The organism is Pseudomonas sp. RIT288 (assembly GCF_000631985.1).
Classification (GTDB): domain Bacteria; phylum Pseudomonadota; class Gammaproteobacteria; order Pseudomonadales; family Pseudomonadaceae; genus Aquipseudomonas.
This window is the reverse complement of sequence record NZ_JFYN01000013.1, coordinates 1-55,306: the sequence shown is the minus strand read 5'-3', so window position 1 is coordinate 55,306 and position 55,306 is coordinate 1. Positions and strand designations below refer to the sequence as shown.

56 protein-coding genes and 2 pseudogenes (1 of these 58 cut by a window edge) are annotated in these 55,306 nt (G+C 60.6%); 36 read left to right on the top strand and 22 right to left on the bottom strand.

The genetic code is table 11. The features are described 5' to 3' along the window. The 5 genes from BW33_RS14880 to BW33_RS14860 all read left to right on the top strand — a co-directional run. Positions 1–1,259: the end of a non-ribosomal peptide synthase/polyketide synthase gene (locus tag BW33_RS14880; protein ID WP_047599791.1), read on the top strand. The gene continues 16,582 nt to the left of window position 1, outside the view; only the last 1,259 of its 17,841 coding nucleotides appear in the window; its start codon lies beyond the left edge, outside the window; it ends in the stop codon at positions 1,257–1,259. Between the two features lie 66 nt (positions 1,260–1,325). Continuing rightward, a complete protein-coding gene (gene macA, locus BW33_RS14875) occupies positions 1,326–2,474 on the top strand; it encodes a macrolide transporter subunit MacA (RefSeq protein ID WP_047599790.1) in 1,149 nt (382 codons plus the stop codon). 2 nt (positions 2,475–2,476) lie between these two features. Then, on the top strand, positions 2,477–4,435 hold the full coding sequence (locus BW33_RS14870; protein WP_047599789.1) for a MacB family efflux pump subunit: 1,959 nt from the start codon (positions 2,477–2,479) through the stop codon (positions 4,433–4,435). A 641-nt stretch (positions 4,436–5,076) separates the two neighbouring features. After that, complete coding sequence (locus tag BW33_RS14865; protein WP_047599788.1) at positions 5,077–5,451, top strand: DUF6124 family protein; 375 nt, start codon at positions 5,077–5,079, stop codon at positions 5,449–5,451. 141 nt (positions 5,452–5,592) lie between these two features. Beyond that, complete coding sequence (locus BW33_RS14860; RefSeq protein ID WP_047599787.1) at positions 5,593–5,952, top strand: DUF6124 family protein; 360 nt, start codon at positions 5,593–5,595, stop codon at positions 5,950–5,952. Positions 5,953–6,012: 60 nt separating this feature from the next. Here BW33_RS14860 and BW33_RS14855 read toward each other — a convergent pair whose 3' ends face one another. Together BW33_RS14855 and BW33_RS14850 are read right to left on the bottom strand one after the other, a co-directional pair. Beyond that, positions 6,013–6,771, bottom strand: coding sequence for a helix-turn-helix transcriptional regulator (locus BW33_RS14855; protein ID WP_047599786.1), 759 nt, complete (start codon positions 6,769–6,771; stop codon positions 6,013–6,015). A gap of 149 nt (positions 6,772–6,920) precedes the next feature. After that, positions 6,921–7,844, bottom strand: a complete 924-nt coding sequence (locus tag BW33_RS14850) for a universal stress protein (RefSeq protein ID WP_047599785.1) — start codon at positions 7,842–7,844, stop codon at positions 6,921–6,923. A gap of 294 nt (positions 7,845–8,138) precedes the next feature. Here BW33_RS14850 and BW33_RS14845 point away from each other — a divergent pair, with 294 nt between their 5' ends. The 4 genes from BW33_RS14845 to BW33_RS14830 all read left to right on the top strand — a co-directional run bounded on the left by BW33_RS14845 (position 8,139) and on the right by BW33_RS14830 (position 11,775). Continuing rightward, positions 8,139–9,212 (top strand): NAD(P)-dependent alcohol dehydrogenase, encoded by a 1,074-nt coding sequence (locus BW33_RS14845; RefSeq protein WP_047599784.1) that lies wholly within the window; start codon positions 8,139–8,141, stop codon positions 9,210–9,212. 36 nt (positions 9,213–9,248) lie between these two features. Next, positions 9,249–9,458, top strand: coding sequence for a hypothetical protein (locus BW33_RS14840; RefSeq protein ID WP_047599783.1), 210 nt, complete (start codon positions 9,249–9,251; stop codon positions 9,456–9,458). A gap of 38 nt (positions 9,459–9,496) precedes the next feature. After that, positions 9,497–10,735, top strand: coding sequence for an MgtC/SapB family protein (locus tag BW33_RS14835; RefSeq protein WP_047599782.1), 1,239 nt, complete (start codon positions 9,497–9,499; stop codon positions 10,733–10,735). Between the two features lie 116 nt (positions 10,736–10,851). Next, complete coding sequence (locus tag BW33_RS14830) at positions 10,852–11,775, top strand: universal stress protein (protein WP_047599781.1); 924 nt, start codon at positions 10,852–10,854, stop codon at positions 11,773–11,775. Between the two features lie 49 nt (positions 11,776–11,824). Here BW33_RS14830 and BW33_RS14825 read toward each other — a convergent pair whose 3' ends face one another. Further along, positions 11,825–12,388 (bottom strand): GNAT family N-acetyltransferase, encoded by a 564-nt coding sequence (locus BW33_RS14825; protein WP_047599780.1) that lies wholly within the window; start codon positions 12,386–12,388, stop codon positions 11,825–11,827. Between the two features lie 155 nt (positions 12,389–12,543). Beyond that, a complete protein-coding gene (fnr, locus tag BW33_RS14820) occupies positions 12,544–13,287 on the bottom strand; it encodes a fumarate/nitrate reduction transcriptional regulator Fnr (protein ID WP_047599779.1) in 744 nt (247 codons plus the stop codon). Between the two features lie 261 nt (positions 13,288–13,548). Here fnr and BW33_RS14815 point away from each other — a divergent pair, with 261 nt between their 5' ends. Beyond that, complete coding sequence (locus BW33_RS14815; RefSeq protein WP_047599778.1) at positions 13,549–14,469, top strand: universal stress protein; 921 nt, start codon at positions 13,549–13,551, stop codon at positions 14,467–14,469. 159 nt (positions 14,470–14,628) lie between these two features. Continuing rightward, a complete protein-coding gene (ycaC, locus tag BW33_RS14810; RefSeq protein ID WP_007966399.1) occupies positions 14,629–15,261 on the top strand; it encodes an isochorismate family cysteine hydrolase YcaC in 633 nt (210 codons plus the stop codon). Positions 15,262–15,577: 316 nt separating this feature from the next. Here ycaC and BW33_RS30225 read toward each other — a convergent pair. Both BW33_RS30225 and BW33_RS14805 read right to left on the bottom strand, forming a co-directional pair. Further along, a pseudogene (locus tag BW33_RS30225) lies at positions 15,578–15,736 on the bottom strand (cell filamentation protein Fic); the annotation flags it as partial. Beyond that, positions 15,733–15,996: a hypothetical protein gene (locus tag BW33_RS14805; RefSeq protein WP_047599777.1), complete on the bottom strand. Its 264-nt coding sequence runs from the start codon at positions 15,994–15,996 to the stop codon at positions 15,733–15,735. The gene BW33_RS14805 and the pseudogene BW33_RS30225, both read right to left, overlap by 4 nt. A 263-nt stretch (positions 15,997–16,259) precedes the next feature. Between BW33_RS14805 and BW33_RS14800 the strand changes: the two genes are divergently transcribed. From BW33_RS14800 to BW33_RS14750, 11 genes are all read left to right on the top strand, one after another. Beyond that, positions 16,260–17,195: a Gfo/Idh/MocA family protein gene (locus tag BW33_RS14800; protein WP_047599776.1), complete on the top strand. Its 936-nt coding sequence runs from the start codon at positions 16,260–16,262 to the stop codon at positions 17,193–17,195. Positions 17,196–17,410: 215 nt separating this feature from the next. Beyond that, on the top strand, positions 17,411–18,463 hold the full coding sequence (locus BW33_RS14795) for an isopenicillin N synthase family dioxygenase (protein WP_047599775.1): 1,053 nt from the start codon (positions 17,411–17,413) through the stop codon (positions 18,461–18,463). 27 nt (positions 18,464–18,490) lie between these two features. Beyond that, on the top strand, positions 18,491–19,300 hold the full coding sequence (locus BW33_RS14790) for a MetQ/NlpA family ABC transporter substrate-binding protein (protein WP_047599774.1): 810 nt from the start codon (positions 18,491–18,493) through the stop codon (positions 19,298–19,300). After that, the gene (locus BW33_RS14785; protein ID WP_152546128.1) at positions 19,297–20,097 is read left to right on the top strand and encodes a methionine ABC transporter ATP-binding protein; all 801 of its coding nucleotides are present in this window, start codon (positions 19,297–19,299) and stop codon (positions 20,095–20,097) included. Before BW33_RS14790 ends, BW33_RS14785 begins: the two co-directional genes overlap by 4 nt. Further along, positions 20,094–20,765, top strand: coding sequence for a methionine ABC transporter permease (locus tag BW33_RS29380; protein WP_047599773.1), 672 nt, complete (start codon positions 20,094–20,096; stop codon positions 20,763–20,765). Before BW33_RS14785 ends, BW33_RS29380 begins: the two co-directional genes overlap by 4 nt. 8 nt (positions 20,766–20,773) lie before the next feature. Further along, the gene (locus BW33_RS14775; RefSeq protein ID WP_047599772.1) at positions 20,774–22,324 is read left to right on the top strand and encodes a sugar ABC transporter ATP-binding protein; all 1,551 of its coding nucleotides are present in this window, start codon (positions 20,774–20,776) and stop codon (positions 22,322–22,324) included. Next, positions 22,317–23,342 (top strand): ABC transporter permease, encoded by a 1,026-nt coding sequence (locus BW33_RS14770; RefSeq protein WP_047599771.1) that lies wholly within the window; start codon positions 22,317–22,319, stop codon positions 23,340–23,342. The genes BW33_RS14775 and BW33_RS14770 overlap by 8 nt, the downstream gene beginning before the upstream one ends. A gap of 31 nt (positions 23,343–23,373) precedes the next feature. Further along, entirely contained in the window at positions 23,374–24,429 is a 1,056-nt protein-coding gene (locus tag BW33_RS14765; protein WP_047599770.1) for a substrate-binding domain-containing protein, read from the top strand. 68 nt (positions 24,430–24,497) lie between these two features. Further along, positions 24,498–25,163 (top strand): molybdopterin-dependent oxidoreductase, encoded by a 666-nt coding sequence (locus BW33_RS14760; RefSeq protein WP_047599769.1) that lies wholly within the window; start codon positions 24,498–24,500, stop codon positions 25,161–25,163. A gap of 538 nt (positions 25,164–25,701) precedes the next feature. Then, entirely contained in the window at positions 25,702–28,089 is a 2,388-nt protein-coding gene (locus tag BW33_RS14755; protein WP_047599768.1) for a TonB-dependent receptor plug domain-containing protein, read from the top strand. A 41-nt stretch (positions 28,090–28,130) separates the two neighbouring features. Then, complete coding sequence (locus tag BW33_RS14750) at positions 28,131–29,495, top strand: APC family permease (protein WP_047599767.1); 1,365 nt, start codon at positions 28,131–28,133, stop codon at positions 29,493–29,495. On the opposite strand, the gene BW33_RS14745 is transcribed toward BW33_RS14750, so the two are convergent. The 3 genes from BW33_RS14745 to BW33_RS14735 form a co-directional block, all read right to left on the bottom strand. Further along, positions 29,492–29,953, bottom strand: a complete 462-nt coding sequence (locus tag BW33_RS14745) for a DUF3574 domain-containing protein (protein ID WP_047599766.1) — start codon at positions 29,951–29,953, stop codon at positions 29,492–29,494. The genes BW33_RS14750 and BW33_RS14745 overlap by 4 nt on opposite strands. Before the next feature lie 205 nt (positions 29,954–30,158). Beyond that, positions 30,159–31,634, bottom strand: a complete 1,476-nt coding sequence (locus tag BW33_RS14740; RefSeq protein WP_047599765.1) for a hypothetical protein — start codon at positions 31,632–31,634, stop codon at positions 30,159–30,161. A 49-nt stretch (positions 31,635–31,683) separates the two neighbouring features. Next, entirely contained in the window at positions 31,684–32,595 is a 912-nt protein-coding gene (locus tag BW33_RS14735; protein WP_047599764.1) for an AraC family transcriptional regulator, read from the bottom strand. A 103-nt stretch (positions 32,596–32,698) separates the two neighbouring features. On the opposite strand from BW33_RS14735, the gene BW33_RS14730 reads away from it, so the two are divergent. The 5 genes from BW33_RS14730 (at position 32,699) to BW33_RS14710 (ending at position 37,147) form a co-directional block, all read left to right on the top strand. Beyond that, positions 32,699–33,244: a carboxymuconolactone decarboxylase family protein gene (locus BW33_RS14730; RefSeq protein ID WP_047599763.1), complete on the top strand. Its 546-nt coding sequence runs from the start codon at positions 32,699–32,701 to the stop codon at positions 33,242–33,244. Positions 33,245–33,308: 64 nt separating this feature from the next. Beyond that, a complete protein-coding gene (locus BW33_RS14725; RefSeq protein ID WP_047599762.1) occupies positions 33,309–34,379 on the top strand; it encodes an acyl-CoA dehydrogenase family protein in 1,071 nt (356 codons plus the stop codon). Continuing rightward, entirely contained in the window at positions 34,376–35,218 is an 843-nt protein-coding gene (locus tag BW33_RS14720; protein ID WP_047599761.1) for an ABC transporter ATP-binding protein, read from the top strand. The genes BW33_RS14725 and BW33_RS14720 overlap by 4 nt, the downstream gene beginning before the upstream one ends. Beyond that, the gene (locus tag BW33_RS14715) at positions 35,184–36,383 is read left to right on the top strand and encodes an ABC transporter substrate-binding protein (protein WP_047599760.1); all 1,200 of its coding nucleotides are present in this window, start codon (positions 35,184–35,186) and stop codon (positions 36,381–36,383) included. The genes BW33_RS14720 and BW33_RS14715 overlap by 35 nt, the downstream gene beginning before the upstream one ends. Continuing rightward, complete coding sequence (locus BW33_RS14710) at positions 36,383–37,147, top strand: ABC transporter permease (RefSeq protein WP_047599759.1); 765 nt, start codon at positions 36,383–36,385, stop codon at positions 37,145–37,147. The genes BW33_RS14715 and BW33_RS14710 overlap by 1 nt, the downstream gene beginning before the upstream one ends. A 340-nt stretch (positions 37,148–37,487) precedes the next feature. On the opposite strand, the gene BW33_RS14705 is transcribed toward BW33_RS14710, so the two are convergent. Beyond that, the gene (locus tag BW33_RS14705; protein ID WP_047599758.1) at positions 37,488–39,869 is read right to left on the bottom strand and encodes a DUF3772 domain-containing protein; all 2,382 of its coding nucleotides are present in this window, start codon (positions 39,867–39,869) and stop codon (positions 37,488–37,490) included. 172 nt (positions 39,870–40,041) lie between these two features. Between BW33_RS14705 and BW33_RS14700 the strand changes: the two genes are divergently transcribed. Continuing rightward, positions 40,042–40,620, top strand: coding sequence for a DUF4337 domain-containing protein (locus tag BW33_RS14700; RefSeq protein ID WP_047599757.1), 579 nt, complete (start codon positions 40,042–40,044; stop codon positions 40,618–40,620). 66 nt (positions 40,621–40,686) lie between these two features. Here the strand turns inward: BW33_RS14700 and BW33_RS14695 are convergent, their stop codons facing one another. The 3 genes from BW33_RS14695 to BW33_RS29880 all read right to left on the bottom strand — a co-directional run bounded on the left by BW33_RS14695 (position 40,687) and on the right by BW33_RS29880 (position 42,510). Further along, a complete protein-coding gene (locus BW33_RS14695; protein ID WP_047599756.1) occupies positions 40,687–41,523 on the bottom strand; it encodes a PhzF family phenazine biosynthesis protein in 837 nt (278 codons plus the stop codon). An 84-nt stretch (positions 41,524–41,607) separates the two neighbouring features. Then, the gene (locus BW33_RS14690) at positions 41,608–42,042 is read right to left on the bottom strand and encodes a GNAT family N-acetyltransferase (RefSeq protein ID WP_047599825.1); all 435 of its coding nucleotides are present in this window, start codon (positions 42,040–42,042) and stop codon (positions 41,608–41,610) included. Between the two features lie 105 nt (positions 42,043–42,147). After that, complete coding sequence (locus BW33_RS29880) at positions 42,148–42,510, bottom strand: alpha/beta fold hydrolase (protein WP_052032723.1); 363 nt, start codon at positions 42,508–42,510, stop codon at positions 42,148–42,150. Between the two features lie 350 nt (positions 42,511–42,860). Between BW33_RS29880 and BW33_RS14680 the strand changes: the two genes are divergently transcribed. After that, positions 42,861–43,589, top strand: a complete 729-nt coding sequence (locus BW33_RS14680) for a class I SAM-dependent methyltransferase (protein ID WP_047599755.1) — start codon at positions 42,861–42,863, stop codon at positions 43,587–43,589. Positions 43,590–43,615: 26 nt separating this feature from the next. On the opposite strand, the gene BW33_RS28540 is transcribed toward BW33_RS14680, so the two are convergent. From BW33_RS28540 to BW33_RS14670, 3 genes are read right to left on the bottom strand one after another with little or no spacing between them, the layout of a single operon-like run. Then, positions 43,616–43,774, bottom strand: coding sequence for a DUF2986 domain-containing protein (locus BW33_RS28540; protein ID WP_081794223.1), 159 nt, complete (start codon positions 43,772–43,774; stop codon positions 43,616–43,618). A 49-nt stretch (positions 43,775–43,823) separates the two neighbouring features. Then, complete coding sequence (locus BW33_RS14675; RefSeq protein WP_047599754.1) at positions 43,824–44,156, bottom strand: low molecular weight protein tyrosine phosphatase family protein; 333 nt, start codon at positions 44,154–44,156, stop codon at positions 43,824–43,826. Next, positions 44,153–44,347, bottom strand: a complete 195-nt coding sequence (locus BW33_RS14670; RefSeq protein ID WP_047599753.1) for a hypothetical protein — start codon at positions 44,345–44,347, stop codon at positions 44,153–44,155. Before BW33_RS14670 ends, BW33_RS14675 begins: the two co-directional genes overlap by 4 nt. Before the next feature lie 240 nt (positions 44,348–44,587). Between BW33_RS14670 and BW33_RS14665 the strand changes: the two genes are divergently transcribed. Continuing rightward, positions 44,588–45,283, top strand: a complete 696-nt coding sequence (locus BW33_RS14665; protein WP_047599752.1) for a tRNA (adenine(22)-N(1))-methyltransferase — start codon at positions 44,588–44,590, stop codon at positions 45,281–45,283. 73 nt (positions 45,284–45,356) lie between these two features. Beyond that, on the top strand, positions 45,357–45,836 hold the full coding sequence (locus tag BW33_RS14660) for a MerR family transcriptional regulator (protein WP_047599751.1): 480 nt from the start codon (positions 45,357–45,359) through the stop codon (positions 45,834–45,836). Between the two features lie 135 nt (positions 45,837–45,971). Here BW33_RS14660 and BW33_RS14655 read toward each other — a convergent pair whose 3' ends face one another. Further along, positions 45,972–46,763 carry a type 1 glutamine amidotransferase domain-containing protein gene (locus BW33_RS14655; RefSeq protein WP_047599750.1) on the bottom strand — a complete coding sequence of 264 codons (792 nt, stop codon included), beginning with the start codon at positions 46,761–46,763 and terminating at the stop codon, positions 45,972–45,974. Between the two features lie 296 nt (positions 46,764–47,059). On the opposite strand from BW33_RS14655, the gene BW33_RS14645 reads away from it, so the two are divergent. Together BW33_RS14645 and BW33_RS28535 are read left to right on the top strand one after the other, a co-directional pair. Then, on the top strand, positions 47,060–48,292 hold the full coding sequence (locus tag BW33_RS14645) for an NADH:flavin oxidoreductase/NADH oxidase family protein (RefSeq protein WP_047599748.1): 1,233 nt from the start codon (positions 47,060–47,062) through the stop codon (positions 48,290–48,292). A 182-nt stretch (positions 48,293–48,474) separates the two neighbouring features. Further along, a complete protein-coding gene (locus BW33_RS28535) occupies positions 48,475–48,909 on the top strand; it encodes a GFA family protein (RefSeq protein ID WP_081794222.1) in 435 nt (144 codons plus the stop codon). A 19-nt stretch (positions 48,910–48,928) separates the two neighbouring features. On the opposite strand, the pseudogene BW33_RS30220 reads toward BW33_RS28535, so the two are convergent. Continuing rightward, positions 48,929–49,012 (bottom strand): annotated as a pseudogene (locus BW33_RS30220) (DUF1993 family protein); the annotation flags it as partial. A gap of 44 nt (positions 49,013–49,056) precedes the next feature. Beyond that, on the bottom strand, positions 49,057–49,449 hold the full coding sequence (locus tag BW33_RS14640; protein WP_027614191.1) for a MerR family transcriptional regulator: 393 nt from the start codon (positions 49,447–49,449) through the stop codon (positions 49,057–49,059). Between the two features lie 74 nt (positions 49,450–49,523). Between BW33_RS14640 and BW33_RS14635 the strand changes: the two genes are divergently transcribed. Next, a complete protein-coding gene (locus BW33_RS14635; RefSeq protein WP_047599747.1) occupies positions 49,524–50,603 on the top strand; it encodes an SDR family oxidoreductase in 1,080 nt (359 codons plus the stop codon). A 128-nt stretch (positions 50,604–50,731) separates the two neighbouring features. Here the strand turns inward: BW33_RS14635 and BW33_RS14630 are convergent, their stop codons facing one another. After that, on the bottom strand, positions 50,732–51,214 hold the full coding sequence (locus BW33_RS14630; protein ID WP_047599746.1) for a GNAT family N-acetyltransferase: 483 nt from the start codon (positions 51,212–51,214) through the stop codon (positions 50,732–50,734). A gap of 223 nt (positions 51,215–51,437) precedes the next feature. Then, positions 51,438–52,559: an SMP-30/gluconolactonase/LRE family protein gene (locus tag BW33_RS14625; RefSeq protein ID WP_047599745.1), complete on the bottom strand. Its 1,122-nt coding sequence runs from the start codon at positions 52,557–52,559 to the stop codon at positions 51,438–51,440. 233 nt (positions 52,560–52,792) lie between these two features. On the opposite strand from BW33_RS14625, the gene BW33_RS14620 reads away from it, so the two are divergent. Beyond that, a complete protein-coding gene (locus tag BW33_RS14620; RefSeq protein WP_047599744.1) occupies positions 52,793–53,908 on the top strand; it encodes a saccharopine dehydrogenase family protein in 1,116 nt (371 codons plus the stop codon). Positions 53,909–53,910: 2 nt separating this feature from the next. Continuing rightward, positions 53,911–54,402 carry a DUF2269 family protein gene (locus tag BW33_RS14615; protein WP_047599743.1) on the top strand — a complete coding sequence of 164 codons (492 nt, stop codon included), beginning with the start codon at positions 53,911–53,913 and terminating at the stop codon, positions 54,400–54,402. A gap of 8 nt (positions 54,403–54,410) precedes the next feature. Here BW33_RS14615 and BW33_RS14610 read toward each other — a convergent pair whose 3' ends face one another. Continuing rightward, a complete protein-coding gene (locus BW33_RS14610; RefSeq protein WP_047599742.1) occupies positions 54,411–54,863 on the bottom strand; it encodes a thiol-disulfide oxidoreductase DCC family protein in 453 nt (150 codons plus the stop codon). Positions 54,864–55,306: the final 443 nt, after the last annotated feature.

Below are 55,306 nucleotides of genomic sequence, written 5' to 3'. Positions count from 1 at the left end.
TGGCGGCGGTGCAAGCGCTGGAAGCGCAAGTCGAACAACTGGATTTCCTCGAGTTGTTCAAGCGCTGTCAGGCGCAGCAACTGACCGATCCGGAACTGGCGACGGTCAGTGCGGCGGACGCCTGGCATTACTTTGATCGTGAAGCGGCGCATCGTCTGGCGCTGGCGGATTACCGGGTCAGCCCGGCGAGTCAGCCAATTCACCTGTTTCGTGCCCAGGAGCTGATTGATGGCCAGTCCGAGCCGAGCCCGACTCGCGGCTGGGAAGAGCGCTTCGATATGGGCTTGTTGCGCTGCATCGATATCCCCGGCGATCACCGGTCCATGATGAAGCACCCGCACATTCAGGCGCTCGGCCAGGCCATCACTCAGGCGCTGGAAACCCTGGTGACGCCGGAACCGACGCTGTATCAACCGCTGCTGACGATTCAGACCGGGCAGCCGGGGCATGCGCCGATTTTCTGTGTGCCGGGGGCGGGTGACAGTGTCACCGGGTTCATTCACCTGACCGAAGCGATCGGCCCGGAGTGGCCGATCATCGGCCTGCAACCGCGCGGGCTGGACGGCGTCAATGTGCCGCACAGCGCGGTCGAAGCCGCTGCGGCGTTCTACCTGCAGGCCATCGAACAGATCCACCCGCAAGGGCCGCTGCACCTGATCGGCCATTCGTTCGGCGGCTGGGTCGCACATGCCATGGCCGCGCAGTTGCAGGCGGCCGGGCGCGAGGTGGCTTCGCTGACGTTGATCGACAGCGAAGCGCCGGGCGGTGACGGCACGGCGGGCAAGCCGTACACGGCCACTGCCGCGCTGCAACGGTTGATCGACACCCTGCAATTGTCCTGTGGCAAGTCGCTGGGCATCGATCCTGCGACCTTCGCCAACGCCGACGACACCACGCAATTGCGCCTGCTGCACGCTGGCATGGTGCGCGCCGGGGTGTTGTCGGAGCGGGCGGCGCCGAATGCGATGCACGGCCCGGTACGCACGTTCGCCAGCGCCTTGCGCACGGTCTATCAACCGCGTCTGGCCTACACCGGGCCGGTGCGGCTGGTGCTGGTCGATGACCCGACGCTGGACGAGTGGGGCAATCAGCGCGAACAGGCGGCAGTGCTCGAAGGCTGGCAGCGGCAGGTCAGCGATCTGGCGGTGTGGTACGGGCCAGGCAACCACTTCACGATTCTCAAGGCACCCAACGTCTTCAGTTTCGCCGCGTGGTGGCATGACGGTCTGGCACTGGCGGTTGGCCAAGTGCTGTCCTGAGTGTGGTTGTTCTATCAAGACCCGGCCGCTGGCCGGGTTCATCCCTGAACGGACTTGTGGTTATTTATGGAAAAGTCGAAGTTGCGCAAAGTCGGTATGGGGTTGGCGTTGGCGGCGGTGGCCGGGTTGGTGCTGTACACGGTGCAGGCACCGGCCGAAGCGCCGAAATACCAGACTGCCCCGGTCGAACGCTCGGATATCGAAAACACCGTGCTCGCCACCGGTTTGCTGGAAGGCGTCAAGCAAGTGGACGTCGGCGCTCAGGTGTCGGGGCAACTGAAGTCGCTCAAGGTCAAGGTGGGCGACAAGGTGAAGAAGGGTCAGTGGCTGGCGGAAATCGATCCGCTGGTGCTGCAGAACACCCTGCGTCAGGCTCAGGTCGATGAGGAAAACCTGCAGGCGCAAAAGCGCGCCACGCAAGCCCAGCTGAAGCAGACCAAAGCGATCTACGAGCGCTATCAGAACCTGCAGGAAGACGCGTCGATCTCGCGTCAGGATTTCGAGACTGCGCAATCGAACTACGAGGTGCAGCAGGCCAATCTGCTGTCGCTGGACGCGCAGATCAAGAGTGCGCACATCCAGATCGACACCGCCAAGGTCAACCTCGCGTATACGCGGATCGTTGCGCCGATCGACGGTGATGTGGTGGGCATCGTCACCCAGGAAGGCCAGACCGTGATCGCCAACCAGCTGGCGCCGATCCTGCTGAAACTGGCGGATCTGGACACCATGACCATCAAGGCCCAGGTCTCGGAGGCCGATGTGATTCATATCGCGCCGGGGCAGCAGGTGTATTTCACCATTCTCGGCGAAGACAAACGCTATTACGGCAAGCTGCGCGGCACTGAGCCGGCGCCGCAGAACTTCCTCGAAGCGCCGCCGGCCGGCACCCCGAAACAAAATACCGCCGTGTTCTACAACGCGCTGTTCGAGGTGCCCAATCCCGACCATCGCTTGCGCATCTCGATGACCGCGCAGGTGCGCATCGTCCTCGATACCGCGCAATCGGTGCTGACCGTGCCGGTGGCCGCGCTCGGGCCACGCAATGCCGATGGCAGCTTTGCGGTGCGGGTGCTGGACGCCAAGGGCCAGGCGCAGTCGCGCAACGTGCAGACCGGGATCAACAACAACGTCAAAGTACAGATCAATCAGGGCCTGAGTGAAGGCGAGCGGGTGGTGATCGGTGATCCGCTGCCCGCCGTGGCGGGGGCTTGAGCATGACGCAGCCGTTACTGCAACTGACCGGCATCACCCGCAGTTTCACTGCCGGTGACCGCGAATTTCTCGCGCTGAAGGACATCAACCTGACGATCAACGCCGGAGAAATGGTGGCGATCATCGGCGCCTCCGGCTCCGGCAAGTCAACCCTGATGAACATCCTCGGCTGTCTCGATTACGCCACCGCCGGCAGCTACAGGATCAACGGCCAGGAAACCCGCGACCTCGACGATCAGGCGCTGGCCGAACTGCGCCGCGATTACTTCGGTTTCATCTTCCAGCGCTATCACTTGCTGCCGCACCTGAGCGCGATGCACAACGTCGAGATGCCAGCCATTTACGCCGGCATCCCCGCGCCGCAACGCCACGCCCGCGCCCGTGAGTTGCTGGCGCGGCTGGGCCTCGATGGGCACCTGACTCACCGCCCGAGCCAGCTCTCTGGTGGTCAGCAACAACGGGTGAGTATCGCCCGGGCCTTGATGAATGGCGGTGAAGTGATCCTCGCCGACGAACCCACCGGCGCCCTCGACACCGCCAGCGGCAAAGAGGTAATGCGCATCCTGCTGGAACTGCATGCGGCCGGGCACACGGTGATTCTGGTGACCCACGACCCGAAAGTCGCGGCCAACGCCGAACGCATCATCGAAGTCAGCGACGGAGAAATCCTCAGCGACCGCCGCAATCAGCGCGACACCGGGCAACTGCCGGGCGAAGAGGAGGTACCGGTCAAACCTGCGGCGACCCGCCGCCTGGTCGCCAGCCTCGGGCTGTTCAAGGAAGCCTTCAACATGGCCTGGGTGGCGTTGATTTCGCACCGCATGCGCACCTTGTTGACCATGCTCGGGATCGTCATCGGCATCACCTCGGTGGTGTCGATTTCGGCGATCGGCGAGGGCGCAAAAAACTACGTGCTCAAGGACATTTCAGCGATCGGCAGCAACACCATCGATATCTATTCCGGCAGCAGTTTCGGCGACAAGCGCGCGGCCTCGATCGAGACGCTGGTGCCGGCCGACGTCACCGCGCTGAATCAGCTGTATTACGTCGACAGCGCCACCCCGGTGGTCGGCCGCAGCATGCTCCTGCGTTACCGCAACATCGACCTCGATGCGCAGATCAACGGCGTCAGCGACCAGTACTTTCAGGTGCGCGGGATCAAACTGGAAGCGGGCATCACCTTCAGCGAAACCGACGCCCGGCGTCAGGCGCAGGTGGTGGTGATCGACTACAACACCCGGCATCGACTGTTCGCCGAGGACGTCGATCCGCTGGGCCAGGTGATCCTGATCGGCAACCTGCCGTGCACGGTGATCGGCGTGGCGGCCGAGAACAAGAACCTGTTTGCCTCGGGCAAGACCCTCAACGTCTGGGTGCCCTACGAAACCGCTGCCGGGCGCCTGCTCGGCCAGCGTTTCCTCGACAGCATCAGTGTACGGATCAAGGACGGCCAGTCGAGCAAGGTCGTGGAAAATCACGTCACCCAATTGATGCTGCAACGCCACGGCATCAAGGATTTCTACACCAACAACCTCGACAGCGTGATGCAGACCGTGCAGAAAACCAGCCGCTCGCTGGCCTTGCTGCTGTCGCTGATCGCGGTGATTTCGCTGGTGGTCGGCGGCATCGGCGTGATGAACATCATGCTGGTATCGGTCACCGAACGTACCCGCGAGATCGGCATTCGCATGGCGGTCGGCGCGCGCCAGTCGGACATTCGTCAGCAGTTTCTGGTGGAAGCGGTGATGGTCTGCCTGCTCGGCGGGGCGATCGGCATTTCCTTGTCGTATGCCATCGGCCACCTGTTTTCGCTGTTCATCAAGGAGTGGGAGATGGTGTTCTCCATGGCCTCGGTGCTGACGGCAGTGATCTGCTCGACGCTGATCGGCATCGTCTTCGGCTTCGTCCCCGCGCGCAACGCCTCGCGTCTCGATCCGATCGAGGCGCTGGCGCGGGACTAATTGCCGAAGCTGATTGGCCGGGCTCGTGCCTGAAGTTCACAAATCGAAAGGGACGGGTCATGAACCCGTCGCTGTTTTTCGTCCAGGCCTGCTGGCGATGGCGGCCTGATAGCCAACCGGTCCCCAACTGAATGCACCCAATCCAATTGTGGGAGCCAGCCTGCTGGCGATGACGGCCTAGGAGCCGACCAATCCCTGACTGAATGCTCTCGGTCAAATTGTGGGAGCTGGCTTGCCAGCGATGGCGGCCATCAAAACAACAGAGCAGACCCCGCACATAAACGCACCCCCGCAAGCACGTTTAAAGTACACGAACCGTTACGCCATAACGGCTACAACACCTTGCGCCGTTGCCTACGCGTACGCCAGAATCCGCCGGCTTACACGGCTATGGGCCGGGCTATATCGTTTCCCTGTCACTGAAAATCAGTGATCGGGTTTGGTAGCCCGTTTCATTACAGTCGTGCGCCACATTACAGGTCCGTTATTGGGGCTCTGCTTTTATGGTGGCCATGCGTGGGGCTCTTTCGGGAGCGCCGGGTTTACTGTTTTGACCGGTCTACCAACCCACAAATGGCCGCCACCCTTCGTTTGGTAGCGAGAGTGATGGCTCCTCATTTATTTAAAACAGTGAGTCACTTATGTTCAAAGCCACACCCAACCCCCCAGATGTCGACCCGATCCCATACGACCCGGCCCTCGACCCTCAGAAGATAAAAGCGGCAACCGACCGCGCCATCAACTTCTACCTCAACCCCGGCGCACTGAAGATCTCCATCCCTTCAGTACCGTCAGGCAAATCAAGCAGAATCTTCCTCATCGACCCCACCGTGGACGAAGAAACATTGCTCGTCGAAGCCTGCGAGTCGTTAGCGGCCGCCAGCGACATGGCCCGCGACATCGGCGACGTCGTCGACCACTCACAGCGCCGGGCGATGCTGATGCTGCATCAGGTGATCATGCTCAGTGAACTGATGGTCAACCGGGTACTGGACGGCCGCCGCGTGCCGAACTAACTGCCCGGTCCCCTGTAGGAGCTGCCGAAGGCTGCGATCTTTTGATTTTGTTTTTTCAAGATCAAGATCAAAAGATCGCAGCCTGCGGCAGCTCCTACAGAAAGTCATTCTTTCAAAGTGCCTCGATCGGAGTTCCAGCTGATGCCCGAAACCCCATACAATCCGCCAATCACAGACCCGCTATCACCCTACGAATCCCTCAACTCCAGAAAACTCCACGAAGCCGCCGAACGCGCCCTCGATCACTACCTCGCGCCCGCGCACATCATGGCGACGCCTTACACCCCCAGCAGCATGTTTCTGGTCAACCCGCAAACCGACACTGAATCCCTGCTGGCCAACGCCTGCGAATCCCTGGCCTCGGCCACCGTCATGCTTGGTGATTTCGCCGGAACGCTGGAAGGGCCGAGTCGCAATACGGTGTTGGGCATTGCGCAAGTGGTGATGCTGGGGGAGTTGGCGGTGAATCAAGCGCTGGATAGAGTTGTGCCGAAGGATTAGACCCCCAATGTAAAAAACCGCCGCCCGGGGAGGGCGGCGGTTTTTTGTTCCGGTGGGGACTCAGGCTGCGCTGGTGGCGTGGCTTGTGTCCTCCGGCGAATACATCCAGCGCATCAACGAATGCCGGCCGCTGATCCCCAGTTTGATCGCGGCGCGCTTGAGGTAGCTTTCCACCGTGTTGACCTTCAACTGCAACTGCTCGGCCAGCTCCGGCGCGGTGCGCCCGGCGAGCAGGCCGATGCACACTTCGGTTTCGCGATTGGACAGGCTCAGGCCCAGTTGCTGTAAACGCTCGTTGAAGCGTAGCCGCAGATTTTCCAGGCCCGGTTGCGAGCCGTCAGCGCTGGGCGACGGGGCTTCTGTGTCGGGTTGCATGGGGCGCAGGGCGTGAATGTGTTTTTCCAGCATCGGCAACAGCACTGGAGAAATGTCCTGCAACAAGCTCTGCTCCTGAGCCGAGAAACGCTGCGACTGGTCGTTGCGATACACCGAAATCACGTAGCGATAACCGTCCTTGCGCCGGGTCAGGTGCAATTGTGAGGCGTCGGCGCTGGCCGCGGCTGGCGGGTCCATTGGCTCGCTCGAGCGTGCGGCAATCTGTTCGCAGAATACCGTTTCAGCCTGCTGGGCCGAGTCCTTGCCGGCTTCCGGCGGGTTGCGGTGGGCGGGGCGGCCCACCGGCTCGACGCGCATCTGGCGAATGTGTGTGGCGTCCACCGCCAGTTGCGTCTGGATCAGGTCATGCAGCATCCGTGGAAAGTGCCGGCTGCCGGTGCTCGCGATGACTTTACCGATATGGGGAAACAGGTGTGAGTTCATAAACATCATCCATGAGTTGCAGGTGAAACAATCCCATTCCTGACCTGCGTCGAGCATGCTCCCTGGTCGACGCAAATGTCAGGATGTGGATCCTATCCTAGTACAACGTTTGAAAGACGGTTTAATGAAGGTGTTATTAGCTCATAACCTCATTCGAGTTTTTCCGGCGCCACCACCCACACGCTGCAAGGCATCCGGTACAGCAGGTGTTCGACGGTGCTACCGATCAGACGGCCGATGCCGCGATGGGCAACGCGGCCCATGACGATTACGTCAATGTCGTACGCATCGGCGTAGCTGGCCAGTACCTTGGCCGGATCGCCCATGATCATGTGCTGGTTTTCTGCCGGAATATCGTTGCGCTCGGCCAGTTCACGGAAGGCTTCGCCCTGGGCATCGAACAGCGCTTTGGCGGCGCTGGAGGAAAAGAACGCCGAGGCATGATCGAAACCGAATTCGGCGGCGCTGATCGAGGACAGGTCGTGGGCGTAGATCACCTCCAGCTCAGCGTTACATAAACTTGCCAGTTTGCCGGCTTCGGACAGGATCCGGTCGTTCAGCCCCTGGTACTGCCCATCGCGATGGAACGGGTCGACCGCCGCGACAATACGCCGTGGCAGAGCGTGTTGCACATGGCTGACAAAGTGCAGCGGCACCGGGCATTCGCGCAGCAGATGCACATCCAGCGGCGTGAACATCAGGCGTGACAGCAGCGATTCGTGCTCCAGAGCCTTGATCAGCGCCGCCATCGGCTGTTCGCGCAGGTGAATGAGGATTTCCTCCAGTGGACTTTCGACCCAGACCACCTCGGTGGTGACGTGCACCCCGAGTTTGCGCAGCGGCCGGGCCTGATCTTCGAGCCATTGGTGATGGCGCTCGACGTAGCCCAGGCGCATTTGCTCCAGCGCCTGTTCATTGACCAGCCCGGCAGTCGCCAAGCCTTCCAGATAATCGAACGCAACGATGTGCAAGGCCGCGTCAGACGCCTTGGCCAGCGCGGCCGCGCGCTCGAAAGCCGGACTGTTTTTCATCAGCGGCGAAACCACCAGCATGAAACGCGATTGCTCAGACATGACAAATCTCCCGTGGTTGATCGCACACACGACGCGAAAGGCGACGCTGTGTTCGGGCCGTGAGCCTTGAGCCCATCGTGGCGCCGGTGTGGCGGGTGGGATTGATATTTGTCAACGGGACGCGTTGGCAGCGCAACTCATCGGACGCGCGGTGTGTGTTGACGGGAATGTCCCGTTCGCGAGCAGTGCGGTGGGTTGATTCATGGATTGTTTGACCATTATCAACTTCGGCGCCGTGACGACGGCGCAGTCTTGAGGACATCTCAGGCTGCGACGCGCTCAGGGGAATTGATCATGGCCAGCATGAAAGCGGCGATATTCGTCGAAAAGAATCGCATCGTGCTCGAAGACAAACCAATTCCGGAAGTCGGCCCGCTGGATGCGCTGGTTCGAGTGACCACCACGACCATCTGCGGCACCGACGTGCACATCCTGCGTGGCGAATACCCGGTGGCCAAAGGGCTGACCATCGGTCATGAGCCGGTGGGTGTCATCGAACGGCTGGGTTCGCAGGTGCGTGGTTTCGTCGAGGGGCAACGGGTGATCGCCGGGGCCATCACTCCCAGCGGACAAAGTTATGCCTGTCTGTGCGGTTGCGGCTCGCAGGACGGCCCGGACACTCGCCACGGCTTCAAGGCGATTGGCGGCTGGAAGTTCGGCAACACCATCGACGGCTGCCAAGCCGAGTACGTGCTGGTGCCGGACGCGCTGGCCAATCTGTGTCCGATCCCCGACGGCCTCAGCGACGAACAGGTGCTGATGTGCCCGGACATCATGTCCACCGGGTTTTCCGGGGCGGAGCGCGGCGAGATCAATATCGGCGACACCGTGGCGGTGTTTGCCCTCGGGCCGATTGGCCTGTGTGCCGTGGCGGGTGCGCGTCTCAAGGGCGCTACCACGATCATCGGCGTCGATGGTGTGCCGGAGCGCATGAGCGTCGCCCGCCGGCTGGGTGCGACCCATGTGGTCAACTTCAAGGACGGCAACGTGGTCGAGCAGATCATGGCCCTGACCGACGGTCGTGGCGTCGACGTGTCCATCGAAGCGCTGGGTACCCAGGGCACGTTCGAATCGGCATTGCGGGTGCTGCGTCCCGGTGGGCGCTTGTCGAGCCTGGGGGTGTACTCCAGCGACCTGCGCATCCCGCTCGATGCCTTTGCCGCCGGGCTGGGCGATTACAGCATCGTCTCGACCCTGTGCCCCGGTGGCAAGGAGCGCATGCGTCGCTTGATGGCGGTGGTGCAAAGCGGCGCAGTGGACTTGTCGCCGCTGGTGACTCATCGCTTCAAACTCGACGACATCGAGGCGGCGTACGAACTGTTTGCGCATCAGCGCGACGGGGTCATGAAGGTCGCGATCACCCCTTGAACAAGGGCCTTTTTCCGCTTCGACGGAGGCTTTTCGATGAACATTGATATCAGTGCAACAGCGGCGCCGCATGGCTGGATCGTGTCCCTTGACGACTGGCAGGTGAGCTTCGATCACCTCGAAGACGCGCGGGCATTCGTCACTCGGCTCAAGGCCCGCATCGAGGCTCCGCACCCCTGGCCGCGGGCGAGCGAGCGCCAAGGGGCAGGCCAGCCGGCCAGAGAGGCAGACGCCGTCGCCGGCTGAAGCCGTTGGGCTGATGGACGGGGCAGGGCGGATCGACGATGAATGAATCCCTTGGCATCATGCAGGCGGCGGCTGCCCTGGGCATCGGCATGCTCATCGGTCTTGAGCGCGAACGTCACAAGGGCAGCGGCGAGCGTCGAGGCTGCGCAGGTTTGCGCACGTTCGCGATCTGCGCATTGCTGGGCTACGCCGCGATGGTGGTGGGGGCGGCGCTGTTGGTGGGAATTGTCGCGATCGGTTTGACCTTGCTGATCACCGTCGCCTATTGGCGCGGGCGCGATGACGACCCCGGCGTGACCAGCGAAGTGGCGCTGATCATGGTGCTCATATTGGGCGCGCTGTGCACGCGCGCTCCCGAACTGGCGGTCGCGATTGGCGTGGTGGTGGCGGGATTGCTGACGTATCGCGAAAAGCTGCATCACTTCGCGATCACTCAGTTGAGCGAAACCGAAATGCGCGACGGCCTGGTCTTGCTGATTACCGCACTGGTGCTGCTGCCGTTGACGCCGGATCGCTACATCGGGCCGTATGCCGCGCTCAACCTGCGCACCATCTGCACCTTGACGGTGTTGCTGATGCTGGTGGGGGCAGGCGGGCACATCGCCGTTCGTACGCTGGGCATTCGTTACGGCTACGTCATCAGCGCCATCGCCTCCGGCTTCGCTTCCAGCACCCTGACCATCGCGACCATGGGCCACCTGGTCGCCCGGGAACCGAATAATCTGCGGATCCTCAGCGCGGCGGCGCTGCTGTCCAATCTCGCCACCATGGTTCAGACCGGGCTGATTCTCGCCACCGTCGATCCAGCCTTGTTGCGCAGCATGTGGCTGCCGTTAATGTCCGGCAGCGTGGCGGCGTTGATCTACAGCGCGGGTCTGATGTTGCCCCGGCCGACCAAAGGCACTGACGAGACGCTGCCGGCGGGCGGCGCATTCAATCTGAAACTCGCCGTGATCATCGCATTGACCATGACCGCGATCACCCTGGTCTCGTCGGTCATGCTCAGTCAATTCGGCCAGGTGGGCGTGATGCTCACCGCGACCTTCAGCGGATTCGCCGATGCTCACGCGTCAACCGCTTCTATCGCCGGGCTGGCCAAGGCCGGTCTGTTACCGGTGGAAGCGATTGTCGCTCCCGCGCTGATCGCGATCAGCAGCAACTCATTGAGCAAATGCGTGGTGGCCTGGGTCAGCGGAGGCAAGCGTTTCGCTGCGATTGTCATCCCCGGGCAGGTATTGCTGACGCTGGCGATGTGGGCCGGCACCTTGTGGCACTGAAACAGGGGGACGAGGGTTCGATGCAGAGCTGATCAAGATCAATTCGCCAGCAACAGGAACGCGCAATCTGGATATCTGTTCACTCGATCCAGATGGCTGTCGTGCCGAGGTTCCCCATGTCGCAGACCCAACGTTTATTGTTGATTGCTCCCCCCACCATGAGCCACACCCCGGCGTTCGAGCGTGCCGCTGCGTTGGCAGTCGCCATGCAATGGCCGTTGCACATCGTCGCCTTCGATTACATGCAGGCGCTGGCGGTGGCGGGCCTGTTCGCCGCTGAGCAAATCCGTCTGGCCCGCGACGGTTATCTGCGCACGCATCGCCAGTGGCTGGCCGGGCAGGCCACATTGCTCGAACGTCATGGCATCGAGGTCACCAGTGAGGTGGTCTGGGTGCAACACCCGTACGAAGAAGTCCTGCAGTTCGTCAACGAGATGCCGTTGGCGCTGATCATCAAGGATGCGCAGCAGGAGTCGGCATTGAAGCGGGTGTTTTACACCCCGCTGGATTGGCAATTGTTGCGCGATTGCCCGGTGCCGGTGCATCTGGTCACCGATGACGTGCATCCACGGCCACGCAGTGTGCTGGCGATCATCGATGTGTTGCGCAGTGAGGATCAGGATCTGCGCTTCAACGATCAGATTGTCGAAGCCGCCGTGCGCCTGGCCGAGCAGTGTGATGCCCGGCTCGAATTGCTGCATGTCTACGACTGGGCGGCGGTGTATGCCACGGACATGGGCTACGGCGCCTTGCCGCTGGCCACCGGGATCTACGAGTCACTGGGCAGTGCGCAGCACGAGGCCTTTGCCGCCCTGGCCGAACGCCACGGTGTCCCGCCGACCAGCAGGCATTTTGTCGAGGGGGCACCGGTGCCGAGCATTTGCGAGTTTGCTGCGGAACATCACATTGACGTGATCGTGTTGGGCACGGTGCAGCACCACGGGTTGAACAAGTTGTTGGGCACTACCGCCGAACAGATCCTGCATCGTGCGCCTTGCAGTGTGCTGGCGATCAAACCGGGGCATACGCTGCAATCGTGAAAAATCGCCCGGTGGCGAGTCGTTTGCAGACTCGGCACCGGGCGATTTTTTACAGCTGAAGACGGTGTATGACCTGACGGCTGTCGTCAGGATCGTGATGGGTTTCGAAGTTCATGTTCCGCGCCAGTTCACGCATCGCTTCGTTGCTGGCGGAGTCCACCGAATACATCTGGTGAAAACCGTTCTTGCGCGCAGCCTTGATCAGATGCTCCATCAACAGCGTCCCCAGGCCCAAATGTTGCCATTCATTGGCAACGGTGACGGCGCATTCGCATTCATGCTCGCCGGTGGCGGCATAACGACTGATGCCGATTTCGATCAGCTGGCCATTTTCATGCACCAGGGCGATGAACGCCGTGCGCTGCCGGTTATCGGTGTCCATCAGTTGGTCGAGCAGGGCCGTGCCGGGTTCGCTGATCTGCGCCAGAAAGCGCATGTGCCTGGACTCGGGCGACAGGCGCTTGATGAAAGCGTATTCACGCTCGCGGTCCTTTTCCGCCAACGGACGGATCAACACATGACGCCCATCCTTGACGGCCTCAATCCAGTATTGCCCGGAGACTGCGGCGTAGGCGGCCACGGCCCGATCGTTGTGATCTTTGACAGTAAGCATGGGGTAATCCTCCATCCGGTTGGAAAGGCTGGCGCGCGAAGGCGCACCGTTCTTTCACTCCTTTTCTACGCGGTTACCGGTGGCTGGATCTGATCTGGATCAGACGCACGCGATGGTGTCGCCAATTGAGGTGTTCGGGCAGGGGGGGAGTTGGCTCAGCGCGGCGAGCGGTGGCAGCCGGCAACCAATTGCTTGAGGCCGTCCATGTTCTGGATCCGCACGTCGCGGCCGCTGATTTCCACCAGCTCCTGATCCCGCAGGTGGGCGATACCCCGGCAGATGGTTTCCAGGCGCAGCCCCAGGTAGGAGCCGATTTCCTCACGGCGCATTTTCAGTACGAAATCCTTTGCCGAGTAACCGCGCAGGCTCAAGCGTTGCGACAGGTTGAGCAGAAACGCCGCCAGCCGCTCATCCGAGTTCATGTTGCCCATCAGCATCAGCATGCTGTGGTCGCGCACGATTTCCCGGCTCAGCAACCGGTTGAGGTTGTGCTGCAGCGACGGCAGGCTTTGCGCGAGCTTTTCCAGCTGTGCAAAGTGGATCGGGCAGACCTCGCTGTCCTCCAGGGCAAAGGCGTTGCAGGCATGCTCGTCGGCGCTGATGGCGTCCAGCCCGAGCATTTCGCCGGGGATGTGAAAACCGGTGACCTGCTCACGGCCATCCACCGACAGCATGCTGGTCTTGAACGAGCCAATTCGCACGGCATACAACGAGCGCAGCGGATCGCCGGTGCGGTACAGCGCGGCACCCTTTTTGACCTTGACCCGTTGCACGATCAGCGTATCCAGCCGCGCGACTTCCGCACCGTTCATGCCGATCGGCAGACACAACTCCAGCACGCTGCAGTTGGAGCAGGCAGTCTTGAAGTGCTGCGCCTGGAGAACAGGTGCTTCTGACATGGGGGAAATCACGCTGGCGGGGGTGGGTTAAGCATAGGTGTTACCCACCCGGACACCGATCTCATTCATGTCCCGGCAGCGCCAAGCGACGAACGGACACACTCTGCGGCGCGGGCTGCCGCAGTTCGGCGATTGCTTGATAAAAATCAGAGAACTCAAGGGGCGGCGCCGGATACTGGCCGAGCAAGTCGTCGATACCCGATCGACAGGGATGTCAGGCTGGCCCTCGCGCCAGTACCGCACTGCCAGGACGAGGTTCGTATGCTCAGAATCGAACGAATGTTATTGATTGCCCCCAGCGAAATGACCCGCACCCCGGCTTTCGATCGTGCGGTTGCCCTGGCCCAGGCAACCGGTGCGGCGCTGCACATGGTGGGGTTCGATTCCGTGCCGGCGCTGGCGGTGGCCGGTCTGTTTGACCTTGAAGCGATGGCCCAGGCGCGCGAGGGCTATTTGCTGATGCACCGGCACTGGCTGGAGCAACAGGCGCGGTTCCTGGCGGGCAGCGGCGTGCGGGTCAGCAGCGAAGTGGTCTGGGCCAAGGCCACGCCGACGCACATGCTGGATTACATCAACGACTATCGGGCCGATCTGGTGATCAAGGATACCCATCATGTGCCGGCGCTGAATCGGGCATTCCATCGACCGCTGGACTGGCTGTTGCTGCGCAACTGTCCGGCCCCGGTGCATCTGGTCACCGAAGCCCGTCATCCACTGCCGCTGAACATTCTCGCCGCCGTCGATCTGTCGCATCTGGAGGATCTGACCCAAGGCCTTAACCAGCGCATTCTCGAACTGGCCGCAACGCTGGCAAACGCCTGTGGCGCGGCCCTGCATGTGCTCAATGTCAGCCACTGGTCGGTGCTGGGCGATGCGGCGATGAGCGTGCCGACTCCGAGTCTGGATCACAGCTTGTGCGAGGCGATCAACGACACCCAGCAAGAGGCTTTTGAGGCTCTGGCCGAGCGTTACGCCATCGAGAGGCAACGTCGACACCAGGTGACCGGGATACCACACAAGATGATCGAGCAGTTCGCCCGCCAGAACGCGTTCGACATGCTGGTGCTCGGTACCGCCTACCCGCAAGGCCGCAACGGCTATATCGGCGCAACCGTCGAGAGCGTCCTGAACCGGGCGCCATGCAGTTTGATGATCGCCAAACCAATTCTCCAGCCGCATTGAGTCGGAGGCTGGCAAGCCTGTGTTGTGTCGCCAGGATTGTCCGTTATGAGTTGACAGTGAAACGCTTTTCAACCGATTTATCGGTTCCGGTTGTGTCAGTAATCTGTGCCCATGTTCAACGCAACGCCAACTACCTCAACCTAGAAAAGGGATTCAAACATGAGCACTGCAACCTACAACCGCCTGAACAAAGACGACGCCGTAGTCCTGCTGGTCGACCACCAGACCGGTCTGATTTCTCTGGTTCAGGACTTCTCGCCGAACGAGTTCAAGAACAACGTCCTGGCGCTGGCCGACCTGGCGAAATTCTTCAACCTGCCGACCATCCTCACCACCAGTTTCGAACAAGGCCCCAACGGCCCGCTGGTCCCGGAGCTGAAGGAAATGTTCCCGGACGCGCCGTACATCGCCCGTCCAGGCCAGATCAACGCCTGGGACAACGAAGACTTCGTCAAGGCGATCAAGGCCACCGGTCGCAAGCAGATCATCATCGCCGGTGTCGTGACCGACGTCTGCGTCGCTTTCCCGACCCTGTCGGCACTGGCCGAAGGCTTCGATGTCTTCGTCGTCACCGACGCCTCCGGCACCTTCAACACCACCGTCCAGCAAGCCGCGTGGAGCCGCATGACCCAGGCCGGCGCACAAATGATGAACTGGTTCTCGGTCGCCTGTGAGCTGCACCGCGACTGGCGCAACGACATCGAAGGGTTGGGCAATCTGCTGTCGCAGCGGATTCCGAACTACCGGAACCTGATGAACAGTTACTCGGCGTTGACCGCGCAGCAGAAGTGACTGCGGTGTTGTGACCGTGAAAGCCTGCCCTGAAAAGCTAATGCTGTTCACTTAAGCCCGACATTGTGACTGTGGCGAGGGAGCTTGCTCCCGCTGGGTCGCGAAGCGGCCCCAAAAGAGGGGCTGCTACGCAGCCCAGCGGGAGCAAGCTCCCTCGCCACGGGTTTCAATTGAACGCAGAATTTCTTAAGTGAGCAGCATTAGCCCTGAAAAGCAGGCTTTTTTTCCGTTGTCAGCCTGCAGGCGCGCGGCCCAACTCAAACGTGATGAGGATTCGCAGGGAGGGAGGGAGGGAGGGCTTTACAACTGATGCTCACTCAATGGGCTTTTTCTTGGCGAGATAGGCGAGAGCGTCGTCAATACTGGCTTCAAATGAGAGGTGCTCGGACTCTTAGTCTTCAGTGGGATCTTTGAGTTTGAGCGAGTTTTGAAGATAGCCTTCAGTCTCAAAATCGCCGAGGGGGTCGAAACTCATGCGCTGAGTTGCTTTTTGCAACGCCTTTTTTCCTGCAGGTAGCGGCCTTGCAGGGCCATGATTTCTGTCTTGCTCAGAACGCCTTTTCTTTTCAGGTTGACGAACAGTTGCTCAACACCATCCAGTTCCACGACATCGCCGGCCAGGCGCGTAATGGTCACCGCCATGCAACTGAGGTTGTCACCGTCGGCGGTAACCTTGTGGGCTTTGGCGAGCACGCGAACTTCAGTCGCGACGCTCTCAGTGGCTGATCTGGTCATTTGGAACCCCTCGTTTTCTCTCTCGGAACATAGCAAGGCGTCGTTTCCGGGAGCATGCCAGCTAATGTTCGGCGACCTGAGAAGGTACGTACAGAAAGCAGGCTTTATTCGTTTGCGCCGCTGCATTGACGCACGTTACCCGGCGCGATGAAGTGAGCGCTGGCTTCTGCGGTTTTTTGATCAGACTCAGCTGGGTTTTCCGTGGCGTTTGCGGCTAATCTGCGCACTCGCTGACGACAACAAGACAAAAACAGGAGTCACTGATGCAACCGATCCGTCTCGGTCTGGTGGGCTACGGCAAGATTGCCCAGGATCAACATGTTCCGGCGATCAAGGCCGATCCCGGATTTCGTCTGGTGGCGGTCGCCACGCAAGGTAAACCCTGTGCCGGGGTGGAGAACTTTCACTCGTTGAGCGAGTTGCTGGAACACGGCCCCGAGGTGGATGCGATTGCGTTTTGTACGCCGCCGCAAGGTCGATTCGCGCTGGTACAGCAGGCGCTGGCCGCCGGCAAACATGTGTTGGTGGAAAAACCGCCGTGCGCCACGCTGGGCGAGGCGCTGGCCCTGGTCAGTCAGGCGCAGCAACAGGGTGTCAGTGCGTTGTTCGCCTGGCATTCGCGCTACGCCCCCGGCATTGAAGCGGCCCGCGACTGGCTCGCCAGCCGCACGCTGCAAAGCGTGCAGATCGACTGGAAGGAAGACGTGCGCAAATGGCATCCCGGTCAGACGTGGATCTGGCAACCCGGTGGTCTGGGCGTTTTCGATCCGGGCATCAATGCTTTGTCGATCGTCACCTATTTGCTGACGCAGCCCCTGTTTGTGAAGTCCGCCGAACTGCGCGTACCGGACAACTGCCAGTCGCCGATTGCCGCGTCGATCAAGATGTCCGATGTGCACAGGCTCGACGTGCAGGCCGAGTTCGATTTCGACCACGGTCACGACGAACTCTGGAGCATCGAGATTCGCTGCGCCGAAGGAGTGCTGCGCCTGGACAACGGCGGGGCGCTGCTGAGCATCGACGGCGTGCGCCAAGCGGTGTCGGAGGAGGGCGAGTACACGGCGGTGTATCGACACTTCCGGCAACTGATTGGCGATCGGGCCAGCGACGTGGATTTGCAGCCACTGCGGCTGGTGGCTGACAGCTTCTTTGTCGGCAGCCGGGTGGCAGTCGAACCGTTTTATGATCCGGCACGTTGATCAGTTGAGGCGGGATAGCTGTTGCGCGATGACTGCAAACCTGAGCGTCAGGCCTAAGCTAATGCAAAAAGGGTATTTGTTCGTGGTTTTTAAGATCGTTTAGTTTTGTCTCACGACGAATCAAACGCATCAAACCGATAGACCCCCGATTGCCATGACGGCACACGCTGAATCGATCAAAGGCTCTTCAGGTTTGGTTCACACGGGAGTGAATCATGCCGCATACCCTGGATATCACCGCGCTGCCGACGCTGGATCTTTCGTTGTTCGAAGGCACCGCGCAACAGCGTTATGAATTTCTTGAAAACCTGCGTCACGCCGCGCGTGACGTCGGCTTTTTCTATCTCACCGGCCATGGCATCGACAGCGACCTGCTCAAGCAGGTGCAGAATCATGCCCGGCAGTTCTTCGCCTTGTCCGAACAGGAAAAGACCGCCGTCGGCATGATCAATTCGCCGCATTTTCGCGGTTACAACCGTGCTGCTTCCGAGATCACCCGCGGTCAACCCGACTGGCGTGAGCAGTTCGATCTCGGGGCCGAGCGCGAAGCGTTGCCGCTGGACGCGGGCAGTCCGTTGTGGGCGCGCTTGCAGGGCCCCAACCAATGGCCGGCGGCACTGCCAGAGCTCAAACCGCTATTGCTCGAATGGCAACAGGCGATGACGCGCATGTCGTTGCGCCTGCTGCGCGCCTTCGCCCAGGCTCTGTCGCTGCGGGCGGACGCGTTCGATCAGTTGTACGGCGACAAGCCCAACGAACACATCAAGTTGATGCGCTATCCAGGCCAGGCCGCCAGCGCGAGTCAGCAGGGCGTCGGCGCGCACAAGGATTCCGGGTTCCTGAGCTTTCTGCTGCAAGACCAGCAGGCCGGGTTGCAAGTGGAAGTCGAGGAGGGGCGCTGGATCGATGCGCTGCCCCGCGACAACACGCTGGTGGTGAACATCGGCGAACTGCTGGAGCTGGCCACCAACGGTTATCTGCGCGCCACGGTGCATCGGGTGATATCGCCGCCGGAAGGCAGCGAACGCTTGTCCATCGCCTTCTTCCTCGGCGCGCAACTTGATGCCGTGGTGCCGCTGTATCCGTTGCCCACCGGGCTGCTGCGCGAAGCGCGTGGCCCGGCGAGTGATCCGCTCAATCCGCTGTTTCGCGATGTCGGCTGGAACTACCTCAAGGGCCGGTTGCGTTCGCACCCCGACGTCGCCCGGCGCTTCTATGCCGACGCGCTGATTCCCGCCGTACCGGCTCGTAAAACCGCCAACGCCTGATTCATCACTCGCTCAAGGACTCCGCTCATGTTGAAAAAAGCAGGTTTGACCCTGGCCGTGCTCGGCGCGCTGGTGACTTCGTTCGGCGCTCAGGCGCTCGAGCCGTTGCGGGTGGCTGCCGACCCGGTGCCCCACGCGCAGATTCTCGCGTACATCCAGAAAATCGATCCGCAACTCAAGCTCAAGGTCATCGAGATTCCCAACGGCGTGAACTCCAACGAGCTGTTGGTGCATGGCGATGTCGATGCCAATTACTTCCAGCATCTGCCGTACCTGAAATCCCAGGAACAAGCGCTGGGGCAGACACTCGCGGTGGCCGCTACGGTGCATATCGAGCCGTTGGGCATCTATTCGCGCCGACACAAAAGCTTCGCCGATGTGCCGGAAAAAGGCACGGTGGCGGTTCCCAACAACGTCACCAACCTGAGCCGTGCGCTGTACCTGTTGCAGGACAACGGGTTGATCAAACTCAAGCCCGGCTTCAAGGATCCGGCAGCCGATCAGGCCACACCCAAGGACATCGCCGAGAACCCGAAACAGCTGAAGATCCTTGAAATCGAATCGCCGCAAATCCCTCGGGCGCTGGACGATGTCGACCTTGCGGTGATCAACGGCAACTACGCGCTGGAAGCCGGACTGGTGCCGGCCCAGGATGCGCTGGGGCTGGAGAAGGCCGAGCACAATCCGTACGCCAACATTCTGGTGACCACGCCGAAGCTGCAGAACGATCCGCGCATCGCGCAACTGGCCAAAGACCTGACCTCGCCGCAAGTGGCGAAGTACATCACCGATAACTTCAAGGGTTCGGTGATTCCGGTGGAGGAAGCCAAGCCATGATCGTCGTCGAGCAGTTGAGCAAGTCCTACCCTTCGGCGCCGGCACCGGCACTGGATCAGGTGACGCTGAGTATTCCCGACGGCGCGATCTACGGCGTCCTCGGGCGGAGCGGGGCAGGCAAGTCGACCCTGTTGCGCTGTCTCAATCTGCTCGAACGCCCCGACAGCGGGCAAATTCTCATCGACGGCGTGGACCTGCTGACCTTGACGCCCAGCGACCTGCGTCGCCAGCGGCAGCGCATCGGCATGATTTTCCAGGGTTTCAATCTGCTGCATTCGCGCACCGTCTTCGACAACATCGCCGTGCCGCTGGAAATCGCCAACGTTGGCAAACCGTGGCGTCATGTGCGGGTGCGCGAGCTGCTGGAACTGGTCGGTTTGACGGACAAGGCGCAAGCCTTTCCCTCGCAGTTGTCCGGCGGGCAAAAACAGCGGGTGGGGATTGCCCGCGCCCTGGCCGCCGAGCCGGCGTATCTGCTGTCGGACGAAGCCACCAGTGCGCTGGACCCGGAAACCACCGCATCAATTCTTGACCTGCTGCGCGATATCAACCGGCAACTGGGCGTGACCATTGTGCTGATCACCCATGAGCTGGACGTGGTCAAGTCGATCTGCGATCACGCGGCGTACATGGCTGACGGGCGCCTGGTCGAGTCCGGCCCGGTGCCGCGTTTGCTCGCTGATCCGCAATCGAGTCTCGGCACTTCGTTGCGTCCGACCTGCGGTCTGCCGCTGGGCCACGACATCCCCGGGCTCAGCTTCCTCAAGCAATACGGCGTGCGGGCGGCCCACTCATGAACCGCACGATCAATTGGGATGAAATCCTGCAACTGCTGTTCAACGCCACTGGCGAAACCTTGTACATGGTCTTGCTCGCCGGGCTGTTCACGCTGCTGATCGGCTTGCCGCTCGGGGTGTTGCTGTTTGTCAGTCGGCGCGACGGACTGTGGCCGCTGCCTCGGCTCAATGCCGCGTTGGGTTCGCTGGTCAATCTGGGGCGCTCGCTGCCGTTTGTGGTGATGTTGATTGCACTGATTCCGCTGACCCGTCTGCTGGTTGGTACGACGCTGGGCAGCACCGCTGCGGTGGTGCCGATCACCATTGGCGCGTTTCCGTTTTTTGCGCGAATCGTCGAGAACGCGCTGGATGAAGTCGACAAGGGCCGGATCGAAGCGATCCTCGCCATGGGCGGCGATATCCGTCATGTGATTTTCAAAGTGCTGTTGCCCGAAGCGCTGCCGGCACTACTGGCGGGGATCACCCTGACGCTGGTGATGCTCATCGGTTTTTCTTCCATGGCCGGGGTGATTGGCGGTGGCGGCCTCGGCGATCTGGCGATCCGTTATGGCTATCAGCGTTTCAACAATGAAGTGATGGTCGCCACCGTGGTGGTGCTGGTCATTCTGGTGCAGGGCGTGCAGAGCCTGGGCGACCGGCTGGTGCGCTCGCTGGCCCATCGGCGTTAAGGAATCTTATGAGTGTCGTCGTGGCCCGCGCGCCGCTGATTCAGGTGCGTGAACTGAGCAAGACCTTCGGCTCGAACCGCGCACTGGATCGCGTCAGCCTGCAGATTCATCCCGCCGAAGTGATGGCGTTACTCGGTGCCAACGGTGCCGGCAAATCGACGCTGGTGAAAATTCTCGCCGGCAGCCAGTGCGCCGATAGCGGCGAGATTTACATCGACGGCCAGCCCCGGCAATTCAGTTCGCCGCTGTCGGCTCGTCGGGTCGGGATTGTCGCGGTGCATCAGCAGATCAACGAGGGCATTGCGCCCGGATTGAGCGTGGCGGAAAACCTGCTGCTCGATGAGTTGTGCAAGCCCGACGCGGACTTCTGGCTCAATCGCCAACGCTTGCTGGAACGCGCCGCGAGTATCGCCGCCGGGCTGGGTCTGGTGTTGCCGCTGGAGCAGCCGATTGAACACCTGGGCCAGGCCGAACGGCAGTTGGTGGTGCTGGCGCGGGCGTTTGCCTTGCAGCCGCGCCTGCTGATTCTCGATGAGCCGACCGCCGCCTTGTCGGATGCCGAGGCGCAACGGCTGTTCGGCCTGATCGACACCCTGCGCAGCCGTGGCGTGGCAATTCTGTACATCTCCCATCGCTTGTCCGATCTGCAAAGGGTGGCTGATCGCGCCATTGTCCTGCGCGATGGGCGACTGGCCGGGGAATTCAGTGCGCGGCAGTTGCCGGAAGCGGTGCACGCCATGCTCGGGCAGGCGCTGGACGGGCATGTCTACACGCCCGGCAGCGTGGGGCAAAAGGTATTGGGTGCGCGAGGTTTGCAGATTTTGCCACGCTCCAGGCGTTTCGATTTCAACCTGCACCAAGGCGAAGTGGTGGTGCTGACCGGGCTGCTCGGCGCCGGCAAAAGCGAGATTGCCGAAGTGCTGTTCGGCTTGCGCAAAGCGGTGGCCGGCAGCCTGCAACTGGATGGCGTGGACTGGCTGCCGGGTTCGCCAAGGGCGGCGATTCGCAGCGGCGTGTTTCTCGCAGCGGAGGATCGCGCCAGTCAGTCGCTGGTGCCGGATTTCTCCCTGCGCCGCACCCTGACGTTGCCGTTTCTGCAGCGTTTCACCCGTGCCGGTTTCATTCGCAACCGCGCCGAAGCCGCAGCAGTCGAGGCGCAAGTCGCGGCGCTGGGGATCAAGACCGCCGGCATCGAGGTGCCGATGAGCGCGCTGTCCGGCGGCAATCAACAGAAAGTTGTGCTTGGCCGCTGGCTGCTCGGGGACGGACGGGTGTTGATCCTCGACGAGCCGTTTCAGGGCGTCGACGTGCGCGCCCGTCGCGAGATCGGCCAGTTGCTGCGCGACAGTGCCGGCGGCCGCGCGACCCTGGTGATCTGCGCCGATGTCGATGAAGCCCTGGAAATCGCCGACCGCATTCTGTTGGTGCGCGATCACGCGGTGGTCGTCGAATACCCGCGTGCCGGTCTTGAGCGCGCGACCCTGGTCGCCGCGCTGGCCGGCAGCGACGCTAGCGAAAATCCCTTTCATGCCACGCCAAGGAGCAGAGCGAGTGCCTGATTCGAGTTCATTGTTGTCGTCCGCTACGCCACCCGCCGAGCGCCTGCTGCAAGCGCTGATCCGCTACGGCCTGTTGTGGCTGCTGGCGCTGATCGTGGTGTTTTTCAGCGTCGCCGAGCCGGCGTTTTGGCGCGTCGGCAATCTGTTCAGCATCTTGCAGTCGGTGTCGATTGTCGCGCTGCTGGCCCTCGGAGTGACCCTGACCATGGCCGTCGGCGGACTTGATCTGTCGATTGGGGCGGTGGCGGCGATGAGCCTGATGATCGCCAGTTACGTGATGGTGGTGCTCGGCTGGGGCGCGGTGCCGGCGGTGCTGATCAGTCTGGCCGGTGGCGCACTGGTCGGGCTGCTCAATGGCTGGCTGATCGTCAAGCTGCGGGTGCCGGACATTCTCGCGACGCTGGGCAGCATGTTTCTGGTGATCGGCGTGCAACTGATTCCCACGGGCGGACGCTCGATTGCGGTGGGCATGACCTTGCCCAGTGGCGTGGAAACCGAAGGAACCTTCAGTGCGGCGTTTCTTGCCCTCGGCCGCGGCCGCTTGTGGGAGGTGGTGCCGGTTCCGGTGTTGATCACCGCGCTGGTGGCGCTGGCGGTGTGGCTGTTTCTCGAGCACACGCGCATCGGCCGATTGTTCTATGCGATCGGCGGCAACGAGCAGGCGGCGCGACTGGCAGGCGCGCCGGTAAAGCGCTTCAAGTTGCTCGCTTACGTGCTGTCGGCATTGCTCGCTTCGCTTGGCGGATTGCTGTTGGCGGCGCGCCTGGGCCGGGGTGATGTCAGCTCCGGCAATGGTCTGGTGCTGGATGCTCTCGGTGCGGCGCTGATCGGTTTTGCCGTGCTCGGGGCGAAGAAGCCCAATGCCTTCGGCACGTTGGTCGGCGCACTGTTGGTGGCGTCGCTGCTCAACGGTCTGACCATGCTCAACGCGCCGTACTACGCGCAGGATTTCGTCAAGGGACTGGTGCTGGTGCTGGCCCTGATGTTCACCTTCGGCCTCGCGCATCGGGCGCGCTGAGCCGGTTCATTTGTCGCTGCAAGGAAGATGTATGCACGGTTCAATCAAGCAGTTCGCATGCCATTGCCTCGCCGGCGCGGTGCTCTCGGCATTGGCTTTGAGTGCTCAGGCCAAGGCATTGCCAGGTGCTCCGGCGCCGTTCGATAAAGGTCAGGTGCAGATCGCGCTGGTCGGCTATCTGTTTTCCGGGGACTTTCCCGAGGCGTATCTGCGCGGCGTGGAGAAACAGACCGAGGCGCTGGGGGCCAATCTGCGGGTGTTCGATGCGCGGCAGCAGGCGGCGAGTCAGGGCGAGATGATTGATCAGGCGATCGACCTCGGCGTCGACGGGATCATCGTGCAGCTGGGCCTGGCGGAAACCCTCAAGGGACCGATTGACCGGGCGATCGCCAAAGGCATCAAGGTGGTGGCGTTCGACGTTGACCTGAATAGTCCACAAGTGACCCAAGTCGAGCAGGATCACCATGCACTGGCGCGCCTGGCGCTGGATCAGGCGGTGAAGGACAACGGCACGCGGTTCGATGCCGGTTACGTGTACATCAGCGGCTTCACGCCGATGGAGCGCCGCGACGAGATCTGGAGTCAGGTGAAACAGGCCAATCCGGGCATCATCGAAAAGGCGCGTTTCGGCACGCTCAATCCGCCGATTGCCAACTCGGTGGCGGATCAGGCCAGCGCGGTGTTGCGCGCCAATCCGGATATCAGCGTGATCTTCGCGCCATTCGACGAGTTTGCCAAAGGCGCGAAGATCGCCGTCGACGAGGCCGGTCTGGGGCGCAAGGTGAAGATCTACAGCGCCGACATCTCCACCGCCGACATTCAGATCATGAAAGAACCTGACAGCGCCTGGGCGGCGACCGCCGCGGTCAATCCGCAAGTGGCGGGGGCGATCAGCGTGCGCAGTCTGGCGATGTTGATTGCCGGCGAAAATCCGGGACATCAGGTGTTGGTGCCACCGACCCTGATCACACGCCAACAGTTGCTCGATCTGGACGTGAAAAACATCCGCGACCTGGCGCAGAAACTTCCGGCCTTCGGTGATACCGCCAACGTGGCGCGGGCTGAGTGGATTCCTGTGGCGAACTGAATGCAGCCGTTATCACCGGGTGAGGCGCTGTATGCGCGGCAGGCATCCTGACGCGCTTGGGAGTGAATATGCACAACAAAGCCATGCGCTTGCGCAACAGCCGCGCACCCAAGGCTGACCCGGCGTTCGGTCAGCGTTTGCCGCCGGGGCAGGTGTTGACGGAGCGCTTCCCGATCCTCCACGAAGGCACGGTGCCGGAGTATGAATTGGCAACCTGGTCACTGCGCCTGTTCGGCAAGGTCGGGCGTGTCGTCGAGTTGAGTTTTGCCGACCTGCAAAGGTTGCCGCAGCGCGAGTTGCAATGTGACATTCATTGCGTGACACGCTGGTCGAAGTTCGACACGCAGTGGAGCGGGGTGCATCTGCAGGATCTGCTGGGCGAATTCGGGATCCAGCCCGCTTCACGTTTTGTCATGGCCCACGCCGATCACGATTACCAGACCAACCTGTTGCTGGACGACCTGCTGCACCCGGACAGCCTGCTCGCCACCCATTACGCCGGCCAACCCTTGACCGCCCGGCACGGCTGGCCGCTGCGGCTGGTGATCGCCGGGCGCTACTTCTGGAAGAGCGCCAAATGGTTGCGCAGTCTGGAGTTTGTCGACGAAGAACAACCCGGTTTCTGGGAGCGCAACGGCTTTCACCTGCACGCCGATCCGTTTGCGGAGCAACGCTTTAGTGCACAGGCCCTGGACATTGCCGAGGATGCCTGGCTGGAAAAGGAATTCGACTAAGGTTTTGCGCTTGTTTGCAGTCAAGGTATCGAGTGACTGATCGATCGCCTTCGCGAGCAGGCTCGCTCCCACATTGGAACTGTGGTGGATGATAAGTCTGCGTTCACCCCGCTCAACCTGTAGGAGTGAGCCTGCTCGCGATGGGGCCAGGACATTCAACTTCTTCAGTGGCTGATACACCGCTATCGCGAGCAGGCTCACTCCTACAAAAGATCTTTGGCTGATCTTGAATTAGTGGGTGTTAGTTAGGGTTTAAGTGTTTGTCCAGCAACACTTGTGTTGCTCTAAAAACAAATAATCGGCCCGATCTAACCTAAGTGTTATTGGTTCTTTTACGGCAAACCTCCGTCCGTCTAGCATCGATGTTCAAGGGGAAATAACTAACGTTGGGGATCCTGCGCTTCACTCACGAATCACGATAAACAGCCTTCACCACCTTCCTGCTTTCTAAAACTACAGCAGACATTGCCGTGCATTGATTGCCGACTCCTTATTGTCGGCAACGGCCGGGTATTAGCTGCGATAAAGGAGCTGTCCCATGTATCAACGTTCCCGTTCATTACTGGCCATCGCAGTTGTCGGTGCGATCTGGCAACTTCCGGCGCAAGCCGAAGACACTTCCACCCGCGTTGACGATGACACACGGCTGGGTACCGTGCTGGTCACCGGCACCCGTGGCACTGCGCGCACGGTGCTCGATTCTCCAGTGCCGGTGGACGTGTTGACCGCCGCCGATCTCAAGTCCACCGGCGCGGCCGACGGTGAGCTGGGCCAGGCGCTGCAAACCTTGCTGCCATCGTTCAGCATGCCGCGTCAGTCCAACTCCGGTGGTGCCGACCATGTGCGCGCCGCACAGCTGCGCGGCATGAGCCCGGATCAGGTGCTGGTGCTGGTCAACGGCAAGCGCCGTCACACTTCAGCGGTGGTCAACGACTCGTCGAAAATCGGTCGCGGTACGGCGCCGGTGGACTTCAACTCGATCCCCATCAGCGCGATCAAACACATCGAAGTGCTGCGCGACGGTGCCGGGGCGCAGTACGGTTCCGACGCGATTGCCGGGGTGATCAACATCATCCTCGACGACGCGCCCGAGGGCGGCGAAGTGTCCACCAGCTATGGCGCGTTTCACACCCATCAGGACGCCATCGGCAGAACCACCACCGACGGCCAGAACAGCGTGACCACCGCCAAGATCGGCACGCGCCTGGGCGAAGAGGGCGGGTTCATTCGCGGTGGCACCGAATACAAAAACCGTAACCCGACCAACCGCGCCGGTTTCGATGGCTTTGCCGATACCCCCGAGCAGCGCAACTACGTGATGGGCGACGGCCTGGCGCGGGACGTCAACCTGTGGTTCAACAGCGAACTGCCGCTGGCCGGTGGCAAGGCCTACAGCTTCGGCACCTACAACCAGCGCCACACCACCGGCGCCGAATTCTATCGCTACCCCTACGAGCAACCGCAGTTCTACCCCAACGGCTACCTGCCGCAGTCGCTGGGCGACAACAAGGACATTTCCGCCACCGCCGGCTTCAAGGGCATGATCGGCGAAGACTGGGATTTTGACAGCAGCGTCACCCATGGCCGCAACCGCTTTGACGGCTCCACCCGCCGCACCCTTAACGTCAGCCTCGGCGCGGACTCGCCGACGAAATTCGACACCGGCGATTACGAGCTGCGCCAGACCACCACCAACCTCGATTTCAGCCGCGAACTGCGCCTCGGCGGACGCTCGTTCGTGCTGGCGCTGGGCGGTGAATACCGCTACGAAAACTACCTGACCTACGCCGGTGACGAGGCCTCCTACATCGGCTCCGGCGCTGACGGCGCCAACGGCCTGCGCCCCAGCGAAGAATCGGATCTGGACCGCAACGTGTTTGCTACCTACGCCGAGTTGTCGGGCGATCTCACCGAGCGTTTCTTCGTCGACGCTGCCACGCGTTGGGAACATTACGACGATGCCGGCAGCAAACTCACCGGCAAGCTCAGCGGTCGCTACAAACTGACCGAGCAGTGGGCGTTGCGCGGTGCGGTGTCGAACAACTTCCGCGCGCCGTCGCTGGCGCAGAGCGGTTTCCAGAACACCACCAGCAACTTCGGCGAAGGCGGCACGCTCACCGATATTCGCGTGCTCTCGGTCAACGACCCGATCGCCCGCGCGTTGGGGGCCGAGAAGCTCGATCCGGAAACCTCGAAGAACTTCAGCCTCGGTCTGACCTTCCAGCTCAACGAACGCTTCGACGCCTCGCTCGATGTATTCCGCATCGACGTCAAGGACCGCATCACCCTGTCGCAGCGCATCGGCAGCGACGCTATGGAGCAATACATCAACGACAACTTCGGCGTGGCCGGGGTGCATGACGTCAACTTCTTCACCAACGCCGCCGACACCAGCACCCACGGCGCCGAACTGGTGCTCAACTACCATCAGCCACTGTATGAAGGGCAACTGGGCCTGACTACCGCGTACACCTACAACCACACCAAAGTCACCAGCACTAAAGGCACACCCTCGCAACTGACGGCGCTGGGTATCGGTAACGATGCACTGGTTGGCGTTGAAGAAACCAACACCCTGACCGACGCCGCGCCCAAGGATCGTTTCGTGCTTTCCGCCAACTGGGCCAGCGAACACTGGGGCCTGCTCGGGCGTCTGACCCGGCAGGGCGAGACCACTCGCGTGTTCGATTTCGGCGACTCGCAACCGGAGCAGACCTACGGCGCGGTGTGGCAACTGGACGCCGAGGTGACCTACAAATTCACCCCGAAATTCAGCGTCGCCCTGGGCGGCAATAACCTCACCGACAACTACCCGGAGCGCTCCGGCTCGACGATCAATTACGGCGGCAACCTGCCGTATGACGTGCTGTCGCCGATCGGCACCAACGGCGCTTACTACTACGCCAGCGCCACTTACGGCTTCTGAGCCGATTCGCCATGGATGGCGGATCTTCTGCGGGACTCTGCATGAATCACTCTAATGGCCCCAAGCGTCACCTGCCGGTGCTGCAGGCGTTGCTGATCACGCTGGGCATGGTGATCACCACCGACATCCTCAAGACCGCACCGATCGTAGCGCTGAACGTCGGGCCGGAATATTTCTACTGGGTCTGGGTGCTCGGCGGTCTCGCGTCTATGAGCGGGGCCTTGTGCTTTGCCGAAATGGCCACAGCATTTCCGCACCCGGGCGGCGACTATCACTTTCTGCGCACGGCCTATGGCGAGCGCATGGGTTTCCTGTTCGCCTGGTCACGTTTTTCGGTGATGCACACCGGCTGGATCGCCTTGTCTGCGTTCATGTTTGCCGATTACGTCAATGCCGTGGTGCCGCTCGGTCGGTACGGCTCGGGGCTGTTTGCTGGCGGAGTCATCGCTGCGCTGGTGCTGCTCAATCTCACTGGCAAGCACATCGGTTTCATCACTCAGACCTTGCTGGTGGGCTTGTTGGCGCAGGGCTTTCTGAGTATCGCCAGCGCCGGGGTGTGGCTGGCGTGGCAGGGGATTGAAGCAGCGCCAGCGAGCGTTTCGGTTGTGCCGGAAAACACCGGTATGGCCGGGTTTTCCGCAGCGATGATTTTCGTGTTTCTGGCGTTCGGCGGCTGGAGCGATGCGGCGACCTTGTCGGCGGAAGTGCGCGATGGTCGACGCGGAATATTCATCGCCATGCTCGGTGCACTGACGCTGCTGATGGCGATTTATCTGGCGCTGAACTGGGCGTTTGTGCGAGGCCTGGGATTCGACGGACTGGCGGCGAGCAACGCACCGGCGGTGGAACTGTTGAACCGTGCATTCGGTGCGCCGGGAGTGCTGCTGATTCTGCTGATGGTCGGCATCGCGGCCATCGCCAGCATCAACTCGACCTTGCTGGTTGGCGCCCGCACCACCTATGCCGCCGCCCGCGACGTGCCGCAATTGCGTCGTTTCGGCGAGTGGCACGAACGCGACGGCGTGCCGCGCAAGGCCTTGCTGGCGGAGGGCGCGGTGGCATTGTTGCTGGTGCTGTTCGGCAGTTTCACCCAGAGCGGCTTCAACACCATGGTCGAGTACCTGACCCCGGTGTACTGGTTGTTTCTGAGCTTCAGCAGCCTGGCGCTGATCATTCTGCGGCAGCGTTTTCCCGATGTGCCGAGGCCGGTGAGGGTGCCGTGGTATCCGCTGGTGCCGCTGCTGTTTTTCGGGCTGTGCCTGTACATGCTCTATTCGAGCGTGACGGTGGTGGGGTGGGGCGCGTTTCTGGGGATTGGCGTGTTACTGGTGGGCGCGCTGCTGCTGGCGGGATTGAGCCGCCTGGCGTCGACGCCTCGGCAAGCTCTCGCGCATACCAGCGATTAGAACGATACGTCGGCCGGTTGCGACAGGCGCAGCACCGACAAGTCCCCGGTAATGCGCTTGTAAGCCAGCCGGATCGCCTCTATGTTGCCGGCGTTCTGCGGATTGTTCTCGTGCAGGATCACGATCACCTTGGTGCTCAGCCGCTCCGGCTCCTTCGCCCCATGATCACGCCACTGCCCATAGGCATCGAACACGGTGAAACCGTCGGGAAACCGCGACGTCACTTCCTTGTCGAGAAACGCGCGCCAGCGCGCCGGGTTGACGGCGCCTTCCTTGCCATCCACCGTGCCCACCGAGAAGTACAGCTCGGTGCGAATCCACTGCGCCTGCGCTGGACGTGTGGCATCGCCTTGCAGGGTCGAACTGGCAGGGTCTTTGGTGTGCACCGAAACAGCAGGAGGACTGGCGCACCCGGCGACAGCGACAAACAGTGCAGCGAGTAACAGGCGTCTTTGCATGGAATATCCCTTGTTATGAGTTAAGTGCAGACGCGCAATTATAAGGGCCGAGGTTAATAGCGATAAAAGATTAAAAAATGTTCTTTGTTTGAATTATGGAATAAGAAGTTAATCTGGCCGGCTCCCACAATATCGACTGCGAACAAAAGTTCGATGACCGACACGAACACGGTGGGAGCGGTGACACTCTCGCTTTACTGGCGCTTCACTCCGCCAAATCGATCTTGTACTGACCATAACCCCCGTTGCTCCCGGCGTCGACCTGAACAAACAATCCGTAGGTTTGCAGGTAGGCGTATGTGGCGCTGTCTTGTCCCCTGTCTTTACGTGCACAGGTGATGACTTTGGCGCTGCCGCTCAACGATGGATAAAACTCACTGGCAGGATTCTGCGATTCCACTTGGCATTCAAACCTGGAGTCCACCAGCTCAGGCGCTTTATTGTGTCGGGGGAAGGACTGTTGCACCGTATAGGCCAGGTGGGTGCCGACCGGCATGTGCGTCCAGTCACCTTCGAATCTGAGATCGGTGATGGCGTTTTTTCTCACCCTGATTCCGTGATGGTCGTTGCTGTAGTCGACGCTGACCAACTCAGTCAGCCCACGAAAACTTACTTTGACCAATTGGCGCGTTTTGCCATCGTAGCGCTCCATCAATTGCTTGCCGGGCTCGTAGGGCAGATAACGAATGTCACGCCCAGGATTGCGTCGCATGTCCCTGAGAATCGACATTTCCAACTGTTCTGCGATTTTTTGTTCACGTGCCTCATTAAAACTTTTGTAGGAAAGGCGCAGATGCTCGATGCTCTTTTCCGGCGCTGGCAGTTTCAACGCCTCGATGGATTTCACAACAGAAGCGGGTAGCTCCGGATCTGGCAACACAAAGTCAGTTTGCGCTCGCCCCGAGAAAACCTTGTATTGATCCAATGCCTGCCGAGTACCGCAAGCCAGCGTCAGCAACTGACGCTCATCGGCGTCCGGTTTTTGCAAAGCGGCAGGTTGCAGGACCATCGCGCCGCCGATCACGTGGTAGGTCTTGTCCAGGTAGAAGGTGCTCAGAGACGTCAATCGTTGCTGAGCACAATCAGCGCTCCAGCGTTGCCGTACTTGCGAGTACAGGCCATTGTCCCGTGGCGTCAGCCCCTCGGCTGCAGGAACCCGGGCCGACCAGAACAACATCTGGCCGTCCTTTTGCATCAGGCTGGCGCGGTCAAACAACTGCCAGTCCTGCTGCTCCGATCCCGCAATAACACGCCATTGAGGTACGGGCGTCTGGGCGCACACCTGCTTGAATTGGGCGCTCTGCAAAAATAGATTTTTCTCTGCGGCGGGCATTTGTCTGCCCTCTGCCGTTTCACTTTTTCGATCAACCGCGAACTGCAGCATTCCGCCAGTGGTCATGTGAGCCATTTGTGCATCGGGCAAATGACAGTCAGCCTCAAAGCGCACGAGATGGCGGATGTTGCGGCCGTCGAGTTCCATCACCGCATAAGTGACGTAATCACCCTCACGCACGATGGAATCTGCTTGCGGCCGAAGGGCCAGGGCGGCTGTGAGTTCTTCCCGGCCCATCGCGTCAAGGTCGGCCGCGGTCTGTTTCTTCGGAGGGCTTTGGCAGCCGCCAAGCGTCAAGGCGAGGGTGAGCAACGACAAATAACTGAAACGCCGAATCAAAGCATCCATGCGGGGGACACGCCATCAGGAAAAAAGTGATGGCATATTAACATGGCGCTCAGCGCCCCTCATGCTGCTTGCGATAAGCCCCCGGTTGCACCCCCACCGACTTGGCGAACGCCCGGGTAAACGCGGCGATCGACTGATAGCCCACCGCCGCGCATACCTGTTCCACCGTGTGATTGGCCCGCAGCAACTGGCAGGCATGCCGAATGCGCAAAGCCAGCAGCACTTGCCCCGGCGATTGCCCGGCCAGTTCGTTGAAGCGTTTGAAAAACGCCGAGCGCGACAGGCCGATACTCGCCGCCATGCTCTCTAGCGACCACGGCAATTGCGGTTGTTCGATCAACTGGTCCAGCAACGGCGCGAACTGCGGATTGCGCGCCAAAGCCACGAGGCCGCCGAGGCGCTGGTTGTCGGTCATCTGTTGGCGCAACACGTACAGGAACAGCAGATGACTCAAGCGCTCGAGCAGCGCCGAGGAGGGCGCCGGCAGGCGTTCGCACTCTTGCAGGATCAACTCGAACAAGGCTCGCGCCGCGCTGGAAGACGGATCGCCCGCGCGCAGGATGATCCAGTCCGGCAGGCCTTCGACGATCAGCGATGACAATCCCGATTTGAAATGAAAGAACCCGCAGACCAGCCCGACACCGTCCTGCGCCTGGCTGTCGAGCGCGGTCATGGCCATGCGCGGCAGCGTCTGGGCGAGGGCCGGCTCTTCGGCGCTGGAGAGGCGGTACTCCAGATCCCGCAGCAGAAACACCGCATCTCCGGCTTTCAACGCTATCGACTGTTCCTGCCCGTCAATGTGCAGCCAGCAACGCCCCTGCACGATCAAGTGAAAACTGGCGCGCGCCAGCCCGTGCGTACTCGCATGCCAGCCACCGCAATAGCGCCCGACGTGAAACAGGCTGGCATCGAGTTCGAGACTTTCTAATAACCAATCAACCAGGGGGCTGGACGAAATCATCTAATGGAAACACTCAGGAGCAAGTAATCGCTACTTTAGAATATGGATCGAAATTTTTATAACCAACAGACTGGCCGGACACTCAACAGCAGGAGTTCACTCCATGTCGCGCGTCACTCTACACACCGTGCAAAGCGCTCCCGAAGCCGCCAGACCGTTTCTGGAAAATGCGCAGAAAAACTCCGGATTCATTCCGAACCTGCTGGCCGTGCTGGCCAATGCCCCGGCCGCGCTGGAAACCTACGTTACGGTATCGGCGCTCAATGGCAAGTCCGAACTCAGCCTCGCCGAGCGCGAAGTGGTGCAACTGATTGCGGCCACCAACCATGGTTGCGATTTCTGTGTCGCAGGTCATACCGCCGTGGCGCTGAATAAGGCCAAACTGCCGCCGGAAGTGGTCAGTGCGCTGCGTGAGAAAGCCACTGTGCCCGTGGAAAAACTGGAAACCCTGGCCGCGTTTGCCCGCGAAGTGATTGCCACCCGGGGCAAGGTCAGCGATCAGACCTTCAACCAGTTCAAGGCCGCCGGCTACACCGAAGGCAATGCGCTGGAAGTGATCCTCGGCATCAGCCTGGCGACCCTGTGCAACTTCGCCAACGTGTTCGCCGACACGCCGCTCAACCCCGAACTGGCACCGTATCGCGCGTAATCGGCCAGCGCTTCAGACCGCATCGTCTATGGTTGATGCGGCTGCGTACAAGGAGAGAAACGACATGCTCAATCCGGCATTTATGCAATGGCTGGAACACAACGCCCAGGCCCTGGATGCGGGCGACGGCGATCCGCAGCAGGTGCTGACGCAACTGGCGCAGGCCGGGGTGCTACGGGTCGGCATCAGCCCGGCGCTGGGCGGCAGCGGTGGTCACGTCAGCGATGCGGTGGAAGTGCTGGCGAATGTCGCCAGCCATTCGCTGGCGGCAGCGTTTGTGTTCTGGGGCCAACGGGCCTTTATCGAATACCTGCTGCACAGCCCCAACGCTGAGCTGAGAGAAAAACTGCTGCCGGCGCTGCTCAGCGGAGAACTGGCCGGCGCCACCGGTTTGTCCAACGCTATGAAATACCTGTCGGGCATCGAGGCACTGCAAGTGCGTGCCGCCAATGCTGCTGATGGCTGGACCTTGAACGGGCGCCTGCACTGGGTGACCAATCTGCGCCAAAGCGGTTTTGTGGTAGCGGCGGCGATCGAGCACGAGGAGGGCGGTGCGCCGTTCGTGCTGGCGATCGCCGATGACGCTGCCGGCGTAAAACGTTCCGCCGATCTGCAACTGATGGGGCTGCAATCGAGCAACACCGCTGCGATCGATTTCGCTCAAGTGGCGGTCGGACGCAAATGGCTGCTGCATGAAGATGCGCGCAAGTTTCTGCCTGCGGTGCGCCCGGCGTTTCTCGGCTTGCAGTGCGGCATGGCGATCGGTCTGGCGCGACGGGCGCTGGCCGAGGTCGAAGGGCATTTGCAGGACGGCCGTTCGATCCTGCTGGAGCCGTTGCAGGAACAACGCGAGCAATTGGCGCAGAGCGTCGATGCGCTCAAGCAGGGCCTGCATGACGGGCGCTTCCTGACCCAGCCGGGCGCGTTGTTCCAGATCCGCATCGCGCTGGCCGAATCCGCCGCCAATGCGGTGCAACTGGAATTGCAATCGAGCGGCGGCAAGGCCTATCTGACCGAGCACGGCAGTGGTTTCGCCCGGCGCTGGCGTGAGTCGGCGTTCGTGCCGATTGTCACCCCGAGCCTGGTGCAATTGCGCGCCGAATTGCAGCGGCAGAAACGGGAAGCGACGGCATGACCGCGCCGGTGCTGGAGGCGCAGGGCATCAGCCTCGGCTACCCGCGGGAGCAGGGCTGGCACACCGTGCTGGAACACTTCGACCTGCAATTGCAGCCCGGCGAAGTGGTGACGATTCTTGGCCCCAGCGGTGTCGGCAAATCCAGTCTGCTGCGCGTGCTGGCGGGTCTGCAGGCACCGCAACAGGGTCGGGTGAGCCTGCTTGGCGAGCCACTGACCGGTGCGCATCCACGGGTGGCGGTGGCGTTTCAGGACCCGAGCCTGTTGCCGTGGCTGACCCTGGAAAAGAATGTCGCCTTCGGTCTCGACTTCGCCCGCCAGCCGCACCTCACAGCCGAGCAGCGCAAGGCGCGGATCGACCACGCCATCGTTGCGGTCGGCCTCGAACATGCGCGTCAGCAGCACCCGGCGCAGCTGTCCGGTGGCATGGCGCAGCGCACCGCGTTGGCGCGGTGTCTGGCGCGGCAGCCGCAGGTGCTGTTGCTCGATGAACCGTTCGGTGCGCTGGATGAAATCACCCGCGCCGACATGCAGCAGTTGCTTCTGCAACTGATTGCCGAGCACCACACCGCAGCGGTGTTGATTACCCACGACATCGACGAAGCCCTGCTGCTTTCCGAGCGGATTCTGCTACTGGGTAACAGCCCGGCGCACATCCTCGGCGAGTGGCGCATCGACCTGCCTCAGCCGCGTGCCGAGCTGGTTGAGGAACTGGGCGCGCTGCGCATCGACATCCTCAAAACCCTTCGGCGGGCAAGCCGCAATCCCCTCACTCAACCTGTGCCCGCTACGTCGGAGATTGACCATGTGCCTGGACGACTTCACTCACACACGTCGTGACTTCCTCAAACTCAGCGCGCTGCTGACTGTCGGCGGTGCGTTGCCGCTGCTCAACAGCCTCAGCGCGCGCGCCGCTGCCGAGCCGAACGCGCCAGTGCGCATCGGTTATCTGCCGATCACCGACGCCACGCCGCTGCTGGTCGCGCACAACAATGGCCTGTTCGAAGCCGAAGGGATTCAGGCCGAACGCCCGGTGCTGCTGCGCAGTTGGGCACAGGTGATCGAGGCGTTCATTTCCGGGCAGGTCAACGTGATTCACCTGCTGTCGCCGATGACCGTGTGGGCGCGTTATGGCAGCAAGGTGCCGGCAAAAGTTGTGGCGTGGAATCACGTCGGCGGCTCGGGCCTGACCGTGGCGCCGGGCATCACCGAGGTCAAGCAACTGGGCGGGCAATCAGTGGCAATTCCGTTCTGGTATTCGATTCATAACGTGGTGGTGCAGCAGCTGTTTCGCGATCACGGTCTGGTGCCGGTGAGCAAATCGGCGAGCGCCGCGCTGGCGCCGAACGAGGTCAATCTGCTGGTGCTGCCGCCGTCGGACATGCCGCCGGCCCTGGCGAGCAAACGCATTGCCGGCTACATCGTCGCCGAGCCGTTCAACGCCCTGGCCGAGGAACTCAAGGTCGGCCGAGTACAGCGCTTTACCGGCGACGTCTGGCGCAATCACGCCTGCTGCGTGGTGTTCATGCACGAGCAGGATCTGAACAACCGCCCCGAGTGGTCGCAGAAAGTGGTCAACGCCATCGTCAAGGCGCAGGTCTGGACCCGCGACAACCGCGCCGAGGCGGCGAAACTGCTGTCCAAGGACGGCGAAAATCGCTACACGCCGCACGCGCAACCGGTGCTCGACCGGGTGCTGTCGCCGGCCACCAGCGACCGCGAGCAGTATCTGGCCAGCGGCGCGATCCAGCACAGCCATTGGGACGAGCAGCGCATCGATTTTCAGCCGTACCCGTTCCCCAGTTACACCGAAGAACTGGTCAAACGTCTGAAGGACACGCTGATCGAGGGCGACAAGGGTTTCCTTGCCAACCTCGATCCGCAGCAAACCGCCCGGGATCTGGTAGACGATCGCTTCGTGCGTAATGCCATTGCTACAGTCGGCGGGATGAAGGCATTCGGATTACCGGAAAGCTTTGATCGCAGCGAGGAGTTCAGCCTCTGATGCGTCAGCGATCTTCTTCGACCGTTCATGGTTTGTTGGGTGTGGCGGGGCTGTTGTGCCTGTTGCTGCTGTGGTGGCTGGGCGTACACGTGTTCGGCGGCAACGACAGCCTGGCGCTGCGCTTTTCACCCGAGGCGACCCTGGCGAGCCTCGGCGAACTGTTGCTGCGCCCGGAGCTGTACGAGCATGTGCTGGTCAGCCTGAAGCGGATTCTGGTCGGTCTGCTGCTGGCGCTGTTGATCGGCGTGCCGCTGGGCTTGATGATCGGCAGTCACCGGCATCTGGAAGCGGCGACCACGCCGGCATTTCAGTTTCTGCGGATGATTTCGCCGCTGTCGTGGATGCCGGTGGTGGTGATGCTGCTGGGCGTTGGCGATCAGCCGATCTACTTCCTGCTGACCTTCGCCGCCGTGTGGCCGATCCTGCTCAACACCGTGGCCGGCGTGCGCCAGCTCGACCCGCGCTGGCTGCAACTCAGCCGCAGCCTCAGCGCCACCCGCTGGGAAACCCTGCGCAAGGTGATCCTGCCCGGCGTGCTCGGCCATGTGCTGACCGGGGTGCGGCTGTCGATCGGCATTTTGTGGATCGTGCTGGTGCCGTGCGAGATGCTAGGCGTCAGCGCCGGGTTGGGCTACTTCATTCTCGATACGCGAGATCGTCTGGCGTATTCGGAACTGATGGCGATGGTGCTGCTGATCGGTGTGCTGGGCTTTGCCCTGGATGCGTTGGCGCGCTGGCTGCATCGGCGCTGGGCGCCGGCCTGAGCCTCTTCCCGCCACCATCACGTTGACTGACCCACCGCCATCGCTGGCAAGCCAGCTCCCACAATGATCTCGGCCAGTCGCCAACTCCGCGCCCACCGCAGAACCCTGTAGGAGTGAGCCTGCTCGCGAAGGGGGCGTGTCAGTCACCCCCGCTGTGACTGAACCACCGCCATCGCGAGCAGGCTCACTCCTACAATGCTTTAGGCCAGCCGGCACATTTGCGTTAACCGCAAACCCCTGTGGGAGCTGGCTTGCCAGCGATGGGGCCGTGTCAGCCGCCATCACTTCAGACTGACCCACCGCCGTCGCTGGCAAGTCACCTTCCACAGGGGGGGGGCTGCTACGGCGTGGCGGCGGGTTTCGCCAGCGCAATCCCCGCATCTCCCAGCCGCTTGAGTATCTCGAACAGCAGATCACTCTTGGTTCCGCCCACGATCCTTGGGCTGCCGACGTAGCCCGTCACGGTGAGGGTGATGCCATCGGGCGAGAGTTTGCTGAAGCGCACGTACGACGCCGGTTTGTCGAGGATGTTTTCGTTTTCACGGTAGGTGTTCAGCAGCAGTTCCTTGACCTGTTCGGGGTCGATGTCCAGCGGGAACATCAGCTCCAGGCTCGCCACCCCTTGGGCGCTGCCGCCGAGGGTGACGTTGCGCAGGTTCTGCGAGATCAGTTGCGAGTTGGGCACGATCACGATGGAGCGGTCGCTGAGCTGGATTTCCGTGGCGCGGACGTTGATCCGGCGGATGTCGCCCTCGACACCGCTGATGCTGATCAGGTCGCCTACCTTCACCGGGCGCTCGGTGAGCAGGATCAGCCCGGAGACGAAGTTCTTGACGATCTCTTGCAAGCCGAAACCGATCCCCACCGACAGCGCACTGACGATCCACGCCAGATTGGTCCAGCGCACGCCCAGCGACGACAAGGTCAGGAGGATGACCGTGGCATAACCGATGTTGGAAAACAGCGTGCTCAACGACGCGCACATGCCCGGGTCCATGTCGGTCTTGGGCAGGAATTCATTGTCGAGCCAACGGCGCAAAGCGCGGATCAGGTAGATGCCGATCAGCAACGCCAGCACGGCATTGATCAGATGCGCGGGAACGATGTTCAGCTTGCGCAACCCGGCGCCACCGAGAATGCCCATGACATTGGTGGTCAGTTGCCCGAACGTGGTGCCGATGCCGCCGACGAACAGTGTAATCACTGCCAGCAGCAACAGCCCGGCGCGGCTGGCACCGGACAGCACGATCGAAATCTGCTCCAGCCGCCGGTCGCCCATGCCCAGGGTCTGCTTGATGGTCTTGCCGGCCGAGTAGCGCGGCGAGAACAGGTATTCGCAGGCATCCTTGACCACCTGGACCAGCAAATAGAACCCGGCCAGCACGATATAGGCCCACACCAACTCATAGGTGATGAAGCGGGCCAGCGACACGTAGCCGGTAAGCAGCGCCAGCGCCGACACGCACATGCACACCGTGGCGATGCTGTAGATCGCCCCGGCAAACGTGCTGCCGGCCTCCGGGTCATTGGCCGTGAGCAACGCCTTGCGCACTTTGCCGACGCGCAACAGCAGCGGCACCAGAATCACGATCACCACAATGGCAATCACCCCGCGCTGGGCGATCACAATCTGGCTGCTCATGCCGGTGGCGTTGCTGACTTGCACCAGGGTCACCAGCACCAGCAGGGTGGCGGCGAGAATCCGTGGGTAGGGCTGGAGCGCCAGTGCCACCGAGTCGGCCATCGCCGGCAGCCGCCACGATGGATGCTGGGTCGACAGCAGCGCGCGGCTCAGCGCGGTGATCAGGACGCAGGCGTAAACGGCTTTTTCGAACTCCTCGGAAAAAGTCTGCAGCATGGGCGTCAGTGGTTCGTGGCGGGTGCAGGCATAGAACAACAGATGCAGAGCGATGGCGGTGGTGCCCAGGGTCGCCAGCGCCGAGGCGAATGCCAGCGCGCTGCGGCGCAGTCGTCCCTCCGGCATGCGGTGGATGCACAACCAGGTCAGCCCGCGTTCGGCGAGTCGGCGGCCGACCGTCCAGAAAACCAGCGCCAGCAGCACCAGCACGCAGGTGAAAAAGCGCTGTCCGGGCGCCCAGACCGTGGCCCAGGTGAGGTCCACCTGATCGATGAAAAACTTCAGGCGCTGACGATCATCCGGCTCCGGCACCACCAATGGCGCCCAGAAGGCCGGACTCAGGATGCTGTCGGTGCGCAGCGTCAGTTCGCTTTCGAGCAGCGTGCGGCGGATACCGGCGATTTGAGTGATCAGCTCGGCAGCGCTTTGTTTGAGCGCGGCAAGGCTCTTGAGCGTGGCATCGACCTTGTTTTTCTGCTCGTTGAGCTGCGCCCGTTGCGCGGCGATTTCCGCCTGTTCGGCGGCAATCTGCGTATCCGGTGCCGCGCCGAGCACGCCCAGTTGCACCGCCAGTTGCGCCTGCTGCGGCAACAGCGAAGCCGACAACCGATCGACATCCAGAATGAACGTCTGTACCCGGTCTTGCGGGCCTTCGAGCTGGTTGTAATTGTTCGCCGCGGAAATCTGCTGCTTCAGCCCGTCGAGGCGCAGTTGCAAGGCTTGCAGATCACTTTGCGAGACCTCCACCAGCGGCGCCGCAGTGGCCGCTGTGGGCGTCGACAAATCCGCCGCCGACAACGCCGAACTGCCCGGAGCGAGCAGGAGCAGCGCGACAAAAAACAATGACTTCAATGTGTTGCGCATGAGAGGGGCCGGTTCTCGTTGATCACACAATCTATGAGGTTAGGTGATCGAACCGGGCACGGTGGAAAATTTCGGGGAGAGCAGGGCGGGGGCGCAACGTGGCTTGCGTGTTTCGCTGTGGTTGTCCTCATAATGCCGCCTATTTCTTATCCCCCACCCAAGTTCGACAGCCATGCCTGAAGCGTTCGAAGTCCCCAGCCCCCACGAGCAACATATCGAGCACACCACCCATCATGCCCATGCACAAGGCGATCGCTTTGCCAGCAAGATTGCGGTCATGACGGCGATCATGGCGACCGTCGGCGCCCTGATGAGTTATCAGGCCGGTTCGACGGAAAGTGAGGCGGCGATGGACAAAAACAACGCCGCTATCCAGAAGACCGAAGCCGCCAATGAATGGAACTACTACCAGGCCAAGTCCAGTCGGCAGAATCTGTCGGATCTGGCCAGCCATCTGCCGGGGCTGGATTCCGCCCACTATGCTGCCGAGGCGCGACGCTACGGGGAGCAGAAAGAGCAGGCGCGCAACAAGGCCGAAGTGCTTGAGCAACAGGCGCGAGATTGGGAGGACAAGTCTGAACAGGTGCTGCATCAGCATCACCGCTGGGCCCAGGCCATGACCGCGATTCAAATCGCCATTTCACTGGCGGCCATCACCTTGCTGACGCGCAAGGAATGGCTGCGGCGCGTCTCGTTTGGTGCCGCCGGAGTGGGCGTCATGTTGGGTTCGCTGGCCTGGCTGCATATTTGAGCGAGCTCGACTTCGGCGCGGAGCAGCGGTTATCGCGGGGTTAATCACTCCAGGTTCCATGTCTCATTAAAAGACCACCTGGCCGGAAATACAGTGCTGAACGGCACCGCCTACCCAGACGCTACCGTCAACGCTTTCGATGTGCAGTCGGCCGCGGCGGCCCATGGCGGTGCCCTGGCTGACGGTGTAGCGCTCGCTGAGAATGCCCACGCCGATCAACCACTGACCCAGGCTCGCATTGAGGCTGCCGGTGACGGCGTCCTCGGCGCATTCCTCGCCGATGAAGGCTCTTACTTCCACGTCCGTTTCAGCTTCAGACCCCGACCACGGCGCAATAACGCCGACATTCAGCCCCTGCAGCGCCGCGTAATCAGGTTTGATCGCCAACACTTCTTCGCGACTTGCCAGCAACACGCCCGCCCAACCGGGGCCGTTGTCTACCCATTGGCTCGCGCGGATCTGCCCGGCGGCGAGGCCGAGCCCTTGTTCGATCAGGTTTAGCGTCGTTGCCTCCAGTGGCCCGCTGCGCACCAGCGGTGGCGCGGAGAAAGCCAGTTGCGAGCCTTGTTTGCGCACCCGAATCAAGCCCCCTGAGCATTCCTGAGTAATCTCGACCTGCTCAGGGTTGTCGTTCCGGGCCAACCACACCTTGCAGCTGCCCAGGGTCGGGTGGCCAGCGAAGGGCAGCTCGCGCAACGGTGTAAAGATGCGTACGCGGTAATGCGCTCCCGGCGCTTCGGGCTTCAGCAGAAAAGTGGTCTCACTGAGTTGCGTCCAGCGGGCAAACGCCTGCATCTGTTCGGTTGTCAGCCCATCGGCATCTACCACCACTGCCAATGCATTGCCTTCATAGGGGTGATCGGCGAATACGTCGACTTGTTCGAACTGCAGAGAGCGTGGCATTGAATGTCCTTATAGGTTGAATCAGGGAAGGTCTTGTAAGCGGATAGATCAGAATCACGGCTGCTGGTTGTCAGCAGCCCGGTTTCAGGTCGCTGTCCACGACATTTCGATATGCGTGTCTGTTGCGCCAGTTCGGCGAAAACCCAGTCGCGCATAGAGCTTCTGCGCCAAGGTGTTCGTGCGAAACGCGCCTAATTGCAACGGCACTTGACGTGCAGCAGCTTCCAGTTGAAGTTTCTTCAGAATTCGCGAGCCAATACCCTTGCTCTGGTACTCCTGCGAAATAGCGATGTTCTGAATATGGATTCGATCTTCCTTGTCCAGTATCTGCACATAGCCAACAATCCGGCCGTCTTGTTCAATGACCGAAGTGGCTGCGTATGCGAATTCCGCTGCGAAATTTGCCCGTTGCCAAGTCTCATCCCAGCCCCATATTTTCTCGATGTGTTCGCGCAAGACTGCTCGGTGCAAGTCGAAGAGGGCTGTCAGGTCGCTATCGCTGGCGGGGCGTACGGTCATGTTGGTCTCTGATTTGTGCTTTTGCCTTGGTGAGGTTAGCGGCTGCAACAATAAACGGCCATTCGCATCGATAGGGTCCGCAGCATCTGATTGCCCCAAGTTCACTCAAAGCGCCACCCGCTCCAAAAACTTCCTGACCTCCAGCGAATACGCCGTCGGATGCGAGAATCTGAACCTATGCCCGGTTCTCGGCATGACGACTTCCTGCGCTGCCTTTATGCCCTTCAGCAGGATCCCCGCCGCCTCTTTGCCGATCAGCCTGTCTTCCTCGGGCGTGAGGATCAGCGTCGGCACGCCGATCTTTGGCAACAGGGCGGTGTAGTCGACGGTCTCGATCGAGCGCACCCGTTTGACGTAGGCCTTGTGTGGGGTTTGCTTGATGAAGAAGGCGCGGCTCCTGGCAGTTGACCAGGAAATTTCACCTTCCTTGTCGAACGAGGAAGCCAGTTGCGCGGCGTGGAAGCGCAAGGTTGTCTGTCGATAAAACGGCCCAGATCAGCGACGTCGTCCGGTAACCGCAACGTGTGCAGGGCGCGATGCTGCAAGTGGGTGAGTTGGTCGAGCTGCCACGGCGCCCCTTGCCTTTCTGCCCAAAGCGCCTCAAGCACCACCAGAAGATTGAGGTCGAAACGCGTCAGATCCCGCGGCTTCATGAGGTATTGCCTTTTGATCATTCGATGAGCGCAACTGTCATACAGCCGTTGACTGAATGCTACAGCCCGATCCGTATTCCCGGCAGGAATGTGGCGTATGAAATCATTCGATTTTTCTTGTCTCGTTTCCCGGCGTAGCGTGCTTCAACGACAAGGAGAATCACTGTGACCTCATCCTCGACCGACCCTGCAGCAAAATTCGACACATCGCGCGCCAGCGAATACGCCAGACAGAGCCGTATCGCACTGGCCGGTTACGACGCCTGTCACGATCTGGCGGCATGCATGTTGGCGGCCACGCTCGGCCCGGCACGTACGGCAAACGTGCTGGTGGTGGGCGCGGGTGGTACGGCGCAGGAAATCATCGCAATGGCCGCGCTGGAGCCGGACTGGCGTTTCACCGCTGTCGATCCTTCGGCACCCATGCTGGACGCCGCGACGCAGCAATTGCAGGCCCATGGATTGCTGCACAGAACGCAGCTGCATCTCGGGCATGTCGATGACTTGCCGGCCGACCAATCCTTCGATGCGGCAACATTGATCGGTGTGCTTCATCACCTCAATGGTGATGAACCCAAACAACACATCCTGCGCTCGGTTCAGGCGCGGCTGAAACCGGGCGCACCGCTGATTGTGGCGGGCAATCATTACGCCTACGCCAGCCAACCGTTATTGCTGCAGGCGTGGGGGCAGAGATGGCGGCAGCAGGGCGCGAGTGCTGATGAGGTGGCCGCCAAGCTCGGGAAAATCCTGCAGGGCGCGGATCCGCCGCATTCCGAAGCAGCGGTTCAGGCGTTGTTGCATGAGGCGGGATTTGGTCAGGCGACGCGCTTCTTCAGCAGTCTGTTCTGGGGCGCGTGGCTGGCGTGCCGACTGCCTGTCTCAGCCGACTGAGTGTGATCGAAACCTGAAGTGCCGAATCAGCTCTCGCGGGTCTCAACCGGTTCGGCCGCCGCTTCGGCAGCCATTTTCGCGCGGTCGGCCTTGCTGATGTACTTGGGCTTTTTCGGTGCGAGTTTGGCGCTGGCCTTCTTGGCCTTTTCCTTGAACAACTGCTGCAGTTTCTTTTGGCGGTTCATGTTTCTACTCAATTTGAAAAGTACAGGGATGAGGATGACAGCCTGAGCACTAAGCCCGAGGCTCGAGATAAGGCTTCACGGCGTCCTCAAGAATCTCCACCAGCTCGGGATCCATGAAGCGATAGTCATCTGGAATATCCAGCGTGTGGATCGGCTTGTGCTCAAGTAATCGGGCGTATTCGGCTTGCAGGCGATTGAGGTGCTTGCGCTCCATGACAAAGATGACATCGGCCCAGCGGATATCCGCCGGGCCGATGGGTTTGCGTGCGTTGGGGCTGGTGCCTGCCGAGCGGGCTTCGAACCCGGGCCGACGGCGCCAGATCGCTTCCGCCGTCGGACTGCGCCATTGGTTGCGGCTGCAAACGAACAGGAGATTGGTCACACTTGATCCAGCAATTGGCGGGTGGTGCGGATGGGATAGCTCATGCCCAGTTGGCGCGCCCTGGCCAGTTTGTCGGCACGGGTATACATCAGCTTCCAGTTCTTTTGCGGTTTGAACTTCAGCGGATCAGCCGCTTTGCCGGTGCCGCGTTTACGGGCCTGATGACGTCTCCAGGCGCGGGTTCTGTCCATGCTTCATTTCCTCGTGAGTACCGGGTTCAGCAGCCGCGGTAATACGAGTTGTGGGTATGGTAAGCGTGAATCGACGCAGTGGCTAGGTGGTTGAGCCGTTGAAGCCTTGCCTCTGCAGCCACTGGTCACACCAACGCAGTAAGGCGCTTGTCCGGATTTGAAATACCCACCATTGCCCGCTAGAGTCGCGCCCCTTGTCCGGCCTGTAGCGCCGGCGATGGCTGGGGAAGAGGGCGGCAGTTGAACGAACACACATTGTCCATGCGTCTGGAGCGGGTGGCGACACATGTACCGGCCGGCGCGCGGCTGGCGGATATCGGCTCGGATCACGGCTATCTGCCGGTGGCCCTGATGCGCCGTGGCGCCATCGTTGCGGCGGTGGCCGGCGAGGTGGCGCTGACGCCGTTCCATGCCGCGGTACGCACGGTGCGCGACAACGATCTGCAGCAGCACATCAGCGTGCGTCTGGCCAGTGGTCTGACGGCGATCGAGCCGGACGACGGGATTACCGCGATCAGCCTCTGCGGCATGGGCGGCGAGACGATTCGCGACATCCTCGACAGCGGCAAGGCGCGCCTGCACGGTCACGAACGGCTGATCCTGCAACCCAACGGCGGCGAACAACCCCTGCGCCAATGGCTGATGGACAACGGCTACCGCATCCTCGATGAGGAAGTGTTGCAGGAAAACCGTTTCTTCTACGAAATCATCGTCGCCGAGCGCGGCGAACCGGTGCGCTACAGCGCCGAACAGTTGTACTTCGGCCCGTTGCAGATGCAGACGCGCAGCCCGGCATTCATCGCCAAATGGCAGCGCTTGTTTAGGCAGAAACAGAAAACCCTGAGCAGCTTCAAACAGGCGCGCCAGGCTGTGCCCGAGGAGAAGCTGGAAGAAGTTGCGCGGCAGGTTCAGTGGATTACTGAGTTGTTGGCTTGATCTGCCGTGTTGGCTCTTGCACTCCTTCAGGTTTAAAGTCAGCTTCAAGGTTAACGTGCTTGCGGAGTTGGACATGAGAATCGGTGAACTGGCGAAAATCAGCGGGCTGGCGCCGTCGCGCATCCGCTTCTACGAGGCGAGCGGGTTGATCACTTCGGTCGCGCGCAAAGCCAATGGCTATCGCGATTACGCCCCCGACACACAGTGGGTATTGCATATCATCACCGGCGCGCAGGCGGCGGGTTTCTCCCTGGAGGAAATCCGTCAGTTGATGCCGATGAATGCCAGCGGCTGGCAGCATGACCAGTTGCTCAGTGGCTTGAAGCAAAAGGTCGAAGAAATCGAAGTCCTGCAGCAACGGCTGGCGCAGAACAAGGAGCAACTGCTGCTGGTCATCAAGGGGATCGAGGGTAAGCCTGCGGGGATGGCGTGTGCGGACAATGCGCAGAGGCTGATCCAACGGCTGTGCGAAGAAGGCGGGGCGCCTCCTTCAGACAAGCGGGCAGCCGGTGCGGCCGGGAAAAGAACCACCCGTCAGACTGCCGGAGCCTGACGGGCGTTAGTCGGGCTGGGCATTTCAGGTGTCCCCGCCAACGCATGGTTGGCCATTGAGCTGAGCAGCAATCCTGTTAATACGGTGCTTGCGAGTTTCAATCGGTCTTTCTCCGGGTAGGAACTACTTGAAGGTTCAGCGAGCTACTTGGTCGCCAGCGAGCACCGCCATCACGGCTTCAGCTACGGCCTTGGGTGATTGAGGGTTCTGGCCGGTCACCAGTCTTCCATCGGTAATGGCAAACGAAGTGAACGGCAGCCAGCCCTTGCGGTAGTGCGCGCCCTGGCTCACCAAGCGATCCTCAAGAAAGAACGGCACCTGATTTTTCATGCCCGAGAGCAGCTCTTCGCGGTCAGAGAAACCGGTGATGTTTCGGCTCTTGATGATCAATTGGCCTTGGCTGTCTTTCAGGTCCAGCAGACCCGCCACGCCATGGCACACGGCCGATACGATGCCGCCCTGGTTGTAGATGGTTTCGGCGACACGACGCAGGTCAGGGTTGTCGGGAAAGTCCCACATCACGCCATGGCCCCCGGTGAAGTAGATGACGCCGAAGCGTGACGGATCGACCTCGGCGATCGGCAGCGTGTTGGCCAGGCGAGCGCGGAAGGCCGGGGACTGCAAATGCTCCCGCGCAGCCTTGTCCATGTACAACCAGCCCAGACTGCGTTCGTCCAGAGGCACCGCACCACCCTTGGGGCTGGCAAACACGGTGGTGTAGCCGGCGGCTTCCACCACATCGGTGAAGTGGGTCAGCTCGGTCAGCCACAACCCGGTAGTATCGGTTCGAGAGGGATAGCTGGCGTGATTGGTCATGATCACCAGGATCTGGCGATCCTTGATAGCCGCCGACTCAGCATTTGCAAACGTCATGAAAGCACCACCTATCAATAGCAGGGCAGAGGAAACAAGGGGCTTGAGCATCATCCGGGCTCCATCGAGCAAGCAGGTCAGCGCATGCTCACCTTAAACCTCACTTTAAGGTCAACCCCGCTGCTGCGAATAATTTGTGCCAATGCCATCGGACTATTGCTTGACCCCCAACCCGCCTTTAACGCTAGCGTCTGAAGTTGATTGGGCAGGGCAATAACGCTGCTTGGCAATTTCCTCAGGAACAACGCATCAGTCAGCGAAATCAACATTGAATGACCTTGAAAAAAGTCATTGACCTTAAAGTTGACTTCAAACTTATGGTGGCGTCATCTCCAGTTGAGGACTGCCCCATGAATGTGTTCGACGCCCTGACCTTACCCAACGGTTCGACCATCAAGAACCGCATCGCCAAAGCCGCCATGGAAGAAAACATGGCGGACGCCGACCAGGCGCCCTCCGCAGAGCTGATGCGTCTGTATCAGGCATGGGCCGACGGTGGTGCCGGGCTGATCATCACCGGCAACGTGATGGTCGACGGCCGCGCGATGACCGGGCCGGGCGGGGTGGTGTTGCAGGATGATCAACAACTCGACAAGTTCAAGCGCTGGGCGCGGATTGGCCGCTCTACCGGTGCGCAGTTCTGGTTACAGATCAATCATCCGGGGCGCCAGATGCAGTCCAGCCTCGGGCAGAAAACCTGGGCGCCGTCAGCGGTGCCGCTGGAGCTGGGCAAACTGTCCAAGCGTTTCGCCACGCCCCACGCCATGACCGCCAGTGTGATTGAGGACGTCATTCAGCGCTTTGCGAATACCGCACGCCTGGGTGAACAGGCCGGCTTCACTGGGGTGGAAATCCACGCCGCCCACGGCTATCTGTTGAGTCAGTTTCTCTCGCCACTGACCAATCAAAGGACGGACGAGTGGGGCGGCTCTCTGGAGAAGCGCGCGCGGTTGTTGGTGGAGATCGTCAAGGCAGTCAGGTCAGTGGTTTCCGCGCAGTTTGCGGTGGCGGTGAAACTCAATTCCGCCGATTTCCAGCGCGGAGGGTTCACCGCCGACGATGCGAAAAAGGTGGTCGAACTGCTCAACGAATTGGGGGTGGATCTGGTGGAACTGTCCGGCGGCAGTTACGAAGTTCCGGCCATGCAGGGTGAGGCGCGCGATGGTCGAACCCTGGCTCGCGAGGCCTATTTCGTCGAATTTGCCCGGGACCTTCAGACCGTTGCCAAAATGCCGGTGATGGTCACCGGCGGCATCCGCCGTCGTCCGGTGGCCGAAAGCGTCGTGCACAGTGGTGTGGACATGGTCGGCATCGGTACTGCGTTGGCCATCGATCCGTACCTGCCGCGTGACTGGCTGCAGGGCAAGGACAACGCCCCGCAATTGCCGCCGATCACCTGGAAAAACAAGGCCATCGCCGCCCTGGCGAACATGGCGGTGGTGAAGTTTCAGCTGGGTAAACTCAGTCAGGCGAAAAAGCCTGATCCGGGTGTGTCACCGTTACGCGCGCTGATTTTGCAGCAGATCGCCATGGCGTTTCGCACTCGGCAATATCGGCGCTGGGTGGAAAAACGTGCGGCGTGAGTCGCAAGGCATTTCAATCGTGACGTTGGCGGGCGCTCTGAGAAGAGCCCGCCAAGTCAACCGATGGCAAACTGTGGGCGCAGTTTTTTTATTCGGGCCAAGGTCATACGGTCGCAGATCGCTAGAATGCGGTTTTGAAACTTCAGCATGGATGCGCAAGCGCTCGTCCAAAGGAGATATCCGTGATAACAGGGCAGTGTCTTTGCGCCGCAGTACGCTTTTCCCTCGCAGTGGAACCGCGCTTTTTCTATCGCTGCCACTGCTCTCTGTGCCGTAAGCAAACCGGTGTCGGGTTCAACCTCGCCACTCTGGTCAACGCTCGGGACTTTCGCTGGGATGCAGGGCAGGACTCGATCAGCAGTTGGGTCAAACCCAGCGGTTACAGGAATGATTTCTGCGCACAATGCGGCTCGACTGTGCCCAACCCGCTTCGCGGATCACCTTACGTGTGGATTCCGCTCGGCCTGCTCGATGAGGAACTGAACGTGGAATGTGTTGGCGATTTCTGTGTGGACGATGCCATGTCATGGGATACACAGCGTTCGACGCAGAGTCATCACGGTGCAGTGGAGTCATTGGCGTTTCTTTTGCAAGAACTCCGGGTCAACCCTGATTGACCCGAAGCTCTCGCTGCAATTACTTCCTTAAATACGCAAACATGTGCTGCACATAATCCGCCTTGCCCAGCGGCACACCATTGTGGCGCAGGATGTTGCAGGCAGCACACTTTGCGCAGGAGTCTCCCCACGGCATTTGCCGTAGGCTCAATGATTGGCAGCGTCGCTCAACTGTTGAAGCTCAAGTTGCCTGGCAGCACTCGCTTCGAGGGCCGCACGCTCTACATCCAGATACCGATGAATGCTTTGGAGGTTGGCGATTTTCTGTTTGATTTCGGCCATCTTCTTTTCAATCAGCTTCGCGCCGTCAGCACAATCGATCAGCTTGTTGCGCTGCGCATCCAGAATCTCGCCTATTTCTCCCAGGGAAAATCCCATGCTTTGCGCGCGCTGGATAAAGTCCAGGTCCTGCAGGGTTTGCTCGGTATAGACGCGATAGTTGTTGGTTTGCCGCAGCGGTGAGATCAGGCCGATTTGCTCGTAGTAACGCAACGTATGACGGCTGGCGCCGCTGCGAGCCTCGAGTTCGCCGATTTTCATGAAAACACCGCTTGACTGTAGAGTGGGGTCGATACTTTACGCTTGATTTCTCACCTTCAACAAGGAGTAGGGAAATGAGCGTGGAGTGCTTTGTCACGGGGGGAACCGGCTTCGTCGGTCAACATTTGGTGGCGAACCTGAGTGCAAAAGGTCACACCCTTCGGGTGTTGATGCGTCGCCCGGAGCGGTTGGCTGCGTTGCGTGAGCAAGTTGATCATTTGGGCGGGTGCGCAACCCGGGTATTTGCCGTGGCTGGCGATCTGGAACAGGACAATCTCGGGCTGAGTCTGGCTGATCAGGAAGTGCTGAGGCGCGCCAGTGTCATATTCCATCTGGGCGCCCACTTCGCATGGGGGCTTTCGGTGGAGCATTCTCGTGCGGTGAATGTGGAGGGAGCAAAGCGCGTGGCGCTGTTGGCGGCTGAGCAAAAAAGCCGTTTAGTGATGATCGGCGGCTACATGCTGAACAATCATGAACATCTGCAACGCATCGGCATTGATCCTCGTCAGCCGGAGTTGACGAACTGGCCCGCCGTCTACCGGCGTGTCGGTGGCTACGAGGGGAGCAAGCTGGAGGCGCATTTTGCGACCCTGGAGGTGATGTCCGCCAAGCGCGGAGAGATCACCGTTGTCCACCCTGCGACGGTCTGTGGTCACAGCCGCACCGGGCATATCCTCGACGGTCAGCCGCTGGTGGCGCTGATACGCAACCTGGTGCAGGGCAAGATGACTGCAGTGCCCGGTACCGCCGAGCATTGGCTGCCACTGGTCACCGTGGATTATCTGGTCGAACTGGTGGCCGTTTGTGCTTTTGATCCTGCGATGGTGGGCCAGGAACTGCTGGCGCTTGATGATCAAACGCCAAACTTGCGAGAACTCCTGATACAGGTGGCAAAACCTTTGGGCCTGAAGTCTCCCAAGCATCACATTTCACTCCGATTGCTGAAGTTACTACTGAGTATTCCTCCGGTCGCGTGGTTTTTGAATACAAAACCCGAAGCCCTGGACTTTATCCAGACCACTCGTTTCAACACAGCGGCGGTCGAGCAATTTGCCAACAGGCATGGAATAGCCAAACCGGATATACGTGAGGCTTTGCAGCACACGGCAACGTTCGTCAACGCGTATTGCATAGCCAAGGGCCAGGCACTCTGACTTCTCCCTGGGTGGCGACAACTTTTGTTCTTTGGCACGACCGCGCGCTCTGACCGATAGCTGGCGGACACCCAGTCGGCTTTCGGCCCAAGGTGTGTAAAACATACCTTGAGGTGCATCACATCCAGCTAGCAAGCTGGGCCAAACACCGGAACGCTCTGACGAACATAATAATTGTCGAATTCACTGGTTTCGATCAATTGGAAGCCATGGCGGATATAAAAGCGGTTCGAAGCGCTTTCTTTGAGAGCGCCAACTTTAATAGGGAGCGCAGCCGCATCCGCCGCTTTGAAAATCTGAGTGAGAACAACAGAGCCTATACCTGATCCTTGCGCGCTCGGTCTCACGTACAAGTGGTCGAGCAAGAGTTCATTGGGCTGATGCTTGACCACTACAAAACCAACCTTTTCTCCAGACACCTCGATGTAGTGTGTGTTGCGAGCTTCAAAACCGTTAACAAATCGCTCACGCGCACGCACCGGATCAAATCGCCCAACACGCTCCAGACTTTCGCGCATGGCCTCGATTCGAATGGCTACAAGATTGTCCAAGTCGCTTTGTTGAGCCAGGACCAAAATGACTGGGGAATTTTGCTTGGATGTGACGGGCATATTTGCGCTCTATTTACCATCCTGGACGGCCAGTATAGGGAGCCTGATCTTTGGGGCCCAGTTCCCGTTTCCAAAAAAGCCGTTCTTTGCTGTGGCAACCAAACAAACTCACAGGAGCCAACGAGACGGATGCCGTGAATGGGCTTGACTGCCGCGCAGCCTCGGATGCGCGGCAGGGGATTGTTTCGATACTCACGGAACTATCGCGAGACCAACGTCGTTTTTACAATGCAAACGTAGTCCCGCGAGTATTCACAAACAACGAGTAGATCGAGTGACTGCTCGCCATGAACAGTCGATTGCCTTCGCGCCCCCCGAAGCACAAGTTCGGGCAGCGCTCTGGCAGTGAAATGTGCCCGATGGCCTTGCCCTGCGAATTGAAAATACGCACGCCGTCGAGTTTTTCCAGGTCGGCCTTGGGATCACCATTGCCGCCCCAGCCGCACCACAGGTTGCCGGCTTCGTCGCATTTGATGCCGTCAATCGCGGCATAGTCCAAGCCTTCGATGTGCTTGCGGCGTTCGCCCAGGGTGCCGTCGTCCTTCACCGCAATCGCCCAGATCAGACGATTGGGCTTGGCGCGACCTTCGACGATATACAGGGTCTTTTCATCGGGAGAAAAGCACAGGCCGTTGGGGCCGTTGAGGTCGTCGATTACCCGCGTGACTTTTTGGCTCTCACCGTCGATGCGGTACACGGCGTGGGGTTGGGTCGGGGTGATTTTGTGGCCTTCGTAGTTGTTGCCGGTCTGGAATGGCGGGTCGGTGAACCAGATCGAGCCATCACTTTTGCAGACGATGTCGTTGGGCGAGTTGAAGGGCTTGCCGTCGAAACTGTCGGCCAGCACGGTGGTCGTGCCATTGTATTCGGTGCGCGTGATGCGGCGGCCTTCGAGAGTGGTGGTGGAGCCTTCGCAAACGATCAGGCGCCCTTGGCGATCCCGGCACATGCCGTTAGAAAAGTTTGAGTGTTCGCGGTACACGGTGAAGGTGTCGGAGATTTCGTCCCAGCGCATGATGCGATTATTAGGGATGTCGCTGACCAACAAATAGCGGCCATCACCGACCCACACTGGTCCTTCGGCCCAGCGCATGCCGGTGGCGAGTTTTTCAACACTGGCGTTGAAAACACGTAGCTCAAGGAAGCTGTCGTCGAGGATGTGAATCAGTGGATCAGGGTAGCGCTGACTCAACGGTTCGGCGGCATTGGAGAGTCGGGGCAGTGCGGCGCTGCCGACGGTGGCGAGCGTGGCGGAAACAGCGAGAGACTTTTTCAGGAAACTGCGGCGGGTATTGCCTTTTGCCTGGTCAAGGCTTTCAGGCTTGGCGGACAGGGATGAGTCCATGTAGCGATCTCCGTGGTGTTATTTTTTTTAGGAGACGTATTAATACCCTGTGATAAGACATCGTACAAGTTGATGTGCCACTGCCAGCGCTGCATGTTATCCCGATGGCTGGAATCGATCTGGCCGACACGGCGCTAACTCTTACGGACGCTGTCTTGCCTGGCCCGGTGATATCAGGGAAGCTGCGCCGAACCCGTTTACGGGCAGTTGTTGAATCGTTCAGGGAAGCGTTGATGGCACTCAGGGTGTTGGTGGTTGGCGGGTATGGAAACTTTGGCAGTATCGTTTGTCGGCATCTGATCGACATGCCGGGCATCGAACTGGCGATCTCGGGGCGCGATCCGCAGAAGTTGGTGCGCAAGGTCGCTGAATTGGGGGCGACCTGCGAAAGCTGGTGTGGTGATGCGATGGGCGCCGGGTTCGTCGCTGCTCTGCGCGCGATGAATATTCAACTGGTGATCCACACGGGCGGCCCGTTTCAGGGGCAATCCTATGCGGTGGCCGAAAGCTGCATCGAGGCGGGCGCCAACTATTGCGATCTGGCGGACTGCCGGACGTTCGTCAATGGCATCGGCACACTCGATGCACGGGCGAGAGAGGGCGGTGTCGCCATCCTCAGCGGTTGCAGTTCGGTGCCGACGCTGTCTTCGGCGATCATCGATGAGCAGCGCCATCACTTCAAACGCATCGACTCGATCGAGCACGGCATTTCATCGTCGGCGAAAATGCCGGGGTTGTCGACGATCGAGGGCGTGCTGGCGTATGCGGGCAAGCCGATCCGCCAGTTGCGCAATGGTCAAGTGCATGAGGTGATGGGCTGGGAAGACCTGACTCTGCGCAAGCTGCAGAACCTGGGCACTCGTGCGCTGGCCAATGTTGATGTACCGGACATGGACATCTTTGCCAGCCGGTTTGGTGCTCACACTTTGAGTTTCAAGGCTGGCGCCGGCCTCAAGCTCGGTGGCGTGGCCAATTATCTGTTTGCGCTGGCGATGAGGAAAGGGTTGGTGCATGACCACGGGGTGTGGGCCGCCCGGTTGCATCGCTGGGGGACATGGTTCGAACGTTTCGGTGACGGCAAAAGTGCGATGTATATAGACGTGCAGGGTGTCGGTTTGAACGACCAGCCGCTGTCGATGACGTCGCAACTGACTGCGCTGAATGACAAGGGGCCGGAGATCCCTAGTTGTGCTGCCGTCGCTCTGGCCGCGAAGATCGCTCGAGGTTACCTGCCCGAACCGGGTGGCCGTCCTTGTGTGGGTGAGATCAGCGTCGACGAATACATGGCTGCGATCAACGATCCGCAGAATCTTGACCTGTCGGTGCATTTCTCTGACGGGCTGCGTTGAGCATGCTTTATCTGAGCGTGAAGTACGTGCATGTCATTGCTGCGATTTTCCTCTTCGGCTTCGGCATGGGTTCCTATCTGTACCTGATCGCCGCCAGTCGCACGGCCAATCCACAATTGATCGCACATGTGGCGAGAATGGTCGTGCGCCATGACGCCTGGATCACTACGCCGGCGGGATTCATCCAGATCGCGACGGGTTATTGGCTGACAAGGCTTTCCGGGTTGCCCTTGACCACGGACTGGGTGCTGATGTCGCTGATCCTCTTCTTTATAGTGGGTTCGCTTTGGTTGCCGGTGCTGTTGCTGCAGAAACGTTTGCAGGGGATGGCGGCGGATGCGATGCAATGTGGGGCAGGGCTTGATGCTGATTACCGGGCTGTTTATCGGCAGTGGTTCTGGATGGGCGTTTGCGGGTTTCTCGGGATGTTCGTGATCGTGCTGATGATGGTGACGAAGATGACGCCGGGGCAGTGGCTGCAGTTGATGTTGTAGCTGAGCATTCACACCGGCGACTTGAGAAAGCGTCGTTCGTGATCGGGGTTGGGTAACAGGCAGTTGTCGTACTTGCCGAAGATCCGATAGCGATTCAGTGCCACGCGGTCGTAGGCCCAATCTCTAAGTGCTCGTGGGAAAACTCGCAGAAGCCTGACCGGCGACCAACGAGCGGGCAGTTGTGCAATGACTTCGAAGAACGCATCCGAGCGCACCCAGTAATGCTGGTCGCGGATCACCGCCATAGTGTCGAACTGATCCACCGGCAGACCGGCCCATGCCAGCAATGCCTGACCTTCTGGTGATTGCACTGCGGTCAGGCACACCCGCTGCTTGTTGTCGTGGCGCATCAGAAAACGGGCCCAGCCGTTGCATAGCTTGCAGACACCGTCGAACAGCACCACGGTCTCGCCTGGATTGAGCAGGGGCGCCGGGGTAGGGCGTATTCGGGAATCTGGCATGGGGGAGATCCAGAACGTTGGGTTGCCATTGTGAGGCATCATCGGAAATTGTTTCAGGTGATGGACAGTATGCTGCGCATCCGCTGACATTGCGTCTATATATAAGCAGGCTTTTTCCGGTGCATTGATAGAAAGCTGAAATTAACGGTTGACGGCGAATTTTAGAAGTCTATAATTCGCCCCACTTCCGGCGCAGTCGAAACGGAAAAATCATTGAGATTCAATGAGTTATACGGTTTTCGACAGCGGCCTGCTTCAGTTCATCGAAGTCTGGAAGGAGTTGAAAGAGCGGTGATGTTTGGCTCTTTTGACGGTTCGATCGTCTCGGTCGAAAGCGGAGAAAAAGAGGTGTTGACAGCAGCGTGTAACGCTGTAGAATTCGCCTCCCGCTAACGAGAGATCGGAAGCGCAAGTGGTTGAAGTTGTTGAAGAAATCTTCGAAA

What these genes read in the sequence shown, in the direction of transcription:
- macA (WP_047599790.1), top strand. Translation starts at nt 1,326, where the DNA reads ATGGAAAAGTCGAAGTTGCGCAAAGTCGGTATGGGGTTGGCGTTGGCG.
- BW33_RS14730 (WP_047599763.1), top strand. Translation starts at nt 32,699, where the DNA reads ATGTCGCGCGTCACTCTACACACCGTGCAAAGCGCTCCCGAAGCCGCC.
- fnr (WP_047599779.1), bottom strand. Translation starts at nt 13,287, where the DNA reads ATGTCAGAAGCACCTGTTCTCCAGGCGCAGCACTTCAAGACTGCCTGC.
- BW33_RS14805 (WP_047599777.1), bottom strand. Translation starts at nt 15,996, where the DNA reads ATGACCAGATCAGCCACTGAGAGCGTCGCGACTGAAGTTCGCGTGCTC.
- BW33_RS14725 (WP_047599762.1), top strand. Translation starts at nt 33,309, where the DNA reads ATGCTCAATCCGGCATTTATGCAATGGCTGGAACACAACGCCCAGGCC.
- BW33_RS14845 (WP_047599784.1), top strand. Translation starts at nt 8,139, where the DNA reads ATGGCCAGCATGAAAGCGGCGATATTCGTCGAAAAGAATCGCATCGTG.
- BW33_RS14660 (WP_047599751.1), top strand. Translation starts at nt 45,357, where the DNA reads ATGAGAATCGGTGAACTGGCGAAAATCAGCGGGCTGGCGCCGTCGCGC.
- BW33_RS14740 (WP_047599765.1), bottom strand. Translation starts at nt 31,634, where the DNA reads ATGGATGCTTTGATTCGGCGTTTCAGTTATTTGTCGTTGCTCACCCTC.
- BW33_RS14610 (WP_047599742.1), bottom strand. Translation starts at nt 54,863, where the DNA reads ATGCCAGATTCCCGAATACGCCCTACCCCGGCGCCCCTGCTCAATCCA.
- BW33_RS28540 (WP_081794223.1), bottom strand. Translation starts at nt 43,774, where the DNA reads ATGAACCGCCAAAAGAAACTGCAGCAGTTGTTCAAGGAAAAGGCCAAG.
- BW33_RS14840 (WP_047599783.1), top strand. Translation starts at nt 9,249, where the DNA reads ATGAACATTGATATCAGTGCAACAGCGGCGCCGCATGGCTGGATCGTG.
- BW33_RS14670 (WP_047599753.1), bottom strand. Translation starts at nt 44,347, where the DNA reads ATGGACAGAACCCGCGCCTGGAGACGTCATCAGGCCCGTAAACGCGGC.
- BW33_RS14860 (WP_047599787.1), top strand. Translation starts at nt 5,593, where the DNA reads ATGCCCGAAACCCCATACAATCCGCCAATCACAGACCCGCTATCACCC.
- BW33_RS14865 (WP_047599788.1), top strand. Translation starts at nt 5,077, where the DNA reads ATGTTCAAAGCCACACCCAACCCCCCAGATGTCGACCCGATCCCATAC.
- BW33_RS14735 (WP_047599764.1), bottom strand. Translation starts at nt 32,595, where the DNA reads ATGATTTCGTCCAGCCCCCTGGTTGATTGGTTATTAGAAAGTCTCGAA.
- BW33_RS14700 (WP_047599757.1), top strand. Translation starts at nt 40,042, where the DNA reads ATGCCTGAAGCGTTCGAAGTCCCCAGCCCCCACGAGCAACATATCGAG.
- BW33_RS14705 (WP_047599758.1), bottom strand. Translation starts at nt 39,869, where the DNA reads ATGCGCAACACATTGAAGTCATTGTTTTTTGTCGCGCTGCTCCTGCTC.
- BW33_RS14615 (WP_047599743.1), top strand. Translation starts at nt 53,911, where the DNA reads ATGCTTTATCTGAGCGTGAAGTACGTGCATGTCATTGCTGCGATTTTC.
- BW33_RS14775 (WP_047599772.1), top strand. Translation starts at nt 20,774, where the DNA reads ATGAGTGTCGTCGTGGCCCGCGCGCCGCTGATTCAGGTGCGTGAACTG.
- BW33_RS14765 (WP_047599770.1), top strand. Translation starts at nt 23,374, where the DNA reads ATGCACGGTTCAATCAAGCAGTTCGCATGCCATTGCCTCGCCGGCGCG.
- BW33_RS14690 (WP_047599825.1), bottom strand. Translation starts at nt 42,042, where the DNA reads ATGACCGTACGCCCCGCCAGCGATAGCGACCTGACAGCCCTCTTCGAC.
- BW33_RS14790 (WP_047599774.1), top strand. Translation starts at nt 18,491, where the DNA reads ATGTTGAAAAAAGCAGGTTTGACCCTGGCCGTGCTCGGCGCGCTGGTG.
- BW33_RS14750 (WP_047599767.1), top strand. Translation starts at nt 28,131, where the DNA reads ATGAATCACTCTAATGGCCCCAAGCGTCACCTGCCGGTGCTGCAGGCG.
- BW33_RS14755 (WP_047599768.1), top strand. Translation starts at nt 25,702, where the DNA reads ATGTATCAACGTTCCCGTTCATTACTGGCCATCGCAGTTGTCGGTGCG.
- BW33_RS14800 (WP_047599776.1), top strand. Translation starts at nt 16,260, where the DNA reads ATGCAACCGATCCGTCTCGGTCTGGTGGGCTACGGCAAGATTGCCCAG.
- BW33_RS14655 (WP_047599750.1), bottom strand. Translation starts at nt 46,763, where the DNA reads ATGATGCTCAAGCCCCTTGTTTCCTCTGCCCTGCTATTGATAGGTGGT.
- BW33_RS14635 (WP_047599747.1), top strand. Translation starts at nt 49,524, where the DNA reads ATGAGCGTGGAGTGCTTTGTCACGGGGGGAACCGGCTTCGTCGGTCAA.
- BW33_RS14825 (WP_047599780.1), bottom strand. Translation starts at nt 12,388, where the DNA reads ATGCTTACTGTCAAAGATCACAACGATCGGGCCGTGGCCGCCTACGCC.
- BW33_RS14640 (WP_027614191.1), bottom strand. Translation starts at nt 49,449, where the DNA reads ATGAAAATCGGCGAACTCGAGGCTCGCAGCGGCGCCAGCCGTCATACG.
- BW33_RS14710 (WP_047599759.1), top strand. Translation starts at nt 36,383, where the DNA reads ATGCGTCAGCGATCTTCTTCGACCGTTCATGGTTTGTTGGGTGTGGCG.
- BW33_RS14795 (WP_047599775.1), top strand. Translation starts at nt 17,411, where the DNA reads ATGCCGCATACCCTGGATATCACCGCGCTGCCGACGCTGGATCTTTCG.
- BW33_RS14720 (WP_047599761.1), top strand. Translation starts at nt 34,376, where the DNA reads ATGACCGCGCCGGTGCTGGAGGCGCAGGGCATCAGCCTCGGCTACCCG.
- BW33_RS14870 (WP_047599789.1), top strand. Translation starts at nt 2,477, where the DNA reads ATGACGCAGCCGTTACTGCAACTGACCGGCATCACCCGCAGTTTCACT.
- BW33_RS14855 (WP_047599786.1), bottom strand. Translation starts at nt 6,771, where the DNA reads ATGAACTCACACCTGTTTCCCCATATCGGTAAAGTCATCGCGAGCACC.
- BW33_RS14715 (WP_047599760.1), top strand. Translation starts at nt 35,184, where the DNA reads ATGTGCCTGGACGACTTCACTCACACACGTCGTGACTTCCTCAAACTC.
- BW33_RS14625 (WP_047599745.1), bottom strand. Translation starts at nt 52,559, where the DNA reads ATGGACTCATCCCTGTCCGCCAAGCCTGAAAGCCTTGACCAGGCAAAA.
- BW33_RS14785 (WP_152546128.1), top strand. Translation starts at nt 19,297, where the DNA reads ATGATCGTCGTCGAGCAGTTGAGCAAGTCCTACCCTTCGGCGCCGGCA.
- BW33_RS14695 (WP_047599756.1), bottom strand. Translation starts at nt 41,523, where the DNA reads ATGCCACGCTCTCTGCAGTTCGAACAAGTCGACGTATTCGCCGATCAC.
- ycaC (WP_007966399.1), top strand. Translation starts at nt 14,629, where the DNA reads ATGAGCACTGCAACCTACAACCGCCTGAACAAAGACGACGCCGTAGTC.
- BW33_RS14830 (WP_047599781.1), top strand. Translation starts at nt 10,852, where the DNA reads ATGTCGCAGACCCAACGTTTATTGTTGATTGCTCCCCCCACCATGAGC.
- BW33_RS14645 (WP_047599748.1), top strand. Translation starts at nt 47,060, where the DNA reads ATGAATGTGTTCGACGCCCTGACCTTACCCAACGGTTCGACCATCAAG.
- BW33_RS14835 (WP_047599782.1), top strand. Translation starts at nt 9,497, where the DNA reads ATGAATGAATCCCTTGGCATCATGCAGGCGGCGGCTGCCCTGGGCATC.
- BW33_RS14745 (WP_047599766.1), bottom strand. Translation starts at nt 29,953, where the DNA reads ATGCAAAGACGCCTGTTACTCGCTGCACTGTTTGTCGCTGTCGCCGGG.
- BW33_RS29380 (WP_047599773.1), top strand. Translation starts at nt 20,094, where the DNA reads ATGAACCGCACGATCAATTGGGATGAAATCCTGCAACTGCTGTTCAAC.
- BW33_RS14620 (WP_047599744.1), top strand. Translation starts at nt 52,793, where the DNA reads ATGGCACTCAGGGTGTTGGTGGTTGGCGGGTATGGAAACTTTGGCAGT.
- BW33_RS14630 (WP_047599746.1), bottom strand. Translation starts at nt 51,214, where the DNA reads ATGCCCGTCACATCCAAGCAAAATTCCCCAGTCATTTTGGTCCTGGCT.
- BW33_RS14815 (WP_047599778.1), top strand. Translation starts at nt 13,549, where the DNA reads ATGCTCAGAATCGAACGAATGTTATTGATTGCCCCCAGCGAAATGACC.
- BW33_RS14760 (WP_047599769.1), top strand. Translation starts at nt 24,498, where the DNA reads ATGCACAACAAAGCCATGCGCTTGCGCAACAGCCGCGCACCCAAGGCT.
- BW33_RS14850 (WP_047599785.1), bottom strand. Translation starts at nt 7,844, where the DNA reads ATGTCTGAGCAATCGCGTTTCATGCTGGTGGTTTCGCCGCTGATGAAA.